General features: G+C 68.9%; 44 protein-coding genes and 1 pseudogene (1 of these 45 running past the window's edge). 25 read left to right on the top strand and 20 right to left on the bottom strand.

Features of this window, described 5'->3' with window-relative positions; all coding sequences use genetic code 11:
- Both AC3DEZ_RS13875 and AC3DEZ_RS13870 read right to left on the bottom strand, forming a co-directional pair.
- Window positions 1–106: the 5' portion of a VOC family protein gene (locus tag AC3DEZ_RS13875; protein WP_488388861.1), read on the bottom strand. The gene continues 83 nt to the left of window position 1, outside the view; the window shows 106 of its 189 coding nt (coding positions 1–106); it begins with the start codon at window positions 104–106; its stop codon lies off the left edge, out of view.
- Between the two features lie 40 nt (window positions 107–146).
- Window positions 147–296, bottom strand: a pseudogene (locus AC3DEZ_RS13870) (VOC family protein); the annotation flags it as partial.
- 139 nt (window positions 297–435) lie between these two features.
- On the opposite strand from AC3DEZ_RS13870, the gene AC3DEZ_RS13865 reads away from it, so the two are divergent.
- Window positions 436–1,335 (top strand): LysR family transcriptional regulator, encoded by a 900-nt coding sequence (locus tag AC3DEZ_RS13865; RefSeq protein WP_488388733.1) that lies wholly within the window; start codon window positions 436–438, stop codon window positions 1,333–1,335.
- Between the two features lie 176 nt (window positions 1,336–1,511).
- Here AC3DEZ_RS13865 and AC3DEZ_RS13860 read toward each other — a convergent pair whose 3' ends face one another.
- Together AC3DEZ_RS13860 and AC3DEZ_RS13855 are read right to left on the bottom strand one after the other, a co-directional pair.
- Complete coding sequence (locus AC3DEZ_RS13860) at window positions 1,512–3,851, bottom strand: S9 family peptidase (RefSeq protein WP_488388732.1); 2,340 nt, start codon at window positions 3,849–3,851, stop codon at window positions 1,512–1,514.
- A 64-nt stretch (window positions 3,852–3,915) separates the two neighbouring features.
- Window positions 3,916–6,768 carry a TonB-dependent receptor plug domain-containing protein gene (locus AC3DEZ_RS13855; protein ID WP_488388731.1) on the bottom strand — a complete coding sequence of 951 codons (2,853 nt, stop codon included), beginning with the start codon at window positions 6,766–6,768 and terminating at the stop codon, window positions 3,916–3,918.
- A gap of 548 nt (window positions 6,769–7,316) precedes the next feature.
- Between AC3DEZ_RS13855 and AC3DEZ_RS13850 the strand changes: the two genes are divergently transcribed.
- Window positions 7,317–8,888 (top strand): APC family permease, encoded by a 1,572-nt coding sequence (locus tag AC3DEZ_RS13850; protein WP_488388730.1) that lies wholly within the window; start codon window positions 7,317–7,319, stop codon window positions 8,886–8,888.
- A gap of 24 nt (window positions 8,889–8,912) precedes the next feature.
- Here the strand turns inward: AC3DEZ_RS13850 and AC3DEZ_RS13845 are convergent, their stop codons facing one another.
- Window positions 8,913–9,653 (bottom strand): PAS domain-containing protein, encoded by a 741-nt coding sequence (locus tag AC3DEZ_RS13845; RefSeq protein WP_488388729.1) that lies wholly within the window; start codon window positions 9,651–9,653, stop codon window positions 8,913–8,915.
- Between the two features lie 366 nt (window positions 9,654–10,019).
- On the opposite strand from AC3DEZ_RS13845, the gene AC3DEZ_RS13840 reads away from it, so the two are divergent.
- Genes AC3DEZ_RS13840 through AC3DEZ_RS13810 form a run of 7 tightly spaced genes read left to right on the top strand, consistent with a single transcriptional unit; the run spans window position 10,020 to window position 17,335 of the window.
- A complete protein-coding gene (locus AC3DEZ_RS13840) occupies window positions 10,020–10,976 on the top strand; it encodes a proline racemase family protein (protein ID WP_488388728.1) in 957 nt (318 codons plus the stop codon).
- Between the two features lie 32 nt (window positions 10,977–11,008).
- A complete protein-coding gene (locus AC3DEZ_RS13835; protein ID WP_488388854.1) occupies window positions 11,009–12,073 on the top strand; it encodes an NAD(P)/FAD-dependent oxidoreductase in 1,065 nt (354 codons plus the stop codon).
- Window positions 12,070–12,318 (top strand): (2Fe-2S)-binding protein, encoded by a 249-nt coding sequence (locus AC3DEZ_RS13830; RefSeq protein WP_447103686.1) that lies wholly within the window; start codon window positions 12,070–12,072, stop codon window positions 12,316–12,318. The genes AC3DEZ_RS13835 and AC3DEZ_RS13830 overlap by 4 nt, the downstream gene beginning before the upstream one ends.
- Window positions 12,311–13,618 (top strand): FAD-dependent oxidoreductase, encoded by a 1,308-nt coding sequence (locus AC3DEZ_RS13825; protein ID WP_488388727.1) that lies wholly within the window; start codon window positions 12,311–12,313, stop codon window positions 13,616–13,618. Before AC3DEZ_RS13830 ends, AC3DEZ_RS13825 begins: the two co-directional genes overlap by 8 nt.
- A complete protein-coding gene (locus AC3DEZ_RS13820; protein WP_488388726.1) occupies window positions 13,615–14,523 on the top strand; it encodes a dihydrodipicolinate synthase family protein in 909 nt (302 codons plus the stop codon). The genes AC3DEZ_RS13825 and AC3DEZ_RS13820 overlap by 4 nt, the downstream gene beginning before the upstream one ends.
- A gap of 14 nt (window positions 14,524–14,537) precedes the next feature.
- Window positions 14,538–16,136, top strand: a complete 1,599-nt coding sequence (locus tag AC3DEZ_RS13815; RefSeq protein WP_488388853.1) for an aldehyde dehydrogenase family protein — start codon at window positions 14,538–14,540, stop codon at window positions 16,134–16,136.
- A complete protein-coding gene (locus AC3DEZ_RS13810) occupies window positions 16,133–17,335 on the top strand; it encodes a M24 family metallopeptidase (protein WP_488388725.1) in 1,203 nt (400 codons plus the stop codon). The genes AC3DEZ_RS13815 and AC3DEZ_RS13810 overlap by 4 nt, the downstream gene beginning before the upstream one ends.
- Before the next feature lie 22 nt (window positions 17,336–17,357).
- Here the strand turns inward: AC3DEZ_RS13810 and AC3DEZ_RS13805 are convergent, their stop codons facing one another.
- Window positions 17,358–17,600: a hypothetical protein gene (locus tag AC3DEZ_RS13805; RefSeq protein WP_488388724.1), complete on the bottom strand. Its 243-nt coding sequence runs from the start codon at window positions 17,598–17,600 to the stop codon at window positions 17,358–17,360.
- Window positions 17,601–17,656: 56 nt separating this feature from the next.
- Window positions 17,657–19,438 (bottom strand): EAL domain-containing protein, encoded by a 1,782-nt coding sequence (locus AC3DEZ_RS13800; protein ID WP_488388723.1) that lies wholly within the window; start codon window positions 19,436–19,438, stop codon window positions 17,657–17,659.
- Between the two features lie 243 nt (window positions 19,439–19,681).
- Here AC3DEZ_RS13800 and AC3DEZ_RS13795 point away from each other — a divergent pair, with 243 nt between their 5' ends.
- Entirely contained in the window at window positions 19,682–22,276 is a 2,595-nt protein-coding gene (locus AC3DEZ_RS13795; RefSeq protein WP_488388722.1) for a methyl-accepting chemotaxis protein, read from the top strand.
- 58 nt (window positions 22,277–22,334) lie between these two features.
- Here the strand turns inward: AC3DEZ_RS13795 and AC3DEZ_RS13790 are convergent, their stop codons facing one another.
- The 3 genes from AC3DEZ_RS13790 to AC3DEZ_RS13780 all read right to left on the bottom strand — a co-directional run bounded on the left by AC3DEZ_RS13790 (window position 22,335) and on the right by AC3DEZ_RS13780 (window position 25,231).
- The gene (locus AC3DEZ_RS13790) at window positions 22,335–22,802 is read right to left on the bottom strand and encodes a type IV pilin protein (RefSeq protein ID WP_488388721.1); all 468 of its coding nucleotides are present in this window, start codon (window positions 22,800–22,802) and stop codon (window positions 22,335–22,337) included.
- 543 nt (window positions 22,803–23,345) lie between these two features.
- Complete coding sequence (locus AC3DEZ_RS13785) at window positions 23,346–24,125, bottom strand: LytR/AlgR family response regulator transcription factor (protein ID WP_488388720.1); 780 nt, start codon at window positions 24,123–24,125, stop codon at window positions 23,346–23,348.
- Entirely contained in the window at window positions 24,122–25,231 is a 1,110-nt protein-coding gene (locus AC3DEZ_RS13780; protein ID WP_488388719.1) for a sensor histidine kinase, read from the bottom strand. Before AC3DEZ_RS13780 ends, AC3DEZ_RS13785 begins: the two co-directional genes overlap by 4 nt.
- A 204-nt stretch (window positions 25,232–25,435) precedes the next feature.
- On the opposite strand from AC3DEZ_RS13780, the gene AC3DEZ_RS13775 reads away from it, so the two are divergent.
- On the top strand, window positions 25,436–25,828 hold the full coding sequence (locus tag AC3DEZ_RS13775) for a hypothetical protein (RefSeq protein ID WP_488388718.1): 393 nt from the start codon (window positions 25,436–25,438) through the stop codon (window positions 25,826–25,828).
- 12 nt (window positions 25,829–25,840) lie between these two features.
- Here AC3DEZ_RS13775 and AC3DEZ_RS13770 read toward each other — a convergent pair whose 3' ends face one another.
- On the bottom strand, window positions 25,841–26,779 hold the full coding sequence (locus AC3DEZ_RS13770; RefSeq protein WP_488388717.1) for a LysR substrate-binding domain-containing protein: 939 nt from the start codon (window positions 26,777–26,779) through the stop codon (window positions 25,841–25,843).
- Window positions 26,780–26,872: 93 nt separating this feature from the next.
- Between AC3DEZ_RS13770 and AC3DEZ_RS13765 the strand changes: the two genes are divergently transcribed.
- The 3 genes from AC3DEZ_RS13765 (at window position 26,873) to AC3DEZ_RS13755 (ending at window position 30,545) form a co-directional block, all read left to right on the top strand.
- A complete protein-coding gene (locus AC3DEZ_RS13765; protein WP_488388716.1) occupies window positions 26,873–27,961 on the top strand; it encodes a hypothetical protein in 1,089 nt (362 codons plus the stop codon).
- Window positions 27,962–27,971: 10 nt separating this feature from the next.
- Entirely contained in the window at window positions 27,972–28,856 is an 885-nt protein-coding gene (locus AC3DEZ_RS13760) for a TolB family protein (RefSeq protein WP_488388715.1), read from the top strand.
- 102 nt (window positions 28,857–28,958) lie between these two features.
- The gene (locus AC3DEZ_RS13755) at window positions 28,959–30,545 is read left to right on the top strand and encodes an EAL domain-containing protein (RefSeq protein WP_488388714.1); all 1,587 of its coding nucleotides are present in this window, start codon (window positions 28,959–28,961) and stop codon (window positions 30,543–30,545) included.
- Window positions 30,546–30,978: 433 nt separating this feature from the next.
- Here AC3DEZ_RS13755 and AC3DEZ_RS13750 read toward each other — a convergent pair whose 3' ends face one another.
- From AC3DEZ_RS13750 to AC3DEZ_RS13740, 3 genes are all read right to left on the bottom strand, one after another.
- Window positions 30,979–34,695: an RHS repeat domain-containing protein gene (locus AC3DEZ_RS13750; protein WP_488388713.1), complete on the bottom strand. Its 3,717-nt coding sequence runs from the start codon at window positions 34,693–34,695 to the stop codon at window positions 30,979–30,981.
- Between the two features lie 13 nt (window positions 34,696–34,708).
- Window positions 34,709–41,239, bottom strand: coding sequence for an Ig-like domain-containing protein (locus tag AC3DEZ_RS13745; protein ID WP_488388712.1), 6,531 nt, complete (start codon window positions 41,237–41,239; stop codon window positions 34,709–34,711).
- Between the two features lie 130 nt (window positions 41,240–41,369).
- Window positions 41,370–43,529 (bottom strand): hypothetical protein, encoded by a 2,160-nt coding sequence (locus AC3DEZ_RS13740; RefSeq protein WP_488388711.1) that lies wholly within the window; start codon window positions 43,527–43,529, stop codon window positions 41,370–41,372.
- A 352-nt stretch (window positions 43,530–43,881) separates the two neighbouring features.
- Here AC3DEZ_RS13740 and AC3DEZ_RS13735 point away from each other — a divergent pair, with 352 nt between their 5' ends.
- Both AC3DEZ_RS13735 and AC3DEZ_RS13730 read left to right on the top strand, forming a co-directional pair.
- Window positions 43,882–44,238 (top strand): helix-turn-helix domain-containing protein, encoded by a 357-nt coding sequence (locus tag AC3DEZ_RS13735; RefSeq protein WP_488388710.1) that lies wholly within the window; start codon window positions 43,882–43,884, stop codon window positions 44,236–44,238.
- Window positions 44,239–44,287: 49 nt separating this feature from the next.
- Window positions 44,288–44,752 (top strand): methyltransferase family protein, encoded by a 465-nt coding sequence (locus AC3DEZ_RS13730; protein WP_488388709.1) that lies wholly within the window; start codon window positions 44,288–44,290, stop codon window positions 44,750–44,752.
- On the opposite strand, the gene AC3DEZ_RS13725 is transcribed toward AC3DEZ_RS13730, so the two are convergent.
- The gene (locus AC3DEZ_RS13725) at window positions 44,753–45,067 is read right to left on the bottom strand and encodes an ArsR/SmtB family transcription factor (protein ID WP_488388708.1); all 315 of its coding nucleotides are present in this window, start codon (window positions 45,065–45,067) and stop codon (window positions 44,753–44,755) included.
- Window positions 45,068–45,160: 93 nt separating this feature from the next.
- Between AC3DEZ_RS13725 and AC3DEZ_RS13720 the strand changes: the two genes are divergently transcribed.
- From AC3DEZ_RS13720 to AC3DEZ_RS13705, 4 genes are all read left to right on the top strand, one after another.
- Complete coding sequence (locus AC3DEZ_RS13720; RefSeq protein WP_488388707.1) at window positions 45,161–46,045, top strand: MBL fold metallo-hydrolase; 885 nt, start codon at window positions 45,161–45,163, stop codon at window positions 46,043–46,045.
- Window positions 46,042–46,458 (top strand): YeeE/YedE family protein, encoded by a 417-nt coding sequence (locus tag AC3DEZ_RS13715; protein ID WP_488388706.1) that lies wholly within the window; start codon window positions 46,042–46,044, stop codon window positions 46,456–46,458. The genes AC3DEZ_RS13720 and AC3DEZ_RS13715 overlap by 4 nt, the downstream gene beginning before the upstream one ends.
- Entirely contained in the window at window positions 46,455–46,877 is a 423-nt protein-coding gene (locus tag AC3DEZ_RS13710; protein WP_488388705.1) for a DUF6691 family protein, read from the top strand. Before AC3DEZ_RS13715 ends, AC3DEZ_RS13710 begins: the two co-directional genes overlap by 4 nt.
- A 108-nt stretch (window positions 46,878–46,985) precedes the next feature.
- A complete protein-coding gene (locus AC3DEZ_RS13705; RefSeq protein WP_447103660.1) occupies window positions 46,986–47,234 on the top strand; it encodes a hypothetical protein in 249 nt (82 codons plus the stop codon).
- A 39-nt stretch (window positions 47,235–47,273) separates the two neighbouring features.
- Here AC3DEZ_RS13705 and AC3DEZ_RS13700 read toward each other — a convergent pair whose 3' ends face one another.
- Window positions 47,274–47,651, bottom strand: coding sequence for a VOC family protein (locus AC3DEZ_RS13700; RefSeq protein WP_447103659.1), 378 nt, complete (start codon window positions 47,649–47,651; stop codon window positions 47,274–47,276).
- Window positions 47,652–47,864: 213 nt separating this feature from the next.
- On the opposite strand from AC3DEZ_RS13700, the gene AC3DEZ_RS13695 reads away from it, so the two are divergent.
- A complete protein-coding gene (locus tag AC3DEZ_RS13695; RefSeq protein WP_488388704.1) occupies window positions 47,865–48,245 on the top strand; it encodes a hypothetical protein in 381 nt (126 codons plus the stop codon).
- Window positions 48,246–48,261: 16 nt separating this feature from the next.
- On the opposite strand, the gene AC3DEZ_RS13690 is transcribed toward AC3DEZ_RS13695, so the two are convergent.
- Complete coding sequence (locus tag AC3DEZ_RS13690) at window positions 48,262–48,645, bottom strand: hypothetical protein (RefSeq protein ID WP_488388703.1); 384 nt, start codon at window positions 48,643–48,645, stop codon at window positions 48,262–48,264.
- 176 nt (window positions 48,646–48,821) lie between these two features.
- Between AC3DEZ_RS13690 and AC3DEZ_RS13685 the strand changes: the two genes are divergently transcribed.
- Complete coding sequence (locus AC3DEZ_RS13685; protein WP_488388702.1) at window positions 48,822–49,634, top strand: MipA/OmpV family protein; 813 nt, start codon at window positions 48,822–48,824, stop codon at window positions 49,632–49,634.
- A 96-nt stretch (window positions 49,635–49,730) separates the two neighbouring features.
- Here the strand turns inward: AC3DEZ_RS13685 and AC3DEZ_RS13680 are convergent, their stop codons facing one another.
- From AC3DEZ_RS13680 to AC3DEZ_RS13670, 3 genes are all read right to left on the bottom strand, one after another.
- Window positions 49,731–52,022 (bottom strand): GH92 family glycosyl hydrolase, encoded by a 2,292-nt coding sequence (locus AC3DEZ_RS13680; protein WP_488388852.1) that lies wholly within the window; start codon window positions 52,020–52,022, stop codon window positions 49,731–49,733.
- A gap of 103 nt (window positions 52,023–52,125) precedes the next feature.
- Complete coding sequence (ada, locus tag AC3DEZ_RS13675) at window positions 52,126–53,211, bottom strand: bifunctional DNA-binding transcriptional regulator/O6-methylguanine-DNA methyltransferase Ada (protein ID WP_488388701.1); 1,086 nt, start codon at window positions 53,209–53,211, stop codon at window positions 52,126–52,128.
- Between the two features lie 99 nt (window positions 53,212–53,310).
- Window positions 53,311–54,228 carry a LysR substrate-binding domain-containing protein gene (locus tag AC3DEZ_RS13670; RefSeq protein ID WP_488388700.1) on the bottom strand — a complete coding sequence of 306 codons (918 nt, stop codon included), beginning with the start codon at window positions 54,226–54,228 and terminating at the stop codon, window positions 53,311–53,313.
- 106 nt (window positions 54,229–54,334) lie between these two features.
- Here AC3DEZ_RS13670 and AC3DEZ_RS13665 point away from each other — a divergent pair, with 106 nt between their 5' ends.
- From AC3DEZ_RS13665 to AC3DEZ_RS13655, 3 genes are all read left to right on the top strand, one after another.
- Window positions 54,335–55,390: a YeiH family protein gene (locus AC3DEZ_RS13665; RefSeq protein ID WP_488388699.1), complete on the top strand. Its 1,056-nt coding sequence runs from the start codon at window positions 54,335–54,337 to the stop codon at window positions 55,388–55,390.
- Window positions 55,391–55,506: 116 nt separating this feature from the next.
- On the top strand, window positions 55,507–56,013 hold the full coding sequence (locus AC3DEZ_RS13660) for a hypothetical protein (RefSeq protein ID WP_488388698.1): 507 nt from the start codon (window positions 55,507–55,509) through the stop codon (window positions 56,011–56,013).
- Between the two features lie 10 nt (window positions 56,014–56,023).
- On the top strand, window positions 56,024–57,671 hold a 1,648-nt coding region (locus tag AC3DEZ_RS13655; RefSeq protein WP_488388697.1), incomplete at its 3' end, for a methyl-accepting chemotaxis protein.

The raw sequence follows: 57,671 nt of genomic DNA, 5'->3' as shown, positions 1-57,671 counted from the left end.
CGAACCGCGGGCGGATCCGGCCATCGCGCGAAAAGGGATCGCCGCCGAACGGAATGTCCGCCGCGAGCAGCCGTTCGCGCACCTGCGCGAACCGTGCGCGATCCATCCGGAAGGCTGAGGTGGGCCACGTCGCGCGGTTCGGCCTCCAGCAGATCGATCACGCAGCCGGGATCGATGCGCAGCACGTCGAAAGGACCCTGCCGTCCCTCATGTTTGAAGCCCAGCACCGCGCCATAGAAACTCACGGAGACGGGAGCGCTGCGGACGCGCAGGATGAGATGATCGAGTCGTACCATGAAGCGGGCGGACGGGCGTCACGAACGCGACGCACTGCCGCGATGAGGTGTGGGGACCGGAGTCTAGGCGCGCGATCGCCGTGGACACAGCCACGCACGGGTATGGCCCCCCTGCGCGAACGCATAGGTGAATCTGGACATGTCGATCGACTGGGATGATCTGAAAACGGTGCTGGCGATCGTGCGCGGCGGCAGCCTGAGCGCGGCCGCGCGGGCGATGGGCACCACCCAGCCCACCATCGGCCGCCGGCTGGACGCGCTGGAGCGGCGGCTGGACGCGAAGCTGTTCGAACGCGATGCCGGTGGCATGCGGCCCACGCCGCTCGCGCATTCGCTGATCGACGGGCTGGAGCGGATGGATGCGGGCGCGCAGGCCATCCAGCGCCAGGTCGCCGCGCGCGATACCGGCCTGAGCGGCGAGATTCTGGTGACGAGCCTGGACTGGCTGGGCGACGAGGTCATCGCGCCGATGCTGGCGCGCTTCGCCAGCCGCCATCCGGGCGTGCTCATCGAACTGGTCAATGACACGCGCCCGTTCAACCTGGCACGGCGCGAGGCCGACCTGGCATTCCGGTTCGGCGCCTTCACCCAGGAAAACCTGATCGATCGCCCGGTCGGCGATGTGGCCTATGCGCTGTACGCGGCCACCGACTATCTGCAACGCCACGGGACGCCGGATCCGGCCGATGGCTTCGACGGCCACCAACTGGTGCTGCTGGATCGGGCGGCGGGCGACGTGCCGCACGAGAGCGGCCTGCGCGCCCTGGCCCATCGCGCCCGCACGGTCCTGCACGGCAATGGCCTGCGCACGCATATGGCGGTGGCGCGGGACGGGATCGCGATGGCGATGCTGCCGTGCCTGCTGGGCGATCGCGAAGCCGGCCTGCGCCGCCTGTCATGGGCGGAAACGACATCCGTGCGCGCGGTGCGCGTGGGCTATCACGCCGACATGCGCGACACCCCGCGCCTGCGCGCGCTGATCGATTTCATCGTGCGGGAATTCAAGGCGCAGGCGGAGCGGCTCGACCCGGGCGGTTGAGGCCATCGTGCGGTTCGGCGTCGAAGCATTGGAGCGGGATCCGCTCCATCGATGGATTTTCCTGCGGCTGATCCTCGATTGGTGAAGCCCGCAAGCGGAGGATTCACCCGCGAAGGGGGCGCGGCGGTGCAACCCCGAAGCCGTCCGCCCAGCGACGGGCGGACGGCTTCGTATGCTCAGGGCGCCGATGGCGCCGCGTTCCAGCGGGGTGTGGCGCGATCCTGCAGATGGCGGATGAAGAAGTCGTAGTGCCGGCGTTGCACGTAGTCGAACGGTTCGGCCCAGCGACCGACGGCGTGGCCGGCGCCGGGCATCATCAGCAGATCGAAATCCTTGTCGGCGCGGATCAGCGCATCGGCCACCTGCAGGGTCGAGGCGGGATCCACGTTGGCGTCCTGTTCGCCCACGATCAGCAACAGATCGCCGCGCAGCTTGTTGGCGTGCTCCACGCCCGACGCGGCCGAGTAGCTGCCATTGACCGGCCAGCCCAGCCACTGCTCGTTCCACCACAACTTGTCCATGCGGTTGTCGTAGCAGCCGTTGCTGGCCACGCCGGCCTTGTAGAACTCCGGGTGGAACAGCAGCGCGTGCAGGGTGTTCTGACCGCCCGCCGACATGCCGTGGATACCGACGCGGCTGACGTCGTAGGAAGGATCCTTCGTGGCCATCGCGCGGTGCCAGGCGATGCGATCCGGGAAGCCCGCGTCCTGCAGGTTCTGCCAGGCCACGTCGTGGAAAGCCTTGGAGCGACCGGTGGTGCCCATGCCGTCGATGCGGACCACGATGAACCCCAGGTCCGCCAGTGCCTGCATCCGCACCAGGCTGTCGCTGCCCGAATCCATGTCGAACGGCCAGAAGCGCTTGGGCACGAAGGCGCCATGCGGTCCGGCGTAGATCGACTCGATGACCGGGTAGTGCCTGGAAGGATCATGATCGCGCGGGCGCACCGCGATGCCCCAGATGTCGGTGGCGCCGTCGCGGCCCTTGGCGGAGAAGATCTGGGGCGGCTTCCAGCCCGCCGCCTGGAGCGCGCGGACATCGGCGCGTTCGAGCACCGACACCAGGCTGCCGTCGGCGCGGCGCAGTTCGGAGACCGGCGGCAGATCGACCCGCGAGTAGGTGTCGAGGTAGTAGGCCATGTCGCTGGAGAAGGCGACATCGTGCCAGGCATCGGCCTGGGTCAGGCGGGTGAGATTGCCGCCGTCGAAATCGACCCGGAAGTAGTGCTGCAGGTAGGGATCTTTGCCGGCATCGACGCCACCGGCGGTGAACCAGATCTGGCGCTTGTCGTCGTCGACCTTGACCACGTCGCGCACCACCCATTCGCCGCGCGTGATCTGCCGCTTGACCTGGCCGCTGGCATCGTCGAACAGGTACAGGTGGCGCCAGCCGTCGCGTTCGGAGATCCACAGCACCTCGCGACCGTCTTTGCCGACGTCATGGCGATAGAGGTTCCAGGCATTGACGAAGGTCGGGCTGTCCTCGCTGACCGCCGCCCGCGCCTGGCCACTGGCGGCATCGACGCTGATCACGCGGACCTGCTTGAAACCGCGCTGGATGTACTCGAACGCGAAGCTCGCGCCGTCCTTGCGCCACTGGATCTCCCACAACTGCAGTGGATTGGGGAACAACGCGTCATCGATCACCCGCACCGTGCGCGTATCGACATCGACCAACACCGGCCGTTCGATGTCCACCTCGTCGCCCGGCTTGGGATACAGCTGGGTATGGACGAGCGGCTGGATCTGGTTGCGCGGCGTGGATTCGACCCGGGTGACGCGGCGGTCGGTGCCCGGCTTGACCCGGTAGACCGCGAGGCGCCGCGAGTCGGGCGACCACGTGATCGACTCGGGATCGTAGAAACCGTCGGCGCGGCCATCGCGGGTCAAGGCTTCGGTCCGCGTCGCGCCGACCGCGCGGATGACCAGATCATGCCCTTCGGCGAAGACCTCCCATTTTCCGTCGGGCGAGCGGCGCGGCGAATTGTCGGCGGGCTGGGTCATGTCCCGCACCACGCCCCAGCCACGCGGGCGGGCAGGCGTGCCGTCGTCGCGCGCGCAGGTGTAGTCCTTCAATTCGCAGCGCCATGGACGCGGCTCGGCCAGACCGATCCTCATCTTGATGGCGCGGCCTTCGTCGGCGAACTCGAAATCGCGGAACGGCAGCCGCAACGGTTCGTAGCGTTCGCCGGTGGCCTTGCCCAGCGCCGCGGCCAGGCGCGCATGGTCGAACGCCGGACGCTTGCGCTGGTCCTTCGGATCCACGACCACGTAGCTGAAACCGCCCGGCACCGTCTTGCGGTAGTGGAAACGGCCATCATGGGTGGCCTTTGCCGCAAACGGCAGGTCGCGGGTCAGGTACATCCATTCCTGTCCCAGGTGCAGCGAGCGCTGGTAGTCCGCATCGGTGGGATCGGTATCACCCGCCACGGCGGCGAAGGGCGAGAGCAGGGCCAGCACGAGCAGGGCCGCGCGGCATCGGCGGGTGGCGGCACGTGGGCGAACGATATCTTTCATTCGATCTTCTCTGGAGCCAGAAAAAGAAGGGGCCGGCCATCTGCCGGCCCCCGGGGAACACCGATTACTGGAACCGGTAAGCCAGCTGCGCGCCGATCTCCCGCCCGATCGGGCTGTAGGTCCAGTAGAAGTACGGGTAGTCGGCGTAGCTGTCGTCGCGCGGATGGATCTTGTCGAACACGTTGTTGACGAACAGGATCACCGACATCTTGTCGGTGATCTTCTTCGACAGATTGGCGTTCCACAGCAAATACGGCGCGATGCGGCGGTCCAGGTCGTAGCTGGGGATGGAACCCATGCGCGATCCGTAGACGTTCGCGCCCCAGTCGCCGCGATTCCAGTTCACCGACAGGTTGGCGCGGCTGCGCGCGTTCCAGTTGTAGGAGCGGTTGTCGCGATCGTAGAGGACGCCGTCCTCGGCGTACTGGGTGAACTCGTAGCTGAGCGTGTGCGACCAGCCCAGCAGGAAGTTGAAACGGCCCAGGCGATCAGTGTCCCAACGGTAGCGGACGGTCGCGTCGATGCCGGTGGTCTTCTCGGTGGCCGTGTTGATTGGCCCGACCGTCAACAGGGTCACCGCGGTACCGTCCGGATCGGTCGGCGATGGCCGGCGCTGGACGAAGTCCAGTGCGGTCTGGCAGAGCAGGGAGTTGGTGTCCACCGGATTGCCGCTGCGATCCACGCCCAGCCGGCAATCGGCTTCACGCTTGAGCACGTAGCCGTTGGACAGATCGTTGACGCCCTGGTCGAGCTCGATGCTGTAGTAGTCGGCCTGCACCGACAACCCGTCCAGGATGTCCCAGACGAAACCGGCGGTCCACGACTTGGAGGTTTCCTCCTCCAGCAGGCGATTTCCGCGCCGTCCGCCCTCGGTGTAGTAGTAGTAGTCGGTGTTGCTGTTGTCGCGGCACGCCGTCGCCAGCACGTCGTTGTTGTTCTCGGCGCGGCAGCGGTACTCGTCGAAAATCTGGATGTAATAGCCGGAAGGCTCGGCGAACACGTAGTGCATGTCCGGCGCGCGGAAGCTGGTGGCGTAGCTGCCGCGCAGCAGCAGGCTGTCGGTGGGCCGCCATTCCAGGCCGGCGTTCCAGGTCACCGCGCCGTCCACTTCGGTGATGTCGTCGTACTTGTCGTAGCGCGCCGCCAGCTGCGCCTTCAGGGTGCTGAGGATCGGCATGCTGAACTCGACGCCGAGCGCGTAGCGATCGCGCGCGCCGCGGCCGCCGGTGTCGTTCCAGTTGTAGGCTTCCTCGGCGGGGTCGGCGTTGGGCAGGGTGCGCGGGTCCGCCACCAGCTTGTACTTCTGCGAGCCCCATTCCAGCACCGAGGCCATGCCCACCGGTCCGGCCGGAAGCTCGAACAGATCGCCGCTCAGGGTCGCCTGGAACTGGCTGGCCTCCGAATAGCCGCGCGGGCGGATGGTCGCCGACATCGCGGCGAACTGCGCGGGCGTCAACGGAGTGGTGAAGCGTTCGTAATCCAGCCGATAGGCCGGGTAGTAGTCGTAGACCGGATCGTTGCCCAGCCGCGGGCCGAGGAAGTAGTCGGCGACCTTGCTGGCGATCAGGCGCGGCGTGCGGGTGTCGGTCTCGTACTCGGCGTGGCTGTAGGACAGTTCATAGTCGAAGCGGTTGTCGAACAGGCTGCCGCGCAGGCCGGTGGTGACGCTCCAGGATTCCTCGTCGTTGTCGGTCATCAGGCCGTCGCGACCGGTTTCCTCCGGCTGGAACACCCGCAGCGCGTCCAGCAGCGCGCCGCGACCGACGTCGTAGTAGTAGTAGCCGGTTTCCTCGTTGTAGGGCGACCACCACTGGGTGCCGGTGGAATAGCGCGCCTTGGAGCGCCACCACATCGCGTCCATGAACACCTGGGTGCTCTCGCCGATGTCGAACGTGCCGGAGCCGTACAGCGACAGGTTGTTGTCGGAACTGCGGATGGTGGAATCGGCGAGGCGGTCGTACTGCGCGCAGCGGCTGCCGGAAGCGGTGGTGTAGACCACACTGTGGCCGAAGAAGCGATCGCAGGCATCGGCGATCTCGTTGACGTAGCCGGGCGCGTCGAAGTCGTACAGGTACAGATTGGCCCAGGGCGTGCGCCCGCTGGCGATCGGGCTGTCGCGCATCGAATCCATGAATTCGCGCTGGCGGGTGAAGATCGCCTCGCGGTTCATGTATTCCATCGCGTAGGTCAGGGTCCAACGGTCGCCGGACTTGCCGCCGACGATCTGCAGGTTGCCGGTGTCGCCGCCGCCACGGGTGGTGGTGCTGCCGTACAGCTTGGCCTCCAGGCCTTCGTAGTTCTTCTTGGTGACGATGTTCATCACGCCCGCGACCGCGTCGGAACCGTAGATCGCCGAGGCGCCACCGGACAGCACTTCGATGCGTTCCACCGCGCTGCTGGGAATCGCGCCCAGGTTGATGAAGTTGCTCTGGCCGCCGTAAGGCAGCGGATATTCGGCGACGCGGCGGCCGTTGATCAGGATCAGCGAGCGACCCGGGCCCAGGCCGCGCAGGTTGATGATGTTGGCGTTGGGGGCGAAGATCGACTGGCTGGCGAGGGTCGATTCGTTGACCACCGTGCCGTTGGCCTGGGTGAGCGTGTTGAGCGCATCGAAGACGGTCTTGAAGCCCTGCTTCTCGATATCGTCGGCGGTGATGACGGTGACCGGCGCGGGTCCCTCGACCTCGGCGCGCTTGATGCGCGAACCGGTCACGGTGACCTGTTCCAGGGTCTTGGCCTCGCGCTTCCCGGTGATGTCCGAATCCGCGTCGTCATCGCCGGTCGCGTCGGTCGCCGCGGCCTGCGCGCCGGTGTCGGCCTCCTGGGCGAACAGCGTGCCGGGCACGCAGGCCGCCAGCGCCAGGATCAGTGCGTGGCGCAGGGCGTTGGGCCTCGGCCGCTTGGTATGCATGTTCATGTGGTCTCCCCATTTGTTTGTTGGGCCCGATGGCGGCGAACCGCTTCCGTCGTTGAGGACAGATGTGCCGTTTTTCACATTAGGAGGCGGACCGGGCCGGGTTCTAGGCGCCGCTGGCCCGAAGCGATGCGGAAATTTGCATAACGCAAACAGCGGGATGGACGACGGGGCGAGAGATTCGGAGAGCCGATGGCGCCGATGCCGCGCGACTCCTTCGCTTGCCGGCGGGCATCGCGCATGGGTTTCGTCCGGGAATCGCGTTCGATCGGACTCGGCATGCGGATCCCGGCAAGCCGCGTCGCGCGACGGTGGAATCCGCGCGCAGGATGAGGCGCCGCACACGCATTCCAGCGACAGACGTCAGCCCACTCACGGCAATCGGCATTTGTGCCCATATCGCCGTCCCCGGCGACGGAATCCGGCAAGACCACCGGCAAAACCCGTTCCTAGAATCGGGGAAAGCGAGGGACTTTCGACAAAGCGGGACAGTAGGCGGCGATGCCGTCCGCGCCAGAGCGTCGAACGGACCGCGGAAACAGGGGGCTGGCGTGGACCAACAGGGAAAATTCAAGCGCAATCTGTCGATCACGGATCTCACCATGATTGGATTGGGCGCGATATTCGGTTCCGGCTGGCTGTTCGCCGCCAGCCACGTGGCGGCGATGGCGGGGCCGGCCGGCATCTTCTCCTGGCTGCTGGGCGGCACGGCGGTGCTGCTGCTGGGCCTGATCTATTGCGAGCTGGGGGCGGCGTTGCCGCGGGCCGGCGGCATCATCCGCTATCCGACGTTCTCGCACGGCCCCCTGCTGGGTTACCTGATGGGCCTGATCACCCTGATCGCGTTCTCCAGTCTCATCGCGATCGAGGTGGTGGCTTCGCGCCAGTACGCGGCGGCGTGGTTTCCATGGTTGAACAAGCCGGATTCCAGCGACGCAAGCCTAGTGGGCTGGCTGGCGCAGTTCCTGCTGCTGTGCGTGTTCTTCCTGCTGAACTATTTCAGCATCCGGAGTTTCGCGCGGGCCAACAACATCATCAGCGCGTTCAAGTTCATCGTGCCGATGCTGGTCATCGCGGTGCTGGCGCTGCATTTCAAACCCGGCAACCTGGTCGACCACGGCTTCGCGCCATTCGGTCTGGGCGGCGTGGGCGCGGCGGTATCGGCGGGCGGCATCATCTTCGCCTACCTGGGATTGACCCCGATCATCTCCGTGGCCAGCGAAGTACGGAATCCACAGCGCACCATTCCCGTCGCGCTGCTGCTCTCGGTGGCGCTGTCGACGGTGATCTACGTGCTGCTCCAGGTGGTCTTCCTGGGCAGCGTGCCGGGGTCGGCGCTGACTGGCGGCTGGTCGCCGATCGGCGAGGAGTATTCCCTGCCGTTCCGCGACATCGCGCTGGCGATCGGCGCGGGCTGGCTGGCGGTGCTGGTGGTGTCCGACGCCATCGTTTCGCCCAGCGGCACCGGCAACATCTACATGAACGCCACGCCACGGGTGATCTACGGCTGGGCCCGGACGGGAACGTTCTTCCGGCTGTTCACCCGGATCGGCGTGTCGTCGGGCATTCCACGCCCCGCGCTCTGGCTGACCTTCGCGCTGTCGGTGTTCTGGACGCTGCCGTTTCCCTCATGGGAGGCGATGATCAACGTGGTCTCGGCGGCGCTGATGATGAGCTACGCGGTCGCCCCGGTGACCGCGGCCGCGCTGCGACGCAACGCGCCGGATCTGCACAGGCCGTTCCGGGTGAGCGGACTGGGCGTGCTGGGACCCTTCGCGTTCGTCGTGGCGGCGCTGATCGTCTACTGGTCCGGCTGGACCACGGTCTCGTGGCTGTTCAGTCTGCAGGTGCTGCTGTATCTCATCTACCTGGCCTGCGGCCGTTTCGTGCCGACCGGACAGTTGTCCCTCAAGCGGCAGGTCCGCAGCTCGCTCTGGCTGCTGGGCTTCTACATCCTGATGGTGGTGATCTCGTGCCTGGGCTCGTTCGGCGGGCGCGGCGTGCTCGCGCATCCCTGGGACACCGTGGCGGTGGTGTTGATCGCGCTGCTGGTCTACTACTGGGGCGCGGCCACCGGCGTGCCGGCGGGACACCTGGATCTCGGCGCGGCGGACGATCAGTAGTCGTCCGCCGGGCATGCGGGCGCGTCAGCGGCCGCCAGTGGCCAACGCCGGTCGGGTGGTGCGGCTGATCGCGCGGTAGTCGCGCGGAGTCATCCCGACCGTGGCCTTGAACTGACGGGTGAACGCGCTCTGATCGGCGAAGCCGCAGGCCTGGCCGATGCTGGCGATGCTGTCGCCGTCATGCAGCAGGCGCATCGCCGTCTCGATGCGCAGCTTGGTCAGCAACTGCTGCGGAGTGAGCTGGAATACCCGGCGGAAGTGCCGCTCCAGCTGCGCGACCGACAGGCCGGCCAGATCCGCCAGCGCGGTGACCCGGATGTTCTCGCCATGATGCGCCTGCATGTGATCGACCACCTTCATCAGCCGCGGAAAGGTGGAATGACGGTTGTCCGGCTGGCCCAGATCGCGGGAGATGCCGATCAGTCCGATCACCGCGCCGTCCTGCATCACCGGTCGCTTGAAGGTGAGCGCCCAGCCCGGCATGCGGTTGGGGAACAGATGGACCTCCAGCTGGTTCTCGATGATCTCCCCGCGCAGCACGCGCAGATCCTGCTGCTGGTAACTGTCGCCGAAGCGTTGCGGAAACACTTCCACGGTGGTCTTGCCGAGCACGTCGGCGCGCTGCTTGCGGCCCAGCCGGCGCGTCAGGGTCAGGTTGCAGTGGGTATAGCGTCCCTGCGCATCCTTGATGAAGAACACCACGTCCGGCAGGGCGTCGTACAGCGCCTGCAACTCCTGCGACGGAATGTCGATGTCGAATGGCATGGCACGGACTCCGGATGACGGGGATGCCGGATCGCCGCGCCGCGGCGTCGCGATCCATGGAGAGCGCATGCACCCGCCACTCCCTGCCGCGAGTGTTCCGTGCATCCTCGATCCGGCGGCATTCGGCATCCGCCACGGCATTGATCCAGCCGCTGGCGGGCGTCGCTCCGCGTTTTCCCGGGCATCGCGTGCCCCCTCTCCGTGAAGCACCATAGCAGCGATTAGACTCGCGATGTCAATGCCATCCGGCATGCCCGCGGATGCTGCGCTGCATCGAACGGCGCAATCGGCATCATGCCGAATTCCGCATTGGCCCCGGACATTGCCGGCTATCCGGTCCCCGCGCGCGGATGAAAGCATGTCGGCATGCAGACACTCGACGTCATCGATTCCCATACCGCCGGCGAACCCACCCGGGTGGTGGTGTCCGGCTTTCCCGACCTGGGCGGCGGCGATCCGGCGACCCAACTGCGACGGTTCCGCCAGGACTTCGATCACTGGCGCAGCGCGGTGGTCTGCGAGCCACGTGGTTCGGACACGGTGGTGGGTGCGCTGCTGCTGCCGCCGACCGAGCCGGACGCGGTCGCGGGCGTGATCTTCTTCAACAACGTGAGCTACCTGGGCATGTGCGGGCACGGCACCATCGGCCTGGTGCGGACCCTGCACGCGATGGGACGACTGGCGCCGGGCACGCATCGCCTGCAGACGCCGGTGGGAACGGTCGGCGTCGAACTGCATGCCGATGGCCGGGTGTCGGTGGACAACGTGGAGAGCTACCGGCTCGAGGCCGACGTGGCGGTGGACGTGCCCGGCCATGGCCGCGTGGTTGGTGACATCGCCTGGGGCGGCAACTGGTTCTTCATCACCGCGCAGACACCGGTGCCGCTGCGGTTGCATCACCAGCGCGAACTGACCGCGTACACCGAGGCGATCGGCGATGCGCTGCGTGCCGCGGGAATCACCGGCGCGGACGGCGCCGACATCGATCACATCGAAGTGAACGCGCCCGCCGCGGATGGCGGCGGCGTATTGACCAACTTCGTGTTGTGTCCGGGGCTGGCCTACGATCGCTCGCCCTGCGGCACGGGCACCAGCGCGAAAATGGCGTGCCTGGCCGCGGATGGAAAACTCGCCGAAGGCGAGACCTGGATCCAGCAGGGCATCCTCGGCACGCGCTTCGAAGGGCGCTATGCGCGCGGACCACGCGGCATCCTGCCGCGCATCACCGGCGAAGCGCACATCACCGCCAGGGCTCAGCTGTGCATCGACGCGGCGGATCCGTTCGCGTGGGGCATCGGCGCGACGGGTGGCGATCGGCGGTGAACACGTTCGACCTCATCGTCGTCGGCGCCGGCATGGTGGGCGTCGCCTGCGCGGATGCGGCCTGCGCCGAAGGACTGAAAGTCGCCCTGATCGAGCCCGGTCCGATCGGCGGCGGCGCCACCGCCGCGGCGATGGGACATCTGGTGGCGATGGACGAGGATCCGGCGGAACTCGCGCTGGCCGCCTACTCGCTCGCGTTGTGGGAGGAATTTCCCTCTCTGGAGGCGGCGGAATTCAGCCGTTGCGGCACGATCTGGGTGGCCCGGAACGACGCCGAACTCGCGCGGGTGGCGCCCAAGATCGCGCGGCTGGCGGCGGCGGGCATCCACGCCGAAGCACTGGACGCCGCGCAACTGCGTGAACTGGAACCGCAACTGGCACCCGGCCTGGCGGGCGGCATGCGGGTCGCCCGCGAGGCGGTGGTGTATCCGCCGTGCGCGGCGCGTTGCCTGGTCGAGCGTGCTCGCCTGCGTGGCCTGCGCCTGTTTGCAGGCCGCCATGTCGTGTCGTGCGCCGACGGCGGCGTGGTGCTGGACGACGGCACCCGCCTGCGCGGACCGGCGCTGTTGGCGACCGGATGCGCGGTGCCGACGCTGTTGCCCCATTTGCCGGTGCGCCCGCGCAAGGGCCATCTGGTCATCACCGATCGTCATCCGGGCTGGGTGCATCACCAGTTGCTGGAACTGGGGTATGCCGATTCCGCGCACGGCAACGCCGCCAGCAGCGTGGCCTTCAACGTGCAACCGCGGCCGACCGGGCAACTGCTGATCGGATCCTCGCGCGAGGAAAGCGTGACCGACGCGGCGGTGTCGGCGCCGGTCGTGCAACGCATGCTGGCGCGCACGCTGGAGTACCTGCCGGGACTGCGCGCGTTGCGCGCGATCCGCGTCTGGACCGGTTTTCGTCCCGCCACGCCGGATGGCCGGCCCTATCTGGGCGCGGTGCCGGGCACGCGCGCGCTGTGGGTCGCGGCCGGACACGAGGGATTGGGCATCACCACCGCATTGGGCAGTGCGCGATTGCTGATGGATCTGTTCCTGGGCCGCCAGCCCGCCATCGATCCCGCCCCGTATTCGCCCGCGCGGGTGGCGCCGTGAGTGCCAGCGTCCGCGTCCGCGTCGACGGTCGGCCGGTCGAGGTGGTCGCCGGAAGCAGCGTGGCCGCCGCCCTCGCGCTGGCGGGCGTGGTCGCCGCGCGCCGTTCGGTCGACGGCCAGCCGCGCGCGCCGCTGTGCGGCATGGGCGTGTGCTTCGAATGCCGCGTGCGCATCGATGGCATCGGCCAGCAGCGCGCCTGCATGACGCCCGTGCGCGACGGCATGTCGGTGGACACCGATGGCTGAGCCCGTGCGCGACTACGACGTGCTGGTGATCGGCGCCGGTCCCGCGGGACTGGCGGCGGCGCGCGCCGCGCGCGGCCATGGGGTGCGGGTGGGTCTGGTGGAGGCGCAGGCCACGCCGGGCGGCCAGGTATGGCGGCATGCGGTCGGGCAGCCACCCACGCCGGCCACCGGGAGTCTGGCGGCGGCAATCGCTTCCGGCGTGGATTGGCGCGCCCAGACCCAGATCGCCGCGGCCGGCCCCGATGAACTGCTCGCCGAGGACGCGACGGGCGCGCTGCGGCTCAGGTATCGCGCGCTGATCCTCGCCACCGGCGCCCGCGAACTGTTGCTGCCGTTTCCCGGCTGGACCCTGCCGGGCGTGACCGGCGCCGGCGGCGCGCAGGCGCTCGCCAAGCAGGGCGTTCCCCAGGCCGGGCGCCGCGTTCTGGTGGCGGGCCGCGGACCGCTGCTGCTGGCGGCGGCCGATACGTTGCGCCGGTACGGCGCGCGGGTCATCGGCATCTGCGAACGGACGCCGGCGGATCGCCTGTGGCGGTTCGCCGCCGGATTGCCGCGCTGGCCGGGCAAGGCCGCGCAGGCGGTGGCGCTGCGCCTGCGGTTGGCGCGCGTGCCGTACTGGAACGACAGCGAGGTGCTCGCGGCGGAAGGTGACGATCGCGTCGAGGCGGTCGAGATCCGGCGCGGACGCCAACGCCTTCGTCTGGCCTGCGACGGCGTCGCGGTCGGCTACGGTCTGGTGCCCAACATCGAACTGGCGCAATCGCTGGGATGCGCGCTCGATACCGGTTTCCGGCATCCGCATGTGCGCGTGGACGAACACCAGCGCACCAGTCTTGCCACGGTCTACGCGGCCGGCGAGGCCTGTGGCGTCGGCGGCCGCGACAGCGCCCTGCTGGAAGGCGCGATCGCCGGCCATGCGGCGGCCGCGGGCGAAAGCGCGATCCCGCGGGAGCTGCGCGGCCGGCAACGGCGCGCGCGCGCGTTCGCGGCATGGCTGCGACATCACTTCGAACCCGCATCGGCCGCGTGGCCGGCGGTCGCCGGCGATACCCTGCTGTGCCGCTGCGAGGACGTCGCCCTGTCCGAACTGGACGGCTTCTCCGACTTGCGCGACGCCAAGCTGGCGACGCGTTGCGGCATGGGCGCCTGCCAGGGACGCATCTGCGGCGCCGCCATCACCGAACTCGGCCTGTTCGCCGGGCATCCGGCGACGCCGGATCGCCGCCCTCCGTTGTTCCCGGCCCGCCTCGACACGCTGGCCGCTCCTTTCGTTCCAACCAAAACAGGTGCATCACCATGAATCCAAGCCAATTCCTGCGCGGCGTCCTGCCCGCCATCACCACGCCCTTCTCGGAAGACGGAAGCGTCGATCACGCCTTCCTGGCCGAACACGCGCGGAAACTGGTCGATGCCGGCTGCACCGCGCTGGTCCCGCTGGGATCGCTGGGCGAAGCCGCCACGCTGAGCTTCGACGAGAAGATCGCGATCATCCGCACGCTGGTCGCGGCGGTGGGCGATCGCGCGCCGATCGTGCCGGGCATCGCCGCGCTGTCCACCGACGAGGCGGTCCGGCTGGCGCGCGCGGCCAGGGAAGCCGGCGCGGGCGGCATGATGGTGCTGCCGGTCTACGTCTACACCAGCGACTGGCACGAGGCCTCGGCGCACGCGCGCGCGGTGCTGGAAGCGGTGGATCTGCCGGCGATCATCTACAACAACCCGATCGCCTACCGCACCGACATCACTCCGGAGCAGATCGCGGAACTGGCGCGGGATTACCCGCACGTGCAGGCGGTGAAGGAATCCTCCGGCGACGTGCGCCGCTTCGCCGCGATCAAGGAACTGACCGGCAATAAGCTGGTGCTGCTGGTGGGCATGGACGACGCGATCGTGGAAGGCCTGGGGATGGGCGCCGAGGGCTGGATCGCCGGCCTGGTGAATGCCTATCCGCACGAGTCGGTGCGCCTGTTCGAACTCGCCCGCGACGGCGGCTACACGGCCGCGCGCGAACTCTACGAATGGTTCCTGCCCCTGCTGCGGCTCGACACGGTGCCGAAGTTCGTGCAGCTGATCAAGCTGGTGCAGGCGCAGGTCGGCATGGGCAGCGAGCATGTGCGCGCGCCGCGGTTGGTGGTGGAGGGCGCCGAACGCGAAGCGGCGCTGCGGGTCATCCGCCACGCCACCGCCCATCCGCCGCGGCAGTCATGAGCGGCGCGGCGGCCATGGGCGACACGGTGGCGCCGGTCCTGCTGGCCGGGGAATGGCGGCGGAGCCTGGATGCGTCCGACGGGTTCCGCGCCGAGGATCCGGATCGCGGAGAGGCGTTCGGCGCGGAATTCCCGATCAGCGGGGAACGGGATCTGGAAACCGCCATCGCCGCCGCGAGCGCGGTGACGGAGGAACTGGCCGCGGTGGACCCGGCGCGCATCGCCGATTTCCTCGGACGCTATGCCGACGCCATCGAAGCCAACCGCGAGGCGCTGGCTGAACTGGCGCAGTGCGAAACCGGGCTGCCGGTATCGCCGCGATTCCTCGGCGCGGAAATTCCGCGCACCTGCGGGCAGCTGCGGCTGGCCGCCGATGCCGCGCGCAGCCACAGCTGGACGTTGCCGACGATCGACACCGGCAACGGCCTGCGTTCGTGGCTGGCGCCGCTGGGCAAGCCGGTCCTGGTGCTCGGTCCGGCCAACTTCCCGTTCGCGTTCAACGCCATCGCCGGCAGCGATTTCGCCTCCGCGCTGGCCGCGCGCACGCCGGTGATCGCCAAGGCGCACCCGGGCCATCCGGGAACCAGCCGCGAACTCGCGCGACTGGCGCACGCCGCGCTGCTGGCGTCCGGACTGCCCGCCGCCAGCGTGCAGATGCTGTATCAGCTGCCATCCGCGCTGGGACTGCGCGCCGCCGGGGATCCGCGCATCGGCGCGGTGGCCTTCACCGGCAGCCGCGCCGCCGGGCAGGCGCTGAAAGCCGCGGCCGACGCGGCCGGCGTGCTGTTCCATGGCGAGCTGTCCAGCGTCAATCCGGTCCTGATGCTGCCCGGCGCGCTGGCGGATCGCGCCGAGGCATTGGCGCAGGAACTGCTGGCCTCCTGCACGCTGGGCGCGGGGCAGTTCTGCACCAATCCCGGCCTGGTGCTGCTGCCCGAAGGCACGCACGGCGACGCGTTCGCCGACGCCGCGCGTCGCGGGTTCACCGATGCGCCGGAAGGCCTGTTGCTGTCGCGTGGAGGACGGCAACACCTGCGTGCGGCGGTGGACGCGCTGGTCGCGGCGGGCGCCACGGTGCTGGCTGGTGGCGACGACGCCACCGGCGGCGGCTTCCGTTGCCGGCCCACGTTGCTGACCGTGGACGGTGACCGGTTCCTCGCCAACCCAGCGGCCTTGCAGCGGGAGGCGTTCGGGCCGGTCAGCCTGCTGGTGAGGGCGCGTGATCCGGCGCAGATGGAATCCATCGTGCGCGCGCTGGAAGGACAACTGACCGGCACCGTCTACGCGGCCGATGACGGCCGCGACGATGCGCTCCATGATCGACTGGCGCCGCTGCTGCGCTCCCGGGTGGGACGCCTCATCGCCAACCGCATGCCGACCGGCGTGGCGGTGAGCGCGGCGATGAATCATGGTGGACCCTGGCCCAGCGCCAGCCACCCCGGCTTCACCGCGGTCGGCATGCCCGCCGCCATCCGCCGGTTCGCGGCCCTGCACAGCTACGACCATGTGCCGGACGCGCGTTTGCCCGCGTTGCTGCGCGATCGTAATCCCGGTGGCATTGCCCGCCAGATCGATGGTCGCTGGACCGACGCCGACGTGGGAGCCAGCGCATGAATGCGCAGATCGGTCATCTCTCGCGGGCGGATGCCGAAGCGGCGCTGCGCCCCTGGCCGACGCGCGCCGCGCCGATCGGCGCCGACGAATACCAGGCGCGCATCGAGCGCGCGCGGGCGCTGATGCGGGCGAGTGGCGTGGACGCCCTGCTGGTGAACGCGGGTGCGTCGCTGCGCTATTTCTGCGGGGTGCCGTGGGGCGCCAGTGAACGGTTGGTGGCGCTGCTCATCACCGCGCAGGGCCTGCCGGTGATGATCTGTCCCGCCTTCGAGGCCGGTTCGCTGGAGGCGGTGCTCAGGATTCCGGCCGAGGCCCGGTTGTGGGAGGAAGACGAGGATCCTTACGCGCGCGTGGCACAGGCGATGAAAAGTCGCGGCGCGCGCACGCTGGCGCTGGATCCGCTGGCCGCGTTCGCCATCCATCATGGTCTGTGCGATCACCTCGAAGCCCGCATGATCACCGACGCCACGCCGCTGATCGACGGCTGCCGGATGTGCAAGTCGCCCGCCGAGCTGGCCTTGATGCAGCAGGCCTGCGACATGACCCTGCATGTCCACCGGCTGGCCGCCGGCATCGCCCGCGAGGGCACGACCACCGCCGAACTCGTCCGCTTCATCGACGACGCGCATCGCGCGCTGGGTGCCGATGCCGGCTCGACGTTCTGCATCGTCCAGTTCGGCCACGCCACCGCGTTTCCGCACGGCGTGCCCGGCGTGCAGTCGCTGCGCGAGGGAGATCTGGTCCTGATCGATACCGGTTGCAGCGTGCAGGGCTACCACTCCGACATCACCCGCACCTGGATCCACGGCCGCGCCGATGACGAACAGCGCCGCATCTGGGATCTGGAACAGGCCGCGCAGGCGGCCGCGTTCGCGGCGGTGCGGCCGGGCGTCGCCTGCGAAGCGGTGGATCTGGCCGCGCGCCGGGTGCTGGAGAACGCCGGCCTCGGGCCGGATTACCGCCTGCCGGGACTGCCGCACCGGACCGGTCACGGCTGTGGCCTGGCGGTCCACGAGGCGCCCTATCTGGTGCGCGGCAATGCGACCGCCCTGCAGCCGGGCATGTGTTGCAGCAACGAGCCGATGATCGTGGTGCCCGGACGGTTCGGGGTCCGGCTGGAGGATCACTTCCACGTGACCGAAGCGGGCGCGCAGTGGTTCACGCCACCGTCGCCGGCCATCGACCGGCCGTTCGCATGAGCAGGGAAAACAACCCGGAGAATCAGAGCCGGTAGTGGCTGGCCGGTGGCTGGAAGCGGTCGTTCTGGCCGGCCGGCAGCATCAGGCCGTTGCCGAGTTCCACCAGCCTCGACCAGACGTAGGGCTGCAGGTCCACCGGCGCGCCGGCATAGACGTGCGTCCACAGCTCGTCCAGGAATTCCTGCGGCGGTTGGCGTACCAGACCCCGCGCCAGCCGGTCGCTGGCGGCATCCAGAGCGGTCCGGATTTCGGCCAAGGTGTCCATGCGGCGGACTATACGAAGGCCGCGTTCTGATTGTGTGACAGCCGCCAATGGCGTGGCTATTCCGTGACCGGTTCCCCGGTTGCCACCGAATGCAGGCCGATGCCGTGGCGCTTGGCATGGCGTTTGGCCGCCGCCGCGTCGGAGGCGACCTGCTCGGCGCTGTCGAAACGGGCGGGGTCCACCTGCACGATGCCGATGGTCAGGGTGGTCAGCGGGAAGGTGGTGTAGCGCCCGCTGCGGTCCTCGCTTTCCAGCACTCCGCGCGCCAGATCCGGTTCGTCGAACAGTGCCCGCGAGGCGGCGTTGAAGTCGGCGATGATGTCGCGGCAGCGACGCTCCCAGTCTTCGCTCTGCAGCAGCACCACGAAATCGTCGCCACCGACATGGCCGACGAAGTCCATGTTCGGCTGCACGTGCTTGAGCAGGGTCGATGCGACCAGGCGGATCATGCGATCACCGCGGAAATAGCCGTACTGATCGTTGTAGGGCTTGAAGCTGTTGAGGTCGCAGTAGGCGGCGACGAAGGGGCGGCCGGCTTCGAGCAGGCGGCCGATGTGCTCGGAGATAGGAATATTGCCGGGCAGCAGGGTCAGCGGATTGGCGTAGCGCGCGGCCTCGATGCGCAGTTCGGTGACCCGCCGCACCAGCGCCTCGCCGGTGCCCACGCCCAGGTAGCGGCCATCGCGGGTGATGATGAAACCATCCGACAGATAGCGCTGATCCTCGCCTAGCAGGATTTCCGACATCGCGTCGATGCTCTGGCCGACATCGCAGACGATCGGCGCGGCGTGCATCAGCAGGACGCAGGACTTGCGGCCATTGAGCTCGCGCGCGAACGGGACCGCCATGCGCTCGTTGAATACCCGGCGGTTGATCAGTCCCAATGGCAGGCCGTCGCGGTCCACCACCGGCAGCGAAGGCAGATCCGGATGGTGGCGGAACAACTGCTCGGCGTCGAAATTGCTGGCCTCGTCGGTCAGCGACGGCGCATCGATGAGCAGGTGCGCGGCGGTGACTCCGCGAAAATCCGAGGCCCGGCGCGCGCGCGGCCACACCGGAAGCTTCTCGAAACGCGCGTCGCGCACTTCCGCCGGAACCGCGAGCGCCACTTCGCTGGCCGGGCGCCCGAGCAGGTAACCCTGCGCGTAGGGAATGCCGAGATCCTTGATGATCGCCAGGTCCTGCAACCGCTCCACGCCCTCGGCGACCAGTTCCGCGCCCAGGCTCTCGGCCACCTGCACGAGCGCGCGGACGATGCTCAGCCGACCCGGGCTGTCGGCGATGTGATGGATCAGGTAGCGGTCCAGCTTGACGTACTCCGGCGACAGTTCGTGCCACAGCTCGAAGTTGGAATGGCCGTTGCCGAAATCGTCCAGGGCGATGCGGATGCCGGCCGCGCGCAGGTAGCCCAGCGCGTCCGCCAGCCGGCCGACGTCCTCGACGATGTCGCGTTCGGTGATCTCGATGACGAAGCGTCCCAGATCGCGCCCGGCCGACAGCAGGCTCTCGATCACCTGCTGCGGATGGAGCTCGCCCTGGAGGATGGCGTGCGCGCTGAGATTGACCAGCAGGCGCCCGCCACGATCGAAGTCGAAGCTGCGCGCCAGGATTCCGGCGGCCACGGTCTCCACTTCGCCCAGGCGGCCGGCGCCGCGCGCGCGGTCCAGCAGCTCCAGCGGCGAGCAGGCGCGGCCGGCGACGCGCATCAGTCCCTCGTGCGCGACCACGCGGTTGTCCTCCAGCCGGACCACCGGCTGGAACGCGGCCAGCAGTTCGCGGCCGTGCAGGACCGCCTCCAGCAGGGGATCGGATGCGACGGCGGATTCGGAGATGCACATGGGGCCGCGAACCTAGCGCGCCTGTATGACAGTTCCGCGACGCCGCTGATGACGATCCTTCATCTCCCGCGGCCACGCGGGAACGGGTCCGAGAGGCCACGTCATCACGGTGTCGCACGCATCGGCTACAACGGCACCCATTGCGCAAACCCCACCGGAGCACTTCGAGGGCGGAAGAAAATCCGCGCTAAAGACTCCCGGAAGCCGGCCGATACCGATGCAAAATTTTGCTCGGAGTCCCCCATGCCGATTCCCTTCCACCTGCCTTCCTCCTGGAAGCGCCCTTCCTTTCGCCTGATCCGCGCCGCGCTGACGCGGCGGCTGGCACGGATGACGATCGCCGGCAAGCTCCGCCTGTGCGCCTGGGTGGCCGGCGCGGGACTGGCGCTGATCGCCTTGTCGTACTGGCAGGCCAGCGCGGGCCAGACGCGCGCCGCCGCGACCTTCCAGGCGCAGCAGGCCTATGGCGCGTTGCTGGCAGCCCTGGAACGACAGGTCGAACAGACCCGGCGATTGCAGACCGCCTACGCGGCGCGGCTGGACCCCGCCGACCGCGAAGCGCTGACCCGGGCGCAGCAGCGGTTGCGAGGTGACCTGGCACGACTGCGCCAACACCCGGCGGGTATCGCCGAGCGCAAGCGGATGGACGCCGCCGCCGCGCGCATCGACGAATTCGCCACCGGCATCGATGCGCTGAACGCGCGCGTGGACGAAATGGGACAGGGCGACGCGAGCCTGTCCGCGATCCTGGACGTGGCGGGGCAGGCGCTGGAGGAGGCGACGCAGGCCACGCAGGCGCCGGCACTGGAAGCATCGCTCCAGCGCATGCGGCGTTTCGAAAGCGAATTCCTGCGCACCGGCGACGCGGCGCGGTCGGATCGGGTGAGCGAGGAGAAGCTGCCGTTCGAGCTGGTGCTGTCGTCGACACCGATCGATGAGGCCGCGCGCGATGGCCTGCGCGGACAGGTGGAGGCCTACCAGGCCGCGCTGCTGGCGTACACCGCGGCCCGGGTGGGACTGGATGTGGAAGTGGCTTCGCTGGAAGACACGGCCGCCGCCATCGCGCCCGCGCTGGCGGATCTGGAACGCGCGCGCGAGCTCGGCCTGGCGGACGCCGCACGCGCGCAGCGTGCGCAACGGTTCGGCATGGCGGCGTTCTTCGCCATCACCCTGGCGGCGGTGGCGCTGGTGCTGGGCGGCGTGTTGTGGGCGGTGCTGCGGGCCGTGGGGCGCCCGTTGCGCGACGCCGCCGAAGTCGCCGGCGCGATTGCCGATGACCGGCTGGACGGCGCGATACGGATCGACAATCCGCATGATGAAATCGGTGGCCTGATGGCTTCGTTGTCGCACATGCAGGTCCGCCTGCGCGAGCGCATCGCCGGCGAACGCGCCGCCGCGCGCGAGAACGCGCGGATCCGGCAGGCGATGGATCACGCGCATACCGGCTTGATGGTCCTGGCGGCCGACGGCACGGTGGCGTTCGCCAATCAGGGTCTGCGCGACGCGCTGGCACCGCGCGGCGTCGCCGCACCGGAGGGCATGCCGTTGCAGGAACTGGACGACGCGCTGGCGCCGGTGGCGCGGCGGCTCCGCGATGAGGGCGTGGCATTCGAGCAGCCGATCGCGCTGGGCGACGATCACTATCAGCTGGTGGTGAATCCCATCGATCTCGACGGCGAGCAGACCGGAGCGACCCTGGAATGGAAGAGCCTGGCGATGGAGCGCATGGTCGAGCAGGAGATCACCGCACTGGTGCGCGCGGCGACGCGGGGCGATCTGGGGGGGCGGATCGAGGTCTCCGGCAAGCGGGGATTCCTGCAGGCGCTGGCGATGGGCATCAACGATCTGTTCGAGGTGCTGCAGGGCAATCTGTCGAAGCTGCAGTACGTGCTCTCGGCGCTGTCACAGGGCGATCTGACGGTGCGCATGGACGGCGACGGCAGCCAGGCGCTGGGCGGCGTGTTCGCCCGCATGCGCGACGACGCCAACGCCACCGTCGCCCAGCTGACCGACATCGTCTCGCGCATCCAGGACGCCTCCACCGCCATCAACACCGCCGCCGGCGAAATCGCCTCCGGCAACGCCGACCTGTCCCGCCGCACCGAGCAGCAGGCCGCCAACCTGGAAGAAACCGCCGCCTCCATGGAGGAACTGACCTCCACCGTCCGCCAGAACGCCGACTCGGCCCGCCAGGCCAACCAGCTCGCCATCGGCGCGGCCTCGGTGGCCTCCCAGGGCGGCAACGTCGTCGGCCAGGTCGTCACCACCATGCGCGACATCGAAGCGGCCTCGCGCAAGATTGCCGAAATCATCGCAGTCATCGACGGCATCGCCTTCCAGACCAACATCCTGGCCTTGAACGCGGCGGTGGAAGCCGCCCGGGCCGGCGAACAGGGCCGCGGCTTCGCCGTGGTGGCCTCCGAGGTGCGCACGCTCGCCCAGCGCAGCGCCAACGCGGCCAAGGAAATCAAGGGCCTGATTGAGGCCTCGGTGGACCAGGTGTCCACCGGCTCGGCACTGGTCAACCAGGCCGGCGCGACCATGGGCGAGATTGTCGCCTCGGTCCAGCGGGTCACCGACATCATGGCCGAAATCGCCGCCGCCTCGCAGGAACAGTCCGCCGGCATCGAGCAGGTCAACCAGACCATCACCCAGATGGACGAGACCACCCAGCAGAACGCCGCCGTGGTCGAGGAGGTCGCCGCGACCGCGGGCGACCTGCGTCGGCAGGCGCAGGGACTCGACGACGCCGTCTCGGTGTTCGTCATCAAGGCCGCCACGACGGGAGCGCCGTCCCCGGCTCGGGCTTCACAGGCGCAGATTCGCCGGAATGCATGAACCTTCGTCCCCCCAGCCCGTTCGACCTCGTGGCTCGCCGATACCGGAAAACGGTTCGTCAGTAGGTTTCCAGTACCTGGTAGGGAACGCCATCGCAGTGGACGGTGTTGAAAGCGTCAAACGACAAACGCAGATGCTTGCACTTGTCTTCCTGCTGCGATCCAAGCGGTGCGGCCTGGATGCTGACCCTGACTTCAAACGGGTTCAGATGGGTGCCCTTGAACACGAAGTAGCGGTAATGCTCGGACGTTTCGCGAAGGCAGGCGGGATCCGTGGCCGCGGGGATGAGTTCGCCCGAACCGGGCTTTTCCGAGAAATCGGGGTAGCGCAGATTCAGGCTGCGGTAGCGCTCGAGGGATTGGCCGTAGGTCAGCATGCATATCGCGGTGGCCATCCTTCGGGTCTTGAGCGCATGGTTTCGATAACTGGCGTACGCCACCATCGCCAGGATGGCGACCACTGCGATCGCGATCAATAGTTCCATCAGGGTAAAACCGCCGGGGCGGCGCGGAGGGATCAAGTGCATGGTGGATTCGGCCAGAAGTGGGGACGGAGTGATGTGAACCGCAATGGGGCATGGGGGGCACGGGCATGCGGGACCGGCTTGGATTCGGAATCACTGGCCGTGCCACGATTCCGAATCACCGAAGAACCGCTCGTCATGGCGCTCGGCCTGCGCGCCATACCTTCGGAAACGGCTCGGAAAGAAGTGCGTGAGGTCTGCGGCTGATCGGGAATGGCGTATCCATGGCGTTCACCAGGCAAGGCGGAATGTGCCGAAGGGACGCCGGGAAAGAATGGGCTCCGATGCCCTCGCATCCACCCGCTCAAGGCGGGTGCGCGAGGTGATCGGGAGATTCGGGGGGCAATCCGCTGCGGAGCCGGGGATGTTAGTGCAGGGTATGCCGCCCGGGATCCGGATCGGATTCAATGTCAGGCGAGTTGCAGTAGTTCGACCCGACGGATGATGCGCCGGCGACGCCCGGCGTCGGCGCGAAGTGAAGCGGCATCGGACAGCATTCCGGGGCGTGGAAGGGCGTCACGCCGGGGACAGTGCGAGTCGTCGTGGCTAGGATTCGCGTCGCGTCGTCACCAGCCGCAGGAAGGCCTCGTGCTGGTAGCGGCTCATCCGCAGCTCCTGTCCGGTGTCCAGGGTCACCACGTGATGGCCGTTGAACCACGGATGGATCGCCTTGACCCGGCGCACGTTGATGATCGCCGAGCGGTGGATGCGGGCGAAGTGGCGTGGATCCAGGCGTTCGGCCAGCGTGGCCATCGTCTCCCGCAGTTCGTGCACGCGATCGGCCAGGTGCAGTTCGACGGTGTTGCGGCTGGCCTTGATCCAGACGATGTCGTCCACCGGCACCAGCACCACGTGCTCGTCGACCCTGACCGGAATCCTCTGAAGCCAGGCGTCGCGCTGGCGCAGATCCTCCAGCGCCTGCAGGATCCGTTGTGATTCGCCGCCGCGCGGATCGCGAACGGCCGACAGCCGATCCTTGGCGCGCGCCAGCGTCGCCGCGAAGCGCTCGCGGCTGAACGGCTTGACCAGGTAATCCACCGCGTTGGCTTCGAAGGCCTTGACCGCGTATTGCTCGTAGGCGGTGACGAACACCATCGCCGGCATCCGTCCGTGGCCGATCGCGTCGACCACTTCAATACCCGTCATCGCCGGCATCTGGATGTCCAGGAACACCAGATCCGGCGATTGCGCGCGGATCGCCGCCAGCGCGGATGCGCCGTCGCCGCATTCACCCAGCACCTCGATGTCCGGATCCGCGCGCAGTTGACGCACGATCGCGTGACGGGCGATCGGCTCGTCGTCCACCACCAGCACGCCGATGCTCATGCGGCGACGTGCTCGGGCTGGTCGTCGGTTTCCACCAGCACGCGGTAGGGCAGGCGGATGCGGCAGGCCACGCCCTGCGGCCAGGTCATGTCCAGGCGCAGGTCGGCGTTCTCGCCGTACAGCTCACGCAGGCGCAGACGGGTGTTGGACAGCCCGATGCCGTGGCCATCCGGGCTGCCGCCCTCTTCCAGCACGCTGTTGCCGTTGCGCACTTCGAGCAGCAGGTGTTCGCCATCGCGTCGCGCCTCGATCTCGATGCGATCGCCGCCCACCCGTTTGCCGATGCCATGGCGGATCGCATTCTCGACGATGGGCTGCAGCAGCAGGCTGGGCACCGCGCAGTCGAGCAGGTCCGGGGCGATGTAGATCTGGGTGGCGAGCCGGTCGCCGTAGCGCTTGCGCTGGATGCCCAGGTACAGATCCAGCAGGGCCAGTTCGCGCCGCAGGGTGATCTCCTGGCCGTCGTAGTCCTCCAGGAACGCGCGCAGCAGATCGCTCAGCCGCAGCAGCATGTCCTCGGCGCTGACCTTGTCCTCGTCCAGCAGGGTGACGATGGCGTGCAGGGTGTTGAACAGGAAGTGCGGTTGCAGCTGGGTCTTAAGCACCTGCAGGCGCGACTGCGCCAGTTCGGTGGCCAGCTGGCTGGCCTCCAGTTCGCGCCGGGCCTTCTCGGCCTGGAAGCGCAGCGAATGCTGGATGGCGACCAGCGCGCAATAGGTCACCACGCCGATGGTGATGTACTTGGTGAAGAACTGGAAGAGCTGTTCGCCGAAGGAACTGGGCTCGAAGAAGGTGGAGATGAAGGCGCCCGCCACCATCGACAGCAGGGTCAGGCCGCTGGCGGCGAACAGGTGGAACAGCAGCGGCCCGGCGCGATACGGCGGCTGCACCGGATGGCGTTCGGCCAGGCGGAACACCCACGGCGCCAGCGCGGCCCAGATGTACCAGACGATGATCGACCAGCGCAGATAGTCCGTGAGCGCCCACAGCTGACCCGAGGCCAGGTCGTCGATGATGCCCTGCACGACGAACACCAGGGTCACCGGCAACCACAGGGCGAGGTAGCGGGCCAGGCCGATTTCGATGGTTCCCAGACGAATCTTCATGCGGCGGTCGCGGCGGGTCGGTGGCGGGTGGGGCAGGGCATCCTAAGCGCAGTTCCACGCAAAGAAAAAGCAAGGCCCGCCCACTACGATTCGGAACGCGGCCACGACGATTCGTCCCAACTCCGTTGCGGGGATTGCGCGGGAAGCCGCCAGATGCGCGCAACGGCGGCCATGGCGGCGGCCGGCTGCCACGGAGATTTCCTCATGCGTCTGCGCCATTCCTTCCCGATTGCCGCGTTCGTCGCGGCGTTCCTGGCCGTTCCGGCCCTCGCCGTGTCCGCGGCGCCGACGACCCCGGACGGCATCCGTTACCTGGCGCTGGTCAACCGCGCCCACGACAGCATCGATCGGCTGGAAGTGTCCGAACCCGGCAGCGGCGAGTTCCGTGAAGTGGCCCTGGGCGAGGCGGTGCGAGGCGGTGGCGATTCCTCGACGGTCGAACTGCGTGGCGCCGGCTGCCGCTACGACGTGCGCTTCACCTTCCGCACCGGCCAGAAGATGGTCTACGAGAATGTCGATGTGTGCGGCTTGCAGGCGCTGCGCGTGCAACGGCCGCCGCGCGACCAACTGGATCTGCGCCATGCCACCACGCCCTGATCGGGCGCGGGCTCAGGTGCCCGGAACCCGCGCCGCGCGCAGCCAGCCGCGCGCGGCGTCGCGCGCCCGCGCGGCTTCGCCTTCCAGCCAATCGCCGAAGCAGGCGATCTTGCGGCTGGCGTGCCGCGCCACCGGGTAGGTGAACCAGAACGTGCGGCCATCGCCGGCGACGTGCGGATGCGCGGGCACCAGCCGGCCGGCGGCGATCTCGTCATGGAACAACAGCGGCGAGCCGATGGCGATGCCCTGGCCGGCGATGGCCGCGGCGATGTCCAGGTGCTCGGCGGACAACTGGGTGGCGAAGCGTTCGGGGGGCGCCGGCGTGTCGTCGCCGAGACTGCGGAACCACAGCGCCCACCAGTCCGGCCGGCCCAGCAGCGGCACCGGTGACGCGCCGCCCGGTCGCGCGAGATCGGCGGCGGCGGCTTTCAGCGCCGGCGCGCACAGCGGCATGAAGATGCTTGGGAACAGTTCGACCGCGCGCAGGCCGGGCCATTGCCCGTGGCCGTTGCGGATCGCCGCGTCGAAGCGCCCCCCGGCCAGATCCTCGGCGGTGGCCGACAGATCCAGTTCGATCGCGATGTCCGGATGACGCTGGCGGAAACCGCCGAGTTTCGGCGTCAGCCAGCTCGCGCCCAGGGTCGGCAGGGTGGTCAGGGAGAGCCGGGATTCGTTGACGGCGGCCGCGCGGATGAAGCTGGCCCGTAACGCCGCGAACGCGCGGATGGCTTCCTGCGCGACGATCTCGCCTGACTCGGTCAGCTGCACGCGGTTGGCCCCGCGCAGGAACAGCGGCGCGCCAATCTGCTGCTCCAGCCGGCGGACGTGATAGCTGACCGAGGCGGCGGTGGTGTCCAGTTCCTCGGCCGCGCGCGCGAAGCTGCCCGACCGCGCGGCCGCCTCGAAGGCGCGGATGGCAGCAAGCGAAGGGAAGCGGTGTTCACCGACCATAAGTGCGGCTTAGTCTGGGCACCGATGTTCGCGTGGTCAACGTTCCGCGCGGCGCGGCAGCATGGTGGAAATTCCCTTGCCGCCGGGTCCGCCATGCCGAACGTTCCCTCTCCCAAAATCGATCCCGCGCGTCGCCGCCTGCTGCTGGCGTTCGCCGCGGGTGCGGCGTCCGTGCTGCCCTGGCCGGCCCTGGCCCTGCCGGGCGTCGCTGGCGTGGCGGCCGATCCGCGCGCGGACTGGCGCTGGCTGCTCGGCAGCTGGAATGTCCGCCATCGGCGCCTGAAGGAGCGGCTGGCCGGCAGTGACGAGTGGGAGTCGTTTGGCGGACGCAGCGCGGTGTGGTCGACACTGGATGGACTCGGCACGATCGACGACAACGAAATGGAACTGCCCGGCGGCGCCTATCACGGCCTGGGCATCCGCGCGTTCGATCCGGCCACGCAGCGATGGGCGATCTGGTGGCTGGACGCGCGCAATCCCACCCGCATCGAACCGCCGGTGCGCGGCGGCTTCGCCGGTGAGGGTGGCACGTTCTTCGGTCGGGACACCCTGCGTGGCAAACCGATTCTCATGCGTTTCCAATGGCACGACATCCACGGCGTGCGTCCCTGGTGGGAACAGGCATTTTCCAACGACGATGGCGGCAGCTGGGAAGTCAACTGGCGCAACTGGTTCACCCGCACGGATCCGGAACCCGCACCGCTGCCGCGGCGGCCGCAGGCGCCCGATGACTGGAGTTTCCTGGTCGGCCGCTGGCGGGTCGCGCATCGGCGGCGTCCGCGCCTGTCGCGTACCGATCACTGGGACGAGTTCGACGGCACGCTGCGCAACTGGCCGGTGCTGGGCGGGTTCGGCAACATCGGTGACAACCTCATGCGGATGCCCGCCGGCGAGGTGCGCGGCATGGGCATCCGGGCGCTGGATCCCACCAGCGGCGAATGGTCGAGCTGGTGGCTGGACGGACGCATGCCGGATCGCATCGGCGCGCCCGTGCGGGGCGGGTTCCGTCATGGCGACGGCGTATTCACCGGCGAGGAGGTTATCGATGGCCAGGCGATCCTCTCGCGGGTGATCTGGTCGCGGATCACGCCACGTTCGGCGCGCTGGGAGCAGGCGAGCTCCCGCGATGGCGGGACGAGTTGGGACACCGACTGGATCAGCGACTTCACCCGGATGGACTGAGGCGATCACGATGACGATGCGATGGATGGCGGTGGCCCTGTGGACCGCGCTGGCCGGCGGCGGCGCACCGAAGGCCATGGACTTCACCGGCCCGGTCGAACGCTTCGCGCCGGGCGTGGTGTCCACGTCGTTCAGCGAGGTGCGGCTGACCCTGAGCCCGGACGGCGGCACCGCGATCTGGTTCAGCCGGGACCGGCCGGGCGGCGCGGGCGGCTACGATCTCTGGATGTCGCGCCGGCATGGCGATGGCTGGTCGCCGCCGGTGCCGCTTCCGTTCAATACGCCGGGACGCGATTTCGATCCGGCGTTCTCCGCGGATGGACGCCAACTATATTTCTGTTCGGATCGGCCCGGGGGCGCGGGTGGAGATGACCTGTACCGGGTCGCGGTCGAAGGCGGGACCTTCGGCGCGGTGGAATGGCTGGGGCCCGCGGTGAACAGCACGGGCAACGAGTTCGCGCCGATGTTGTCGCCGGGAGGCGATCGCCTGCTGTTCTCCAGCGACCGCGCCGGTGGCGCGGGGCGGCAGGATCTGTATGTCGTCGCGGCGCGCGAAGGCGCAGGCTTCGCGCAGGCGGCGGCGCTGCCGGGCGGCGTCAATACCGGCGCGGATGAATTCGACGCCACGTTCCTGGACGATGGAAGCACGATCGTGTTCAGCCGCGCCGCGGATCTGCGGCGCGATCGCGTGGACCTGTACGTCGCCGTGGCCGGGCCGGCGGGATACGACGCGGGCGAGCGCCTGGCCGATGGCGTCAATCATCCGCGCTACGACAGCTACGCGCCGATGCTGGATTGGTCGCAACCGCGCCGATTGCTGTTCTCCGGCCAGCGCGACGAGGCGGGCGGCACCGACGTGTTGCGCGTGGCCTATTCGCTGCCACCGGTTCGATGACATGCCGCCTCGCATGCGCCGCGCGGGCACGCGGTCGACCGGCGGTTGGCAGGCGGAGGACGGCGGCCTAACCTGTGGCACCCGCTGGAACCGGATGGCCGCATGGACAGGGAACGTGTGTTGCTGCTCGGCGTCGGCCTGGCCATCGCCGCCAGCCTGGCCGCGCTGGCGGGAATGGGATACCTGGGCTGGCAATCCGGCCTGAGGCAGGAGCAGTCGGGCCTGCGGGGCCACGCCGCGCGCGCGATCGAACGTACCCGCGCCGCATTCGACGAGGTCGACGAAGCGTTCGGCGAGCTCGAGCGCTCCACCGCCGTACCGTGCTCGCCGCGCCACATCGAGGAACTGCGGCGCGCGACCCTCGACACGCGCTCGGCCGAGGACGTGGGCTACTTCCGCGACGGGCGGTTGCAGTGCAGCTCGTGGGGCACCCTGTACGAGCGGGTTCCGCGCGCCGCGGTCGAGTTCACCGCCGTCCACGCCATCGGCGTGAGCACGCGGGTGCAGCCGCGCATCCGCAACGCGCCGCCGATGCTGGTACTGCACCGGGGTGGCTACAGCGCGCTGGTCAATCCCGAACGACTGGTCGATGTGCTGACCGAGGACGACGTCGAGATCGCGCTCCATGCGCCCGGCGATCATCCGCTCACCGCCGCCTCGCCCGCGGTGGAAGCGCTGCTGGCGCGGGCGGGCGACGACGCATCCGGCGGCACGGCGGCGGGGCAGTTGTACGGTGTGTCCCGCCGCGACGGCTGGGAAGCGCTTGCCGCGCGTCCGCTCCCCGGGGTCGCCGAGCGCCTGCGCCGCGAGCAGTTGAAGCTGCTGCCGCTGGCGTTGGTCGTGCTGGCCGCGCTGGCGGCATTGTCCGTCAAGCTGATCCGGCAGCGCCTGTCGCCGCTGGCCGATCTGGAGCGCGCGGTGCGCCGCCGCCAGTTCGTCGTGCACTACCAACCCATCGTGGATCTGCGCAGCGGTGCGTGTGTCGGCGCCGAGGCGCTCGTGCGCTGGCACCGCGAAGGCGCGCTGGTGCCGCCGGACGCGTTCATCCCGCTGGCCGAGGAAAGCGGATGGATCGCCGCGATCACCGATCAGGTGCTGGACGGGATCGTGGCCGATCTGGAAGCGGAACTGGCGACGGATCGTTCCCTGCACATCGCCATCAACCTGTGTGCGGAAGACATCCGCGATGGCCGGTTCATGCGCGTGCTCGGCGAGGTGCTGCCGCGCACGCGTATCCGCGCCAATCAGATCTGGCTGGAGGCCACAGAACGCGGTTTCATCGACATCGAGGCCGCCCGCCTCACCCTGGGCGAAGCGCGCGAAGCCGGTCATTCGGTGGCCATCGATGATTTCGGCACCGGCTATTCCAGCCTGCGCCACCTCCAGGATCTGCCGCTGGATGCGCTGAAAATCGACAAGTCGTTCGTTGACACCATCGGCCTGGACACCGCCACCAGCCTGGTCACCGCGCATATCGTCGAAATGGCCCAGGAACTGGATCTGTACATCGTCGCCGAAGGCGTGGAGACCCAGGCGCAGCTGGATTACCTGAAGGCGCGCGGGGTGGACTACGCGCAGGGCTGGCTGTTCTCGCGGCCGTTGCCGGCGGTTGATTTCATCGCGTTCCTGCGCCGCTCGCGTGAAGCCCATGGCGCGGGTCCGGAAGTGATCCGCCGCCCGGAACGCTGATCGCCGCCGGGGAGCGGAAGACGGAACGGGTTCCGCTTCTTCACCTTGTGCGGTGGAAGGTTGGAGGAGGGCGGCTTTCAGCAGTGTGAGTGATGCGGGGCCATCTTGCCCCCACCCCGGCCCTCCCCCGCAGGCGGAGGAGGGGGCTGCATCCGTGCTTCGTTCGCTTTCCTGCGAACGGCAGAGGCAGGAACCGTGCCGGTGCATGTCCGTTTCGCTGCAGTGAAAGGCGGCGTAGGGCTCCGCCCCTTCCCCCGCGTGCGGGGGAAGGTTGGGATGGGGGCCGCTTTCAGCGGCGTGACGAGCGATTCGAGATTTTCACTGCGGAAGCCGGACCTCCTCCGTGCGTGGAGAAGCACCCGCTTCGGCGCATCGGAACTGCCGTGCGGCGGCGGCTGGCTGGAGAGGGGATCACCAGGCCGCCGTCCGCACGTCAGTAGTACCCGGTGATGTTGAGGAACCAACCCTTGTGGCGGTAATCGAGCTGGGTGAGATCGCCGCTGAAGTCGGTGAAGTTGTAGCCCACGCCGACCTTGAAGTTCTCGCGGATCTGGCGATCCAGGCCGACCAGCCAACCGCGTCGTTCGCCGCCATCGCGGACTTTCAGGACGCGATACTCGGCCAGGCCGTCCCAGCGGCCGATCAGGTGATAGCGCACCTGCATCGCGGCGAAGTCGGTGCGGCTGTCGAGCCACGCGCCGCCGCCGCGACCCATCCGGTAGTCGCCCCAGCGGCCGGCCAGCTTGCCCGCCAGCTGCCAGCGGTCATCCAGTTGCACCGTGCCTTCGAACGACAGCACGTGCGAGCGCTGGTCGTACTGATCGGCGTCTTCCTGTCCTGGCGAGGCGCGGTCGTACAGGTAGGTGTACTTGCCGAACGCGGCCCAGCGGGTGTTGTCGTGCGGACGCCAGGCGAAGCCGAGGTTGGCCTCGGCCAGGCGCGCGCCGGCGGCCGGATTGAGATCGTCCCTGGTGTCGGCGTAGTTGGCGCGCAGGGCCAGTCGCCAGTCTTCGTTGACCCGATGGAACAGCCGGTTGGTGGTCACCCACTGGGTGCGCTGCTCGGCGCCGCGATCGCGGCGGTACTCCAGCTTGCTCGACCAGTCGGTGCGCGCATCGGTGCGGCCGCCGCTGACGCTGTAGGCGCGGCGATCGACCCGGCCATCGCGCGCGTCCAGTTCGCCGTCCATCACGGTGAAGCCGAGGTTCCAGCCGGGCGCGGGACGGAAATCCAGGCCGAAGGTGTGGACGATGCCGTCGCCGTCGCGGCGGTTGTCGCGCAGGTACTGGCTCTCGTTGTAGACGTTGACCTGATTGTTCAGGCGCCAGCGCTGGCCCAGCGTCCAGCCCGATTGCAGGGCCGTGTCAAACAATCCGTCGCGTTCGGTGCGGTCGGTGCTGTAGTTGTAGGCACCGTAGAGCGTGTGGTCCGGGCTCAGCCGGTATTCGGCGTCCAGTTTTCCGCCATGGCCGCGGCTGCCGCTGCTGACTTCCGCACCGATGCTCGAACGATCGCCGAACAGGTACTTTCCGCCCACGGTGAGCAGGTTGTTGCGCTCGTAGCGGCCATCGTCGTCGTCCAGGGTGTATTGGCCGACACCATAGAGCTCCCACGTGTCGCCGAAGCGCTGGCGGTAGCTGAGCGCCAGCAGGGTGGCGTCGGCATCGCGGTTGCCGTCGCGCTCGCTCAGATGGCGCAGCTCTCCGCCGAACCGGCCGTCCTCGGTCAGCTGCCAATCGAAGGTCAGCTGGGTCTGCTCCAGTTCCTGCGCACCGTGCGAGGCATGGCTGTAGCGCCCGTACAGGCTGAAGTCGTCGTTGAGATGGCCCAGGAACTCCGCGCCGTATTCCTCGATCGCCAGACCGGTGTCCTGGCGTCCGATCGAGAAGCCGGCGTCGACATCGCGCCACCACGCCCCGAGCGACCACTCGCGGCGGGTCCAGCCCAGCTCCTGCAGGTTGGCGCGCGCCTCGACCATGCGCGCGTCGCCGGATCGCGCACCCGTGATCGGGTTGCGCCGGATGAAGCTCAGGCCGCCGTTGTCGGAATAGAAAATCGGCGCGACCGTGGATTCGCTGCGGGTCGCCTCCATCCGCAGGTACGTGCCGCGTCCCGCCTGCAGGGTGAGGTCGGCGCCCTTGAGCGAGTAATCGTCACCGCTGCGGTTCTCGTCGACATAGGTCGCGCCGACCGCGACGTGATCGCCCAGCCATTGGCGGCCGCGCAGGCCCACGGTGACGTCGTCGGAATCGAAACCCGACGGTACGTATTCGTAATCCACCAGCAGCACCTGGCGATAGCCGTCCAGCGGGGTGTCGCGGGTCAGGGTGCGCACGTTCTCGCGGGTGATCTGCGAGAGCGCGCGGGTCAGGAACAGGCGTCCCTGCAGATCGTCCATCTCGTAGTCCACGCCCGGTTGCAGGCTCACCCGCGCCTCGACCCGGCCGGTGGCGGGATCGCGCACCTCCATCACCACCTGCTCGGAGCCGGGCAGCACATCGGTGTGGCGCAGGTAGTACAGACTGCCGCCGGTGCCGAGGAATTCGGTGTGGCCGAGCGCGGTGCGCGCTTCGGCGCCGAATACCTTCAGCAGACTGCGCGGATCGCCCAGCGCGGTGGCCGAGCGCGAGCGCCAGTTCAGCGCCGCGCCGTACAGCGCGCGGTTGTACTGCGCGTATTCGGTGCCGGTGAAGCCGGTGGCGTAGTTGCCCCAGAGCGCCTGGTTCTGGTCCCAGTCCAGGCGCAGGTACAACTTGCCCTGGGTATCGACGTCGCGCCAGGTGCGTGAATCGTCGCCGTACACCGGGTAGTACAGATCCGGATCCAGGCGGCGGAAGATGTCGTTCGGGCGCGCATCCAGGAAGCCGTCGAACAGGTGCTCCAGATCGTTCTCCCAGGTGTCGGCCTGGGCGGTGAGCAGGTAGCGGCCCTTCCATTTTCCCTTGGCGTAGAACGCCAGCCGGCCTTCGCGCAGGAAGCCGTCGTCCTGGCGGATGTCGCCGGCCAGCGCGTCCAGCCCGCCGCTGGCGTCGTTGCGCGACAGGGTCAGGTCCGCCAACGCGGCGACGAAGGCGTAGCGGCCGCTGACATTCACGTCCAGCGGCGCGTCGGCGACCATGCCCTGCGACGATTTCACCTGTACCTGGTAACGGTGCGGGCCGACCGGTTGCAGGAACTCGGCGACGAACTTGCGTTCCTGGTCGATCGGGAAACCCTGGCCATCGATCACGACCTGCATGCCCTCGGGAATGTCGCGGCCGAGGATGCGCACACGCGAGCCGTACACGGGGATGTTGCGCAGGCGCAGGTCGCTCTTGCCGTAGATCGACTCGATGATCTGCACCGACTCGGCGGTGGCCGCGTCCAGGCTGTCGGCGTGACTGCGTTGCACTTCGTCGCGCAGCACCTGCGCGCCACGCGCGTAGTCGCCGGGGGTCACCAGCTGGATGCGGCGCGGATGGGTCTCGTCGAAGCTGCCGTCGGCGGCGCGGGCACGGGCGACGTATTGCAGGACGTCGCCCGGTTGCAGGCGCAGGCCGGTAGGCAGGCCGCCGTCCCAGCGCGCATCGGTGACCGCGCCGACCGGCACGGTGATGGTGGCCAGCGGCGTGACCCGGTCGTTGTCGTCGCCACGGTAGATCAACACCTGCAGCTGATCGTAGAACGCGGCGTAGTTGCTGTAGGCGTGGAAGCGCACCGGCTGGGTGATGCGGCCTCCCTCGAACGGCGCCAGGGATCCGGCCTGGACGTTGAGGATGGGCTGGCCGAGCGCCGGATCCTCGGTGGCCCACAGGGTGCCTCCCTGCGGCAGATCCACGGTGAAGTGGCCGCTGATGCTGGCCTGTCCTTCGGCCAGCACCTGGCTGGTGCCTTGGTAGGCCTGCGTGGTCACGGTCTCCACCCGTCGGTTCCGTTGCAGGGCGATCGCGTCGCCGCCGCCGGCGGCGGGCTGGTCCTCGCCATGCGCGCTGATCCGGAACAGGGCGCCCTGTCCATTGCGGCAGCCCCGCGCATCGCACTGCACCGGCGATGCCGGCATGGCGGTCGCGGTGGCGGAGGGTGGTGGCCTCTGCGCCAGCGCGGTGCAGGCGAGCGACAGGCCATACGCGGCCAGGACGACGCGGCTCGGGATGTGCTTGCTGATATCCATGATCATGTCCCCCTCAGCGTCCTTTCCTGCGTGCCGCGGTGGGTGTGGGTGGTCCGGTTTCCAGCCGCAGGCGCGTGCGCGCCGTGGGGGACAGCCGCGCGGCGAGGGCCGCGCCGACCGCGTCGGCGCGTTGGCGGCTCAGGCGCAGGTTGTGCGCCTCCGAGCCGCGCGCGTCGGCATGGCCGGCAATGCTCACGGTCACGTCCGGTCCGCGTTCGATCCGTTCCGCGATGGCTCCCAGCAGCGACTGGTACTGCGGACGGATGGCCGCGCTGTCGGTGTCGAACAGCAGGGTGCCCAGTCCGATGTCCTGGTCCAGCGTGACCAGGGCGGTGCGTCCATCCACCTGCGTGTGCAGCTCGATCGCGGTCGCCTGGCGCAGTCCGGGTGCGAGCCGCGCGTCCAGCGCGGCGCGCACGGCGGCGGCGCGATGGAACGCGAGCACCAGTTCGTCGGCCTGGGCGGTGATGATCACCCGTCCGCCATCGCCTTCGCGCAGGCGTTCGGCGATCCGCTCGAACAGCGGCGCGTGTTCCGCCGGCACGTCGGCGCTGCCGGTGGCGAAAAACACCTGGCCCAGATCGATCTGGACCTCGCCGGTGCCGCCGCCCAGCGGCATGCCCGGCACCTGCACGCCGAAGTCGAAGCGCACCGGCACGCCGGGCGTGATGCGCAGGACGCGCGGGTTTTCGGTGGTGAAGCGGCTGCCCGGCGGCAGGGTCGCGGCATCCACCTTGATCAGGAAGTTGCGCCCGCGTGCCCAGCGCCCGCCGTCGATGCCGGCCAGGTGGAAGCGGCCATGGCGATCGGTTTCGATCAGCAGGCCTTCGACCGTGCCCAGCCGCACGCCCGGCAGACCACGCTCGCCCGGGTCCTGGCGGCCGTTCGCGTTGGCGTCATGGAAGACGCTGCCGATGATCAGGCTGTCGTCCAGCATCGGGTCGCCGGTGACCTCGACGTCCGCGGTGGCCTCGTTGCTGAGCGCCGCGTTTTCGTCGTCGCGCACGATGGCGCGGTTGGTGTGCACGCCCGGTCCGACGCCCGCGCCCACCCGCAGCACGTAGATCACGGTGGCGCTGCGGCCGGCGGCGATGTCGAGCGCGCCGATCCGCAGCGGACGCGCGTTGGACAGGGCGCCGGCGGCATCGTCGTCGCCGACCTGCAGCGATTCGGGCACCAGCACGAAACCTTCGGGCAGGCGGTCGAACAGGCTGACCTGTTCGGCATCGGCCTCGCCGACGTTGTCGATCCGCAGGGTGTAGCGGACCAGATCGCCGATGCGGGCGGTGCGCCGCGCGGCGGTCTTGCTCAGGCGCAGCACCACCGGTTCGGCCTGCACGTCGATGTCCACGGCGGCCTGCGCGCAGACCGGCGTGGGCACGGAGACATCGCACACCCGGTACTCGAACCGATCCTGGCCGACGTAGCGCGGCGTGGCGGTGTAGGTGCAGGCGCCCTGGATGCAGACCACCTGGCCATGCGCGGGAGCGACGACGATGCTCAGTGAAGCCGGATCCAGCGGCGCGTGCTCGGCGGTGTCGTTGGCCAGCACCGGGATCACGACCGGCGCCTGGCGCGCGCTGGCCTGATCGGCGACCGCGGTGACGATGTTCGCCAGCACGGTGATGGCCACCGTCGCGGTGGCGCAATTGTCGGGCACGGCCCGTTCGCAGGCGTCGTACCGGAAGCTGTCGTCGCCGCTGAAATAACCCGTCGGCGTGTAGGTCACGCCGCCGTCGGCGCCGACCGCGACCGTGCCGTGCGCGGGCGTGGTGAGGTTCTGCACCAGCACCCGGTTGGCGTCGGCGGGCGCGCCGGCATAGGTGTCGTTGGCCAGCACCGGAATCACCAGCGTGGTGCCCTGCGGCGTCTGGCCGGCATCGTCCACCGCGGCGATCGCGGTGGCATTGATGACGATCGTCACCGTGGCGCTGTCGCAGTTGGCCGGATTGATCGCGTCGCACAGCGTGTAGGTCAGCGTGTAGCTGCCGCCCGGCGTGCCGGCGGCCACGTCCACGCTGCCGTCCGCGTTGAGGGTCAACGGTCCCTGGACCCGCGGAGCGAGGATGATGGCGGGCGTCGCCGCCGCGCCGCCGTCGTACTGATCATTGGCCAGCACGTCGAGCACGCCGGTCGCGGCCACGCCGCCCGGAATCGGCGGCGCGGTGTCGTCCTGGGCGTCGATGGCCGGCAGGGCGACCGCGAGGGTCGCGATGGCGGTGTCGCAGTTGCCAGGATTGAGCCGCTCGCACAGGCGATAGGTCACCGTGTAGGTGCCGGCCGGCGTGCGCGGCAGCACCGTCACCGCGCCGTTGCCCGCCTGCAACCGCACGTTGGCGTGGGTGCTTGCGGTCTGGCTCAGTTCGACCTGGGCCGGCGTGACCGCCACCCCGTTGAGCAGATCGTTGATGGCGACGTTGGCGATGGCCTGGCCGCCGGCCACCGAGCCGACCGGTGCGGGCGCGACGTCGTCGATCGCGTCGATGGCCGCCGCCTGCACCTGCACCGTCACGGTGGCCTGGTCGCAGTTGGCCGGATTCAGCAGTTCGCACAGGCGATAGGTCACCGTGTAGGTGCCGGCCGGGGTGCCGGGAGCGACGTCCACCTGGCCATTGGCCTGCACCGTCAGCGGCGCATCGGCGGACAGCACGGTGAAGCCCACGTCCGACGGCGCGGTGGGCGCGCCGTCGATCGTGTCGTTGGCCAGCAGGTTGACCACGCCGGTGGCACCGGTCAGGCCGCCGACCGGGCCGGCGGCATCATCGACCGCGTCCACCGCGGCGGGATTGACCGTGATCGACGCGGTGGCGCCGGCGCAGTTGGCCGGTGCGGCGATCTGGCAGATGCGGTATTCGAGCGCGTAGCCGCCGGCGGGCGTGCCCGCGGCCACCGTCACCGCGCCGCTGGCGGTGTCCAGAGTGATGCCCGGATGCGACGGCGCGACCGTCACGATGAGCGTGACCTCCGCCGGCGTCGGCGTGGCGCCGCCCAACTGGTCGTTGGCGAGGACATTGGCGATCGCGATGCCGCCGCCGCGGCCGGCGGCCGAGCCGCTGTCATCGGCCGCGCTGATCGGCAGCGGACCCGCGGCCACGGTGACCGTCACCGTGGCGGTGTCGCAGATCGACGGTGCGGCGAGCACGCACAGGGTATAGGCGAGCGTGTAGCTGCCGGGCGCGGTGTTCGTCGCGACGATGACATCGCCATTGGCGCCGAGGCTCAGCCGCGCCGTGGCGGTCGCGTTGACGGTGGCGTTCGCGCCGGACGCGGCGGCGCCGTTGACGATGTCGTTGCCCAGCACGTTGCCGGCCACGCCTCCGCTGGCGCCGTTGGCCAGGGTCAGACCATCGTCCTGCGCATCCACGACCACCACCTGCACACTGATCGCGGCGGTGTCGCAATTGCCCGGATTGCCGGTTTCGCAGATCGTGTAGTTCGCGGTGAGCGGTCCGGCCGGCGTGCCGGGCGCGACCGACAGGACACCGTTGGCATCGACCGCGAGCGGCGCCGCGGCGGTGCTGGCCAGGCTCACGCTGCCGGCAGCGACCGCGCCACCATTGAAGGTGTCGTTGGCGAGCAGATTGGCGACGCCGGCGTTGCCGGTGGCGCCGTTCACCACGTACGGACCATCGTCGATCGCATCGATCGCGGCCAGCACCTGCACCGTGACCGTCACCTGCGCGCTGTCGCAATTGGACAGGTTGCCGGCTTCGCAGATCTGGTAGCTGGCGCTGTAGATGCCGGCGGGCGTGCCGGCCGGCACTGAAACGACACCGTTGGCGTCGATGGCCAGGGGCGCGCCCGCGTTGGGCGTGAACACCACGGTGGCGAGCGTGACCGGGACGCCGTTGAACGTATCGTTGGCCAGCACATTGCCGGCGTTGGCGCTGCCTGCCGTGCCATCGATCGGACCGAAGCCGTCGTCCACCGCGTTCAGCGCGGCATCGACGATCACGTTGACGCTGATGGCGGCGGTATCGCAGACCGCGGGTTGCGCGACCTGGCAGATCTGGTAGCTGGCCGCATAGGTGCCGGCCGCGGTGCCGGCGGTGACGGTCACGCTGCCGTCGGCGCCGATGGTCAGTTGCGGTGTATTGGAGGGCGTGAGGGTGACCGCCGTGGTGGTGAACGGAGCACCGTCGAGGCGATCGTTGGTCAGCACGTTGCCGGCGCTGCCGCCGATGCCGCCGTTGACCGGGCCCAGGGTATCGTCCACGGCATCGAGCGTGGTCACCGCGACGGTGACCGTGGCGGTGTCGCAATTGGCCGGATTGATGGCTTCGCACAAATCGTAGCTGGCGGTATAGCTGCCGGCCGCGGTGCCGGCGGCCACCGAAACGGTACCGTCGGTACCCATGGTGATCGGCGCCACGTTGGCGGGTGCCACCGTCACCTGCGGCGCCGTCACCGGCGCGCCATTGAGGGTGTCGTTGTCCAGCACGTTGCCGCCGGCCGCGCCACCGGTGCCGCCGTTGACCGGACCGAGCGCGTCATCGACGGCGATCAGGGTGCCTGCCGCGACCGTGACGGTGATCGTCACGCTGTCGCAGAGGGTGGGTTGGGCGACCTGGCAGATCTCGTAGCCGCCGCCGACGGGGCCGGCCGGCGTGCCGGGGGCGATGGTGACGGTGCCGTCCGGAGCGATCGTCAGGGCCGGACCGCCGCTGGTCTGGGTCAGCGTGACCGCGCCCGGCGTGGCCGGTGCTCCGTCGACGAAGTCGTTGGTCAACACGTTGCCGGCGCTGGTGCCGGCCGGCGCCGGTCCGAGCGCGTCGGTCACCGCATCGATGGTCGATACCGTCACGGTCACCGTGGCGGTATCGCAATTGTCCGGTACCGCGGCTTCGCAGATCTGGTAGCTCGGCGTGTAGACGCCGGCCGGTGTATTCGGGGCGACGCTCACGGTGCCGTCCGCTGCGATGGTGACCGGACCGGCGTTGGTCGGGGTCAGCACGACGTCGCCCGGTGCGACGGGCGCACCGTTGAGCGTGTCGTTGTCCAGCACGTTGCCGGCGCTGGCATCACCGAGGGTGCCGTTGATGCCACTGTAGGCATCGTCGTTCGCGACCAGGGCGCCGGGGGCGACCACGGTGATCTGCACGGTCGCGCTGTCGCATACCGTGGGCGCGTCCAGATAGCAGATCGTGTAGTTGGCGACATGGGTGCCGGCGGCGGTGCCGGCGGGCACGCTGACGGTGCCGTCGGCGTTGAAGACGATCGCCGCCGTGCCGGCGCCGGCGAGGCTCACCGTCGCCAGCGCCGCCGGGGTGACGCCGCCCGCGCTGTCGTTGGACAACACGTTGAGCAGCGACGCCGCGCCGGTGCTGCCGTTGACCGGACCCGCCGCGTCGTCGACGGCGTTGATCACGGCAAGCACGCGCACGCTGGCGGTGGCGCTGTCGCAGTTGGTGGGGACCGCGATCTCGCAGATCTGATAGGTCGCCGAGTAAGTGCCCGGCGTCGCGGCCGGATCCAGCGTCACCGCGCCGTCGCCCGCGATCGTCAGCGGGCCGCTCGGCGTGGTGGTCAGGGTGACCAGGGCGGGGATGATCGGCGCGCCGGCCAGGGTGTCGTTGGCCAGCACGTTCGCCGTCAGGGTGATGCTGCCGGCCGCCTGCGGCGGAAGCGGATCGTCGACGGCGTCGATGGTGGCGGCGGAGTTGACCGTCACCGTGATGACCGCGGTATCGCAATTGGCGGGATTGGCGGTCTCGCAGATCTGGTAGCTGGTCGTGTAGGTGCCATTCGCCGTGCCGGCGGGCACATCCACGGAGCCATCGGCATTCACGATCAACTGCGCGGTGCCGACCGGGGTGAAGGTGATCTGCGCCGGAACCACCGGTGCGCCCCCCAGGGTGTCGTTGGCCAGTACGTTGACCACATCGGCCTGGCCGGCGATGCCGTTGACCGGACCGGCGCTGTCGGCGACCGCCACGATCGGGCGCGCGGCGACCGGCACCGGCGGTGTGGTGTCGGTGTTGTCGGCCGGATCGGGATCGGTGGTGCCCGGTGGTGGCGTGGCCGTGGCGGTATTGGCGCCGATGGTCGACGGCGTGGTCGGTGGCGCGGTGCCGGTCACGTCGACGGTGATCGTCCCGGCGGGCATGAGGTTCACGACGAGCGCGACATTGCCGGTGCCGCTGGCGGCGCCGCAACTCGACCCGCCGCTGGCCGCGCAGGTCCAGCCGACGTTGCCCAGTTCCGCGGGAACGGTATCGGTGAGCGCGGCGCCCAGCGCCGCCGAAGGTCCGGCGTTGGTGAGGGTGATCCGATAGGTCACCGTGCCGCCGGTGACGACCGGTGAAGCGGTCAGCAGGGTCTTGTCGAGGGTGAGCGCGGCTTCTGCCGCGAGCGCGTTGGTATCGGTGCCGCTGTTGTTGCCCGGTTGCGGATCGGTCACCGTCGGCGGCAGCGTGACTGTCGCCGTATTGCCCAGACTCGCCGGGTAGGTCTGCGCGGACACACCGCCGGCTGCCAGCAGCCATCCCAACAACACCGCCGCGCCGCACGTCGCGCGCCCGAGGCGGGCGCGTGCCGGGATCACGGTCTTTGATGTCGATAGCGCTCGGGTATCCATACGATGTTCCTCGCGGTGGCTTGCGGCGTCGGGTGCGCGGGCAAGCGGGTCGTGCGGGTGGATTCGGTGCGATGCCGCAGGCATCGGCGGCGCGCGGTCAGTACGCCGCGGGGTCGGCGCTGAAGGAGACCGGGACGGTGATCGTCGCGGTGCCCGTCGCATCCAGGCTGACGCTCAGGCTGATGGCCGCGTCGCCCGTCGCGCCGCCGTTGGCGGGACAACTGCTGCCCGCGCCGGTCGCCACGCATGTCCAGGGCGCGGATAGTCGGGCGCCGTTGGGCAGGGTGTCGTTGACCACGACGCCGCTCACCGCATCGGGGCCCGCGTTGGACACGGTGATCACGTAGCTGGTGCCGCCACCGGGCGTGTAGCTGCCGCTGCCGTCGGTCTTGCTGACCGAAACATCGGAGCGCAAGGCGCGGCTGTTGGTGATCCGGCAGGTGATGCTGGCCGGATTGGGACCGGCGGCCGGCGCGGTGAGGCTGAAGGTGGCGCCACTGCCGGAACTGATCGCGGTGCCATCCTGATCCGTGCACGCCCAGGTGGTGGTGTAGCTGCTCAGCAGCGTGGCGGTTCCGGCGGTTTCCGCCAGGTCGTAACTGAGTCCGGGCGTGGTCAGCGCAGGCGCGGTGGTTCCGTTGTTGCCGACGTTGCTGATGGTCGCCACCGTGGTGGCGCCCTGGGTGATGCTGAGATTGAAGCGGCCGGGATCGGTGGTGGGCGCCAGGATCTTGGCCAATGCGAGCGTGGCGACGCAGGATCGGCTCACGCCTTCGACGGTGAACACCGCATTGCCCACGCGGACGCCCAGCAGGGCAAGCAGGTTGTCGACCAGTCCGCCCAGCAGCGTGGTCAGGACCGGTTGCAGCAGGGGAACCACCGCGCCCTGCAGCGTGGCTTCGACGGTATCGACAATGGTGTCCAGGATCGGTGCGAGCGCGGGCGGCAGGGCGATCACCACCGGTGGCAGGGGGAACGGCGGTATCAGGGTGACCGTCGGGGTCCCCCGGCTGACTTCGAGATCCAGGTTGTTGAGCAGGTCCACGATCAGCGTGCCCGCGCTGACGGTCCCGCTGCTGGCCGTGCGTGTCTGCGGGTAGGGTGCGTTGACGGTGAAGTTGCGCAGTTCCGGGGATCCGGTCGCGGCCGCGCGACCGGTGACCGACAGCGGCACCTGTACGTCGATCAGGCCGACGCCCAGCAGATTGAGACGGAAGCCGAGTTGCAGATTGTTGATGACCACCGGCGAGACATCGGCATTGGTCACCACCCGCGAACGATTGAAGAAGATGCCGTCGGCGATGGTGCCGATGTAGAAGTTCACCAGGCCGGGGCGCGCCTGGAAACTCACCGCGCCGGCCACGTAGTCGATCGCGGTGATCGTGCCTTCGGCCCGCGCCACGTCGGCGTACAACTGGAGCTTGAGCACGTCGGCGGTCAGGCTGACGTTGGTCAGCCCCAGGCCGGCGGCGTTGAGCGCGTTGATGATCGCCTGGGTGTTGAAGCCCTGCAGCACATCGACGTTGAGCTTGATGCGGATGGCGCTGGTGTGGAACGAAGTGCCCTGGGGACCGCAGACGATCACCGGCGGTTCCACCACCTGCAGCCACAGCTGCAGGTTGGCCACGCCGGTCAGGCCCAGCGCGGCGGTGTTGACCGTGATCGGCGTGGGCGTGGTCAGCACGTTGCGGAAGTTGTAGAGCTGCGCCGAACCAGTGACCAGATCCAGCACGTCCAGATCGATGTCGGCCAGTGATCCCTGCGGCAGGCTGATCTGCAGCAGATCGGCCAGGCGGATCTGGCCGGTCAGGCCGGCGAAGTCGAGTGGCAAGGCATCCAGCACATTGGCCGCGGCGGTCTGGCCATCGGCCTGCAGCACCTGCACCATCGCCAGTTGCAGCTGCGCCAGGGTGATGTTGGTGTTGAGGACCTGGCTGGTGTCGCTGATGCCGAGGTTCAATCCCAACTGGGTGATCAGCGCGTTGAGATTGATGTCCGAACCGGCCAGCGCGTTCCAGTCCAGCACGGAGACGTTGACCGTGGTGCCGGGCAGCAGGGTTTGCAGCAGAAGATTGAGAACCGGACCCTGCGTGCTGTCCACCGAAACCAGCCGCGGGCCCGCCGAGATGCACGCGCCGGTGGTGCAGCCGGTCTGCGCCTTCAGCGGCGCGGGCGCGATCGCGAATGCGCTGATGGTCAGCAGGGTGACCAGGATGAAGCGGCTGGAAAAATGCCGCACGAAGCCCTTCGTATCCATCAAACTACCCCCCGTAGTCGATGTACAAGTCCGTATGAAATCGTTTTCGTTTTCCTGGATTCCGGATTACGCCTGCGGCGATTTATCCGGTGCGCGGACAGTGCGACGTGGGTCGTTGATAGATGGGCGCACTGTCGTTACATTCCCCGGCGTCGTTACTAATCCGTGATCGTTGCGTTGGCAACGTGGAAGGAATGCAAACGAAGTAAGAGCCACTTGCCAGTCACTGCATTTCGCACCGCTGGACGTTGGTGCGAGAGGGGAGGCAAGCGGAACCGGTCAAGTTTTGGACAGTGTCACTTGTGGGGCAGCAACACTGACTTTTTGGTCCCATGCGGGAAAGGAGTTCCTGATGATTCCGATGGCATTGCGCATCCGGCGCGCGCGCGTCCTGGCAAATCTTTCGCAGGCCGAACTGGCACAGAGGGCGGGAGTGAAGCGAAGCGCCGTCACACAATGGGAGCGCGAGGGAGGCACCCATCCCAGCCTCGAACACCTCACCCTGATTGCGGTGGCCACCCATGTTCCGTTCGAGTGGTTGGCGACCGGCCGCGGCGAGGCCGGCAATCATCCGGTGTTCGAGGTGCCGGCGGTGGCGCCCTCCGGGCAGGTGCTGGACGATGTGGAGGCCCGGGTACTGGTGCTCCTGCGGCGGATGCCCGTGCGCAAGCGGCAGGCGATCTGCGCGTTGCTGGAAATGCTGGTATAGGGATGAAGAAGGCGCCGGATAGAGCGCCGTCCCCCGTCATGGAGCACCGATGCCCCACGCACTGGAAACCCGCGTTCCGCCTCCCGTCGTCCTGTTGTTCGCCGCTGGCCTGATGTGGGGCCTGGCGCGCCTGTCGCCCGGGTTGCGCCCGCATTGGCCGGACGCGGTGTGGCTGGCGGCGGTCCTGGCGGCCGCGGGACTGGGGCTGAATCTGGTGCCGAAGTGGTGGTTCGGCCGCGCCGGCACCACCGTCAATCCGATGCGTCCGCAGGCCGCGCGCAGTCTGGTGGTGGCCGGACCCTATCGCTTCAGCCGCAATCCGATGTACCTGGGGCATGTGCTGTTGCTGCTGGCGTGGGCCAGTCTGTTGCGGCATCCCTTCGCGCTGACCGGCGTGGTGTTCTATCTGGCGTGGGTGACCCGGTTCCAGATCCGGCCGGAGGAGCGGATGCTCGCCGAGCGTTTCCCCGATGCCTACCCGGCGTACTGCCGGCGGGTCCGTCGCTGGCTGTGATCAGCGGCCGCGGCGCGTGCGGGAAGCGCGCGCCGCGGGTGCGCAATAGGCCTCGTACAACGCCTGCATGACTCCGGACGCCGGTCCCGGCAGCGGCGAGTAGAGGATCGACTGGGCGACCCGGCGGTTGCCCACCAGGCCTGCCTCGCGCAGGACCGCCAGATGCTGGGAGAGCGCGGACATCGACAACCCGGACAGGCCCTGCAACTCCGAAACGCCGGCTTCGCCTTCGAGCAGCCGGCACATCACCAGCAGCCGCGCCGGATGCGCCAGCGCCTTCAGCAGGCCGGACGCGTCCTCCGCGTGCCGGGCCATGCGTTGCATATCGGTAGGAGATGGCATGGCTTGATTGGTATTTGAGACAATGCTAATTTAGCAAATACTTTAATAAAGTTCAAGGAGCCGGCCATGCCGAACACTCCCGTCCGTCCCCGGGTCGACAGCTTCTTCCACGCCGACACCAACACCTTCACCTACGTGGTCTCCGAGGCCGATGGCGGGGCCGCGGTCGTGATCGATCCGGTGCTCGACTACGACACCGCCAGTGCGCGCACCTCCACCACATCGGCGGACGCGGTGTTGACGCATGTCCGCCAGCGCGGATTGAGGATTGAATGGATCCTGGAAACCCACGCGCATGCCGACCACCTCAGTGCCGGCGGTTACCTGCGCGAGGTGCTGCGCGCGCCGTTGGCGATTGGCGAAGGCATCGTGCAGGTGCAGGCACGCTTCAAGGCGCTGTTCGGGCTGGGTGACGACTTCGTCGCCGACGGCCACCAGTTCGATCGCCTGCTGCGTGATGGTGAGCGCCTGGCCGTGGGCGGCCTGGAGGTGCGCGTGATCGCCACGCCCGGCCATACCGACGACAGTCTCAGCTACATGATCGGCGACGCGGCCTTCATCGGCGACACGATGTTCGCGCCGGAAACCGGCACCGCGCGGGTCGACTTCCCCGGCGGCAGCGCGCGCAAGCTGTACGCGTCCATCCAGACCCTGCTCGAACTTCCGGCGGAGACCCGCGTGTTCCTGTGCCACGACTATCCGGCCGGGCGCGAGCCGCGCGCCGAGAGCAGCGTGGCGGCGCAGCGGGACGGCAACATCCATGTCGGCCACCAGCGTGGCGAGGAGGAATTCGTCGCCCTGCGCGAAGCGCGCGATGCGACGCTGGCGGTGCCACGGCTGATCCTGCCGGCCCTGCAGGTGAACATCCGCGGCGGACGCCTGCCGGATGCCGATGCCAACGGCATCGCCTATCTGCGCCTGCCGCTCAATCAGCTGGGGCGCGCTTCGTGAACTTCGGATCCGCATTGGCCGGCGGTGTGCTGATTGGCCTGGCCGCCGCCGCGCTGCTTCTGTTCAACGGCCGCATCGCCGGCATCAGCGGCATCGTCAACGGCCTGGCCACGAAGAATCGGGACGAACTCGGCTGGCGGATCGCGTTCCTGCTGGGATTGGCCGGCGGCGGCGTGCTGGTGATGAAACTGACGGGACAGGCGTCCGCTTCGCCAGCGAGCCTGCCGGTCCTGCTGCTGGCGGGTTTGCTGGTCGGCTTCGGTACCCGTCTGGGCAGCGGCTGCACCAGCGGGCACGGTGTCTGCGGACTGGGGCGATTGTCGCTGCGCTCGCTGGTCGCGGTGATCGCGTTCATGGCCGCGGCCATCCTCACGGTGTACGTGATCCGGCACGTGCCCGGAGCGGCGGCGTGACGCGCTGGCTCGCGGCGCTGCTGGCGGGTGCGGTGTTCGGCGCCGGGCTCGCGCTGTCACGCATGACCGATCCGAACATCGTGCTCGGTTTCCTCGATGTCGCGGGCGATTTCGACCCGCGACTGGCGTTCGTGCTCGCCGGCGCCGTCGTGACCACCCTGATCGCCTTCCGCCTGGTGCTGCGCCGTGGGCGGCCATGGCTGGCGGACCGCTTCCGGCTGCCGCCGGCACGGACCATCGATCCGCCGCTGGTGGCGGGAGCGCTGCTGTTCGGCGTTGGCTGGGGACTGGCGGGCTATTGTCCGGGGCCGGCGCTGGTCGGCGCGGCCGCGGGCGTGGAAAGCGCCTTGATCTTCGTCGCCGCGATGCTCGCGGGCAGCCTGCTGCAGGGAATGACGTCGCGCGGACGGGCGGCGTGACGGAAAATGCGTGCCACGGCTGGCACGCTGCTTTGCGCGCGGACCGTTGCAATGGCGGCGCAGCCATCTAGACTTGCGGATTCCGGCAGAGCGAATGATGGCGAAACGATGAACGATGTGATCCTGCTGTACGGCACGAACGACTTCGAACGTGAGCGCTGGGAAGATCTTCCCGAACTGGTCGAGCGCCGCGGCATCGTGCTGGCGCGCAAGGCCGGTCCCCGCACTCCGTTGCCGACGGATCATGTCTGGGAACCGGTATCGGTCTACGCCTCCGACGATCTGACCGAGGAGGAATTCCAGGAACTGTACGAGATCAACCGCGCGCACGTCGCGGAACTCAACCTCAAGTACTGATACTGATCGCCCTGCGATCGGGGCGCCGCGGATCGGGAATCAGGTGATCGTCCGCGGCTTGAGCTGGTGCAGCAGGATCGAGTTGCCTTCGCTGTCCTCGCACACCGCCATCCTGCATACCGGGCTGTGGATGACATCGCTGCGGAAGGCCACGCCACGCGCTTTCAGTTGCGCCATCAAGGTATCCAGGTCCTCCACCTCGAAGGCGATCGTGCCGCCCGCGGTCGCGCTGGGCTGATCCTCGATGAAATTGGTCAGCGCCACGCAGCCGCCACCGGGCAGATCGTATTCCAGCCAGTATTGGTCCCCCTGGTTTCCCATCGAACCGGGTTGCAGACCGAGCGTGTTCTCGTAGAAGTCTCGGGCACGCTGGACATCGCGGATCGGGTACATCGTGAAGGCCACTTTCTTCAACATGGGATGGCTCCGGGCAGAGGGTAGGCGCAGAAAACTGTGACCACGATACCCATGCCGGCCTCGACCGTGGCGCGCACGACATCGAAGCCGCGGATTTCCGACGAACGGTTCATCCGGCGACCGGTGTTCGGTCGTGAAATGCGTTGTTTCTGCTGTTCCTGTCATGTTGCGCGCGGATATTGGGGGAGTCCGCCGGAGAAAGGAGGCAGAGGGATGCTGTTGCAAGGACTCACCCAGGAAGGCAAGTGCGAAGTCATCGACGTCGAGGCCGAGCTGCAGCGGTGGCAGCATTGCGGTCCGGTGCCAGGGCATCGCGACGATGAGGCGTTCCGTCGATTCGAACCGACGTTCAGGTTCGCCTACGATCTCTATCTGCAGTGGCATCGCGAGCCGCTGGATGCGCTTGGCGATCGCATCGAAGGCGCGTACGAGCGCCAGCTTCCACCCGGCGAGCGCCTCGATCGCGAAACCGTGCTGGCGATCGTGGCCGCGGTGTGGGAGCGCATGGGAGGACGCATGCAGGCCTGCCGCATGCCCGCCACCGCGCGCGTACGCGCATCGGTGGGCCTGCCGCAGTCGCCGCCGCCGGTCTGACGTCGGGACAGGGGGCCTATCCGGTTCGCGGTGCTCCGGTGTTCGCGGTCTGTTGCGACAACCAGCGCCAGCTCTCATGGATCAGCACGCGCGCCAGCGGCCAGGCCGCGACGGGGGGCGTGGGCAACGTGTCCCAGCGGATCTCCAGTTCGCCGTCGACATCCGCGTCGGTGCGTCCGGCGTGGCTGGCGTGGGTCGCGAGCGCCAGCGCGTAGGCCCGGCATGCGTCGTTCCACGCGAGGTCCGGATGCAGACGCAGGCGCCGCTGGAAATCCTGCCGGCTGAAATCCTCGAAGTCTTCGGGAATGTCCGGAGGGTCATCGCTGGCGAGGCAGGCGGCGACCTGTTGGCCCGCGCGCTCCAGACTGACGTTGCCGTAGGCACTGCGGAGGTATTCCATGGGGGTAGACTCCTTCGGGTGTGCACCGATTGTCGGTTGCCTTGGCATGACCATTCCGTGAAAACACGGCGAAGGTTTCGTTGCCGATTCCGGCGCCGGATTAAAGCGGGCTTAAAGGGGATATGCCTATCGTGCGGACCCCGCGTGTCCCCCACGCATTCTCCGCAGGAGTCCGCATGTCGCCGTTCCGTCCCCTGGTTTTCCTGGGTTTGCTCGCCGGTGCCGCCGCGCCCGCATCCGCGCAGGTGGTGTCCGAATCCAATCGCGAGGCCGGCCAGGCCTCGGAATCGCGCTGGCGTGCCGGTCTGGCGGTCGCCAGCCGCGAGGGCGTCTACGCGGGCGAGGACGATCGCACCCTGGTGTTCCCGAACGTGTCGTACGAAGGCGAGCGCTTCTTCTGGCGTGGCGTGCAGGCCGGCGTCCATCTGTTCTCGCGGGAAGGTTTCGTGCTGGATGGTTATGTCGCCGGTCGCTTCGACGGCATCGACGCCGATGACTTCGGTGTTCCCGAACTGGCGGAACGCGGCATCGATCGCCGCCTGCTGGCCGACCGCGACGATGCCGCGGATGTCGGGATGAGCGCGCGCTGGCGCGGCGCGGCCGGCGAACTGGAACTGGATGCGCGCGCGGACGTCACCGGCACCAGCGAGGGCTACCAGGCCTCGCTCGCCTATCGCCATCCGTTCCAGGCGGGCTCGTGGCAACTGATTCCCGGTGTCGGCGTGCGCTGGCTGTCCTCGGACCTGGCGGACTACTACTACGGCACCCTGGACGAGGAAATCGCGCGTGGCGTGATGCGCTACCGGCCCGGCAGCGCCATCGTGCCCAACGCCAGCCTGACCGTGCTTCGCCCGTTCGCGGAGAAGTGGTTGTTCATCGCCAGCGCCGAGTACCGCCGGTTGCCGTCCGCGCTGCGCGACAGCCCGCTGATCGACCGCGACGCCGACGGCGGCACCACCGTGATGGTGGGCTTCTCGCGGGGCTTCTGAAGCCCGCGGCCCGGGCCGGATCAGCGGTTCATGCAACGGGGACGCGCATCGCGTCCCCTTGGCTGTTCGCGGAATAGGGACGCGCATCGCGTCCCTTCAATGGCCCATCGAATAGGGACGCGCATCGCGTCCCCATTCACGATTCGGCTCCGCCTGCATGGTGAAGCGCAGCTCGCCGCCGGCGAGGATTTCCGCGTGCTCCAGGTAGGCGCGATCCAGCGGCTTGCCGTTGAGGGTTGCGCCGCCGATGTACGGATGCGCTTCGTCCAGTCCTTCGGCGATCACGCTGAAGCGCTTGCCGTTGGGCAGGTTGAGGGTGGCGCGGGGCAGGAACGGCCGGCCGATCACGTACTGGTTGCTGGCCGGCGCCACCGGATAGAAACCCAGCGCGGTGAACACGTACCACGCCGACATCTGGCCGAGGTCGTCATTGCCGGCCAGGCCGTCCGGGCGCGGCGCGTACTGGCTGGCCATGATCGCGCCGAGCCGCGCCTGGGTGCGCCAGGGCTGGCCCGCGTGCGCGTACAGGTAGGCGACGTGATGGCTGGGTTCGTTGCCGTGCGCGTACCAGCCGATCAGGCCGGTGATGTCTTCCATGTGGGCGAAGATCTTCGGATCCACCTTCGCCTCGAACACCGCGTCCAGCCGCGCCAGCAGCTTGTCCTCGCCGCCGTGCGCCCGCGCCAGTCCGGCCACGTCCTGCGGCACGTACCAGGAGTACTGCCAGGCATTGCCCTCGGTGTAGTCGGTGCCGTAACCGCTGGCGGAGGGATCGAAGGGTTCGCGGAACGCGCCGTCGCGTTTGCGCGCGCGCATGAAGCCGGTGGCCGGATCGAAGGCGTGCTTCCAGTTGGCCGCGCGGCGGTTGAATTCGGCCGCGACGTCCTGGCGTCCCATCGCCTCGGCCACGCGCGCGATGGTCCAGTCGTCGAAGGCGTATTCGAGTGTCTTGGACGCGGCCTCGCCCTCCTCGTCGATCGGTACGTAGCCGAGTTCGCGGTACTGGGCGATGCCGTCGTAAGGCCCGTAGTTGGCGCTGGCGACCATCGCCTCAAGTGCTTCTTTGGCGTCATAGCCACGGATGCCCTTCATGTAGGCATCGGCGATCACCGGCACGGCGTGGTAGCCGATCATGCACCACGTCTCCTGGCCGTGGAACGCCCACACCGGCAGCACGCCGTAGGGACTGTGCCGGCGCGCGGCCAGCAGCGATTGCACGAAGTCGTTGCTGCGCTGCTCCGGCTGCACCAGGGTCAGCAACGGATGCAGCGCGCGATAGGTGTCCCACAGCGAGAACGTCGAATAGTGGGTGAAGCCTTTCGCCTCGTGCACCGCGTTGTCCGGTCCGCGATAGCGGCCGTCGCTGTCCATGAACAGGGTCGGCCCCAGCAGGGTGTGGTACAGCGCGGTGTAGAAGCTGCGCCGCTGCGCTTCCGGCGCGTCCGCGTCGATCGCGCCCAGCGCCTGCGTCCACTGGCGGCGCGCGTCGGCGCGCACGCCGTCGAAATCCCAGCCCGGGACTTCCGCGTCGAGGTTGGCGATCGCGTTGTCCTCGCTGACCGGCGAGATCGCGACCTTGACCAGCAACGGTCCCTGCGCGTCGGCGAAATCGAATGCCGCGACGATCTGGCGACCTTCGATCTGCGCGCGCTGGCGCGGGTCCTTCTCGCCCGGCGGCGGGAAGCCCTTGTAGGCCACGTCCTGTTCGGTGTCGTGCAGTTGCTGGCCCTGGACGGGCCGCGAAAACCGCAGGGCGAAGTACAACTGCCGCCCCGGCGCCCAGCCACGGGTCTCGCGGAAGCCGGTGACGGTGCCGTCCGGACGCAGGCGCAGGCGCGACCACAGCACCTTGCCCGGATAGTCGTACAGGCTGGTGCGCAGATCGATCAGCACATGCGCGGGCTCGCCGCGCGGAAAGGTGTAGCGGTGCACGCCGACCCGCGCCGTGGCGGTGAGCTCGGCGCGCACCTTGTAGTCATCGAGGGTGACGGCGTAGTAGCCGGGCTGCGCGGTCTCGTCGTCGTGGCGGAAGCGCGAGGTGTAACCGCTGCCGGGCTGATCGGGATTCCCGCGCTCCAGCTTCACTTCGCCGCTGATCGGCATCAGCAGCACGTCGCCCAGATCCGAGTGGCCGGTGCCTGAGAAATGGGTGTGCGAGAAGCCGACGATGGTGCGGTCGTCGTGGCGGTAGCCGGCGGCCCAGCCGTAGGCATCCTTGCGCGGCTGGATGCGGGTGTCGGGACTGAGCTGGACCATGCCGAACGGAACGGTCGCGCCGGGATAGGTATGTCCCTCGCCGCCGGTGCCGATGAAGGGATCCACGTCGGCGTAGGCGCGTTCGCCCGGGTTGTCCGCCAGCAGCGGCGCGGCCATCAGCCAGAGACACATCGCGCCTGCGGCGCGCTTCCACGTCTTGCGCATGCCCGTCCCAACGTCGTCATGGAGAAGGCGGGAACGTAGCACGCCGCATGGAAGGCGCATCGGTATCCGGTCACGCCGCGCCTTCGCGCCGCAGCAGTTCGCGCTTGCGATCCACGCCCCAGCGATAGCCGGACAGCGCGCCGTCGCTGCGGACCACGCGGTGGCAGGGAATGGCCACCGCCAGATGATTGGCGCCGCAGGCCTGCGCGACCGCGCGTACCGCCCGCGGCATGCCGATGCGCTGGGCGATCTCGGCGTAGCTGGCGGTGCTGCCGGGCGGAATCTGCCGCAGCGCCTGCCACACCCGTTCCTGGAAGGCGGTGCCGCGCACGTCCAGCGGCAGATCCAGGCCGATGCCGGGCGCCTCGACGAAGCCGACCACCCGCGCGACCCATTCCTCGAATCCGGCGTCGCCGCCGATCAGGTGCGCGCGCGGGAACTGATCCTGCAGGTCCCGCACCAGCGCTTCCGGATCCTCGCCCAGCAGGATCGCGCAGACCCCGCGCTCGCTGCGCGCGACCAGGATCGCGCCGAGCGAGCATTGGCCGATGGCGAAGCGGATGTCGGTATTGGCGCCGCCGGCGCGCCAGTCCTTCGGGCGCATGCCCAGGCGCTGGTTGGAGGTTTCGTAGAAGCGGCTGTTCGAGCCGAAGCCGGCGTCGAAGATCGCATCGGTGATGGTGGCGTCGCCTTCCAGACCTTCGCGCATGCGGCGCGCGCGCTGGGCCTGCGCGTAGGCCTTCGGGGTCACCCCGGTCACCGCCTTGAACACGCGGTGGAAATGGTAGGGGCTCATGCCCGCGCCTTCGGCCAGTTGCGCCAGTGATGCCTCTTCCTCGGTGTTTTCCAGTTGCCGGCAGGCGCGGGCGACCAGGTCCGCATGGTGGCGGACGAGGGCGGCGCGATCGGCGGCGGCGCGGCGGTTGGGTCGATAGCCGGCGGCCTCGGCCGCTTCGGGAGTGTCGAAGAACACCACGTTCTCCGGGCGCGGCAGGCGCGAGGGACTGCCGGGGTGGCACCAGACGCCGGTGGTCTTCACCGCGTAGACGAAACGGCCATCGGCGGCCGGGTCCCGCGCCAGCACGGCGGCCCAGCGCGGGTCGTCCTGGACGGCGGCGGCGGCGGTACGCGGGCGGGGAGGGGAGGATGCGTTCATGGCGGAAAGGCTCGTCGTGGGGACGACGCCATCTTGGTTCCCGCCAGCCTAGCCCACACTCCGTGCCTTGCGATCAAATTCGCGCCGGCCGGGCCCGCTTCAATCGCCCGGCAGGTGCGCGAGGAACGCCTCCAGCGCCGGCGAGCGACGCCGGTTGAGCAGTTCCAACCGGTACAGACGGCGGCTCAACGCGGCCTGGCCGTCCAGCGACAAGGTACGAACCCGGCGCATCGCGATCAGATCCTCCACCACCACCGACGGCAGGATGGCGACGCCGGCGCCGGCCGCCACCGCGCGGGCGATGGCCTCGTTGCTGCCGATCTCCACCTGGTGTTTCGGAGTGATGCCGTGGGCCTGCAGCAGGCGCTCGGCGACCCGGCGCGTGCCCGAGCCTTCCTCGCGCAGCAGCCAGGTCTGCTCGCTCAGGCTGGCGGCGGAGGCGAGGCGACTGCCGCTGCCGGCCAGATCGTCCGGCGCGATCACCACCAGCGCCTCCTCGCGCCAGACCCGGCGATCGATGCGCGGATCGTCGACCGGACCCTCCACGAACGCGGCGTCCACCGTGCAATCGATGATGGCCTGGGCGATCTGGGCGGTGTTGGCCACCATCACCTGGGTGCGGATGTCCGGATGCCGGCGGGCGTAGCCGGCGACGTGGACCGGCAGCCAATAGCCGGCGACCGTGGTGCTGGCGCCGATGCGCAACTCGCCCTTGCGCAGGCCGACCCGCTCGCGGATGTCCTCCAGCGCGATCCGCTCCATCGCGAAGATGCCGCGGGCGTGTTCGTACAGGGCCTGTCCGCCTTCGGTCAGGCGGACGCCGCGCATGCCGCGGGCACCGCCGGGCGCACGGTCGATCAGCGGCAGGTCGAGCTGGTGCTCCAGTTCGCGGACCGCCTTGGAAACCGCCGACTGGGTGATGAACATCGTCTCGGCCGCGCGCGAGAAGCCCTGCTGCTCGACCACGGCGACGAACACCCGCAGCAGATGGAGATTAAGAGAATGAGGAATATTCATGCATGAGGGAATTATATGCATTGGACTCATTCAAGGGGCGGGCCTAAGGTGCCGTCCGTCGGCGGGAATGTCCCGCCCGTGTCTTCCCGTGCCCAGCCATTTCCCGATGTCCACCCAATCGCTGTCCTCCCTGTCCGTTCCTCCGCATCGCCAGCCCGGCTGGTGGCTGGGACTTGGCCTCGCCGGACTGCTGGCCGCCGCGGGCCTGTGGCTGGCCGGCCTGCCGACCGTGCAGGGCTGGGGCATCAGCGCGCTGACCGCCGCGATCCTGCTGGGCATCGTCGCCGGCAACACCTTCTTCCCGCGCATCGCCGCGCGCACCGCACCGGGCGTGGATTTCGCCAAGAGCACCCTGCTGCGCCTGGGCATCGTGCTGTACGGCTTCCGGGTGACCGTGCAGGACATCGCCCAGGTCGGCATGGCCGGGCTGGTGATCGACGTGATCGTGGTGGCCTCGGTGTTCCTGCTGGCGGTATGGCTGGGCACGCGCCTGTTCAAGCTGGACCGCGAGACTTCTATGCTGATCGGTGCGGGCAGCGCGATCTGCGGCGCGGCCGCGGTGATGGCGGCCGAGCCGGTGGTCAAGGCGCAGGCACACAAGGTGGCGGTCGCGGTGGCGACGGTGGTGGTGTTCGGCACCGTCGGCATGTTCCTGTATCCGGCGCTGTATCCGCACCTGGGCATCGATGCGCACGCCTACGGCGTCTACGCCGGCTCCACCATCCATGAAGTCGCGCAGGTCGTGGTCGCCGGCAAGGCGATCAGCGAAACCGCCGCGTCGGTGGCGGTGATCGAGAAGATGATCCGGGTGATGCTGCTGGCGCCGTTCCTGTTGATCCTGTCCGCCCGCCTGGGCGCGGAAGCGGGTGCCGACGCCAGCGGCGCGCGGCCGAAGCTGATGATTCCGTGGTTCGCGGTGATGTTCATCGCGGTCAGCCTGTTCAATTCGCTGCATCTGCTGCCGACCGCCTGGGTGGCGGTGATCGTGCAGCTGGATACCGTCCTGCTCGCGACCGCGATGGCCGCGCTCGGCCTGCGCACCCATGCCGGCGCCATCCGCCAGGCCGGGGTCAAGCCGTTGCTGCTGGCGCTGAGCCTGTTCGCGTTCCTGCTGCTGGGCGGCGGCGCGATCAACTGGCTGGTGATGCGCCTGTTCAGCTGAGTCTCGCCGCGACGGCACCGTCGCGAAGGTAATAAAGATTCCGGTCGCACGGTCGATGGCTGGGATCTGGGACTGATGCCAGATGGACCATTGGGGCCCCGGGGAGAGGGCAGGCAATGGAATCGACCGCCGTACCACCGCGAAGGATCGCACCCGCCTGGATCGGGCCGGGCCTGCTCGTGCTCTGGCTGGGCGCGATGGTGCCGGCGCTGGCCCGGCTGGAAACCGGTGCCGTGCGTTCCTCGCCGCCTTCCGAGGCGAAGGCGCTGCTGATCGCACTGGGCGGACAGGCGGACCTGGCCCGCCATCGCGGCGCGGCGGTCGTCTTCCATCTGCCTTCCGCCTGCGCCTGCGATGACCGCGAAGATACCCGCCGCGTGCGTGAAGCGCTGCGCGCGCGTGGAATCCGCTGGGTCGAACTGGCCGGCGTCGCCCGCGCGGATCTGCCTCATTCCCTGATGGCCCTGGATGCCGATGGCCGGCTGCGCTACGCCGGCCCGGCGCGTCCTGACGGGCTGTGCGCCGGCGCGACGACCGCGCCGCTGGCGACCCGCTACCTGACTTTCCACCGCGAGGACGCGCCACGCGCGCTCATCAGCGGATCCCGTTGCCCGTGCAGATAAGGAGAATCGCATGTCCGCCCAACCGCATTCACGCCGAAACGACAGCCGCCTCGTCGGCCGCGAACGCTACGCCTACCTGGAGGAACTGGCGGCCGACGCCGATCGCATCTTCCTGTGGCTGGCCGCCGCGCTGGGTGTCGTCGCGCTGCTGCTGACGCTGCGCAACGGCCAATGGACGCCGGTACTGACGGTGGCGCTGCCCAGCGTGGTGGTCGCCGCGCTGCAGACCCGCCTGTTCCCCGGCACGCGGCTGAGCCGGATCACGATGGCGCTGGTGCTGATGGTGCTGTCGGCGGTGCTGATCCACCAGTCCGGCGGCATGGTCGAGGCGCATTTCGGCGTGATCCTGATGATCGCGCTGCTGCTGTATTACCGCGACTGGGTGCCGATCGTGGTCGCGGCCGGCGCCATCGCCGTGCATCACGTGGCGTTCTTCTTCATGCAGCAGGTCGGCTGGCCGGTGCCGGTGTTCCCGGCGGGCAGCGGCTTCGGCATCGTGCTGCTGCACGCGGCCTACGTGGTGGTGGAAACCGTGCTGCTGGTGATCATGGCCGTGCAGCTGCGGCGCCAGTTGCTGTGGCTGGGCTACGGGCCGCGCCGGTTGACCACGCTGGCCCACGACGTGGCGGCCGACAAGCCGGTGTCGGACGCCATCGCCCGGATGGATTTTCCACCGGCCTCGCTGGCGACCGCGCTGGTGTCGATGAGCGGCCAGTTGCAGCAGCGCCTGCATCATGAGCGCACCGCCGGACAGGAAAATCTGCGCATCCGCACCGCACTGGACGGCGTGACCGCGAACGTGATGATCGCCGATGCCGATCGCAACGTCGTCTACGCCAACCGGCCACTGATGGCGATGCTGTCGCAGGTGGAGGAACAGATCCGCCGCGACGTGCCGCGCTTCGATGTGGCGACCCTGATTGGCGGCAGCATCGACATCTTCCATCGGCATCCGGAACACCAGTCGCGCCTGCTCGCGGAACTGCGCGGTACCCATGAGGCGCAGATCCGGGTGGGGGGGCGGGTCATGCGCTTGATCATCAATCCGGTGGTGGACGATGCCGGCCGTCGCCTGGGCTTCGTGGTGGAGTGGTCCGACCGCACCTCGGAAGTCGATGTCGAGGAAGAGATGACCCGCATCGTCCAGGCGGCCGCCGCAGGCGACATGACCGGGCGCATCGCAACGGCTGGCAAACAGGGGTTCTTCCTGACCCTGTCCGAGCGCATCAATGGATTGCTGGATGCGAACGCGCAGATTCTGGATCGGGTGTCGACCCTGCTGTCCGCGCTGTCGCGGGGCGACCTGACGGTGCGCATGGACGGCGACGGCAGCCAGGCGCTGGGCGGCGTGTTCGCCCGCATGCGCGACGACGCCAACGCCACCGTCGCCCAGCTCACCGACATCGTCTCGCGCATCCAGGACGCCTCCACCGCCATCAACACCGCCGCCGGCGAAATCGCCTCCGGCAACGCCGACCTGTCCCGCCGCACCGAGCAGCAGGCCGCCAACCTGGAAGAAACCGCGGCGTCGATGGAGGAACTGACCTCCACCGTCCGCCAGAACGCCGACTCGGCCCGCCAGGCCAACCAGCTCGCCATCGGCGCGGCCTCGGTCGCCTCCCAGGGCGGCAACGTCGTCGGCCAGGTCGTCACCACCA

The sequence above is a fragment of the Pseudoxanthomonas sp. 134C1 genome, assembly GCF_057773065.1.
The sequence above is the reverse complement of the archived record's forward strand: the minus strand, read 5'-3'. Positions and strand labels throughout refer to the sequence as shown.

Excerpts from the sequence above, each read along its gene's own strand:
- AC3DEZ_RS13865 (WP_488388733.1), top strand. The coding sequence starts at position 436 with ATGTCGATCGACTGGGATGATCTGAAAACGGTGCTGGCGATCGTGCGC.
- AC3DEZ_RS13860 (WP_488388732.1), bottom strand. The coding sequence starts at position 3,851 with ATGAAAGATATCGTTCGCCCACGTGCCGCCACCCGCCGATGCCGCGCG.
- AC3DEZ_RS13855 (WP_488388731.1), bottom strand. The coding sequence starts at position 6,768 with ATGAACATGCATACCAAGCGGCCGAGGCCCAACGCCCTGCGCCACGCA.
- AC3DEZ_RS13845 (WP_488388729.1), bottom strand. The coding sequence starts at position 9,653 with ATGCCATTCGACATCGACATTCCGTCGCAGGAGTTGCAGGCGCTGTAC.
- AC3DEZ_RS13840 (WP_488388728.1), top strand. The coding sequence starts at position 10,020 with ATGCAGACACTCGACGTCATCGATTCCCATACCGCCGGCGAACCCACC.
- AC3DEZ_RS13835 (WP_488388854.1), top strand. The coding sequence starts at position 11,009 with ATGGTGGGCGTCGCCTGCGCGGATGCGGCCTGCGCCGAAGGACTGAAA.
- AC3DEZ_RS13825 (WP_488388727.1), top strand. The coding sequence starts at position 12,311 with ATGGCTGAGCCCGTGCGCGACTACGACGTGCTGGTGATCGGCGCCGGT.
- AC3DEZ_RS13820 (WP_488388726.1), top strand. The coding sequence starts at position 13,615 with ATGAATCCAAGCCAATTCCTGCGCGGCGTCCTGCCCGCCATCACCACG.
- AC3DEZ_RS13815 (WP_488388853.1), top strand. The coding sequence starts at position 14,538 with ATGGGCGACACGGTGGCGCCGGTCCTGCTGGCCGGGGAATGGCGGCGG.
- AC3DEZ_RS13810 (WP_488388725.1), top strand. The coding sequence starts at position 16,133 with ATGAATGCGCAGATCGGTCATCTCTCGCGGGCGGATGCCGAAGCGGCG.
- AC3DEZ_RS13805 (WP_488388724.1), bottom strand. The coding sequence starts at position 17,600 with ATGGACACCTTGGCCGAAATCCGGACCGCTCTGGATGCCGCCAGCGAC.
- AC3DEZ_RS13800 (WP_488388723.1), bottom strand. The coding sequence starts at position 19,438 with ATGTGCATCTCCGAATCCGCCGTCGCATCCGATCCCCTGCTGGAGGCG.
- AC3DEZ_RS13795 (WP_488388722.1), top strand. The coding sequence starts at position 19,682 with ATGCCGATTCCCTTCCACCTGCCTTCCTCCTGGAAGCGCCCTTCCTTT.
- AC3DEZ_RS13790 (WP_488388721.1), bottom strand. The coding sequence starts at position 22,802 with ATGCACTTGATCCCTCCGCGCCGCCCCGGCGGTTTTACCCTGATGGAA.
- AC3DEZ_RS13785 (WP_488388720.1), bottom strand. The coding sequence starts at position 24,125 with ATGAGCATCGGCGTGCTGGTGGTGGACGACGAGCCGATCGCCCGTCAC.
- AC3DEZ_RS13780 (WP_488388719.1), bottom strand. The coding sequence starts at position 25,231 with ATGAAGATTCGTCTGGGAACCATCGAAATCGGCCTGGCCCGCTACCTC.
- AC3DEZ_RS13775 (WP_488388718.1), top strand. The coding sequence starts at position 25,436 with ATGCGTCTGCGCCATTCCTTCCCGATTGCCGCGTTCGTCGCGGCGTTC.
- AC3DEZ_RS13770 (WP_488388717.1), bottom strand. The coding sequence starts at position 26,779 with ATGGTCGGTGAACACCGCTTCCCTTCGCTTGCTGCCATCCGCGCCTTC.
- AC3DEZ_RS13765 (WP_488388716.1), top strand. The coding sequence starts at position 26,873 with ATGCCGAACGTTCCCTCTCCCAAAATCGATCCCGCGCGTCGCCGCCTG.
- AC3DEZ_RS13760 (WP_488388715.1), top strand. The coding sequence starts at position 27,972 with ATGACGATGCGATGGATGGCGGTGGCCCTGTGGACCGCGCTGGCCGGC.
- AC3DEZ_RS13755 (WP_488388714.1), top strand. The coding sequence starts at position 28,959 with ATGGACAGGGAACGTGTGTTGCTGCTCGGCGTCGGCCTGGCCATCGCC.
- AC3DEZ_RS13750 (WP_488388713.1), bottom strand. The coding sequence starts at position 34,695 with ATGGATATCAGCAAGCACATCCCGAGCCGCGTCGTCCTGGCCGCGTAT.
- AC3DEZ_RS13740 (WP_488388711.1), bottom strand. The coding sequence starts at position 43,529 with ATGGATACGAAGGGCTTCGTGCGGCATTTTTCCAGCCGCTTCATCCTG.
- AC3DEZ_RS13735 (WP_488388710.1), top strand. The coding sequence starts at position 43,882 with ATGATTCCGATGGCATTGCGCATCCGGCGCGCGCGCGTCCTGGCAAAT.
- AC3DEZ_RS13730 (WP_488388709.1), top strand. The coding sequence starts at position 44,288 with ATGCCCCACGCACTGGAAACCCGCGTTCCGCCTCCCGTCGTCCTGTTG.
- AC3DEZ_RS13725 (WP_488388708.1), bottom strand. The coding sequence starts at position 45,067 with ATGGCCCGGCACGCGGAGGACGCGTCCGGCCTGCTGAAGGCGCTGGCG.
- AC3DEZ_RS13720 (WP_488388707.1), top strand. The coding sequence starts at position 45,161 with ATGCCGAACACTCCCGTCCGTCCCCGGGTCGACAGCTTCTTCCACGCC.
- AC3DEZ_RS13705 (WP_447103660.1), top strand. The coding sequence starts at position 46,986 with ATGAACGATGTGATCCTGCTGTACGGCACGAACGACTTCGAACGTGAG.
- AC3DEZ_RS13700 (WP_447103659.1), bottom strand. The coding sequence starts at position 47,651 with ATGTTGAAGAAAGTGGCCTTCACGATGTACCCGATCCGCGATGTCCAG.
- AC3DEZ_RS13695 (WP_488388704.1), top strand. The coding sequence starts at position 47,865 with ATGCTGTTGCAAGGACTCACCCAGGAAGGCAAGTGCGAAGTCATCGAC.
- AC3DEZ_RS13690 (WP_488388703.1), bottom strand. The coding sequence starts at position 48,645 with ATGGAATACCTCCGCAGTGCCTACGGCAACGTCAGTCTGGAGCGCGCG.
- AC3DEZ_RS13685 (WP_488388702.1), top strand. The coding sequence starts at position 48,822 with ATGTCGCCGTTCCGTCCCCTGGTTTTCCTGGGTTTGCTCGCCGGTGCC.
- AC3DEZ_RS13680 (WP_488388852.1), bottom strand. The coding sequence starts at position 52,022 with ATGTGTCTCTGGCTGATGGCCGCGCCGCTGCTGGCGGACAACCCGGGC.
- ada (WP_488388701.1), bottom strand. The coding sequence starts at position 53,211 with ATGAACGCATCCTCCCCTCCCCGCCCGCGTACCGCCGCCGCCGCCGTC.
- AC3DEZ_RS13670 (WP_488388700.1), bottom strand. The coding sequence starts at position 54,228 with ATGAATATTCCTCATTCTCTTAATCTCCATCTGCTGCGGGTGTTCGTC.
- AC3DEZ_RS13665 (WP_488388699.1), top strand. The coding sequence starts at position 54,335 with ATGTCCACCCAATCGCTGTCCTCCCTGTCCGTTCCTCCGCATCGCCAG.
- AC3DEZ_RS13660 (WP_488388698.1), top strand. The coding sequence starts at position 55,507 with ATGGAATCGACCGCCGTACCACCGCGAAGGATCGCACCCGCCTGGATC.